Annotated in this window: 52 protein-coding genes and 2 pseudogenes (1 of these 54 running past the window's edge); 33 read left to right on the top strand and 21 right to left on the bottom strand. The window is 60.8% G+C overall.

Translation table 11 applies throughout. The annotated features are described in order from the left end of the window. The 3 genes from FJ978_RS19750 to FJ978_RS19740 form a co-directional block, all read left to right on the top strand. Window positions 1–936, top strand: the 3' portion of a protein-coding gene (locus tag FJ978_RS19750) for a sugar ABC transporter substrate-binding protein (protein WP_013895932.1). 729 nt of this gene lie to the left of the window's left edge; 936 of the gene's 1,665 nt are visible here — the last part of the coding sequence; its start codon lies off the left edge, out of view; the stop codon is at window positions 934–936. A gap of 90 nt (window positions 937–1,026) precedes the next feature. Further along, the gene (locus tag FJ978_RS19745) at window positions 1,027–2,148 is read left to right on the top strand and encodes a sugar ABC transporter permease (protein WP_140573391.1); all 1,122 of its coding nucleotides are present in this window, start codon (window positions 1,027–1,029) and stop codon (window positions 2,146–2,148) included. A gap of 12 nt (window positions 2,149–2,160) precedes the next feature. After that, complete coding sequence (locus tag FJ978_RS19740) at window positions 2,161–3,078, top strand: carbohydrate ABC transporter permease (RefSeq protein ID WP_140573390.1); 918 nt, start codon at window positions 2,161–2,163, stop codon at window positions 3,076–3,078. A gap of 171 nt (window positions 3,079–3,249) precedes the next feature. Here the strand turns inward: FJ978_RS19740 and FJ978_RS19735 are convergent, their stop codons facing one another. Beyond that, on the bottom strand, window positions 3,250–3,993 hold the full coding sequence (locus tag FJ978_RS19735; protein WP_140573389.1) for a creatininase family protein: 744 nt from the start codon (window positions 3,991–3,993) through the stop codon (window positions 3,250–3,252). A 3-nt stretch (window positions 3,994–3,996) separates the two neighbouring features. Then, window positions 3,997–4,623, bottom strand: coding sequence for an SIS domain-containing protein (locus tag FJ978_RS19730; protein ID WP_246678168.1), 627 nt, complete (start codon window positions 4,621–4,623; stop codon window positions 3,997–3,999). Between the two features lie 116 nt (window positions 4,624–4,739). Between FJ978_RS19730 and FJ978_RS19725 the strand changes: the two genes are divergently transcribed. Next, window positions 4,740–5,762, top strand: coding sequence for an aldo/keto reductase (locus tag FJ978_RS19725; RefSeq protein ID WP_140573388.1), 1,023 nt, complete (start codon window positions 4,740–4,742; stop codon window positions 5,760–5,762). 85 nt (window positions 5,763–5,847) lie between these two features. Here the strand turns inward: FJ978_RS19725 and FJ978_RS19720 are convergent, their stop codons facing one another. The 4 genes from FJ978_RS19720 to clpP all read right to left on the bottom strand — a co-directional run bounded on the left by FJ978_RS19720 (window position 5,848) and on the right by clpP (window position 11,203). After that, window positions 5,848–6,120 (bottom strand): HU family DNA-binding protein, encoded by a 273-nt coding sequence (locus tag FJ978_RS19720; RefSeq protein ID WP_006201846.1) that lies wholly within the window; start codon window positions 6,118–6,120, stop codon window positions 5,848–5,850. Window positions 6,121–6,317: 197 nt separating this feature from the next. Beyond that, window positions 6,318–8,729, bottom strand: a complete 2,412-nt coding sequence (gene lon / locus FJ978_RS19715) for an endopeptidase La (RefSeq protein WP_013895938.1) — start codon at window positions 8,727–8,729, stop codon at window positions 6,318–6,320. A 275-nt stretch (window positions 8,730–9,004) separates the two neighbouring features. Next, window positions 9,005–10,279: an ATP-dependent Clp protease ATP-binding subunit ClpX gene (gene clpX, locus FJ978_RS19710; protein ID WP_013532190.1), complete on the bottom strand. Its 1,275-nt coding sequence runs from the start codon at window positions 10,277–10,279 to the stop codon at window positions 9,005–9,007. A 294-nt stretch (window positions 10,280–10,573) separates the two neighbouring features. After that, window positions 10,574–11,203 (bottom strand): ATP-dependent Clp endopeptidase proteolytic subunit ClpP, encoded by a 630-nt coding sequence (gene clpP / locus FJ978_RS19705; RefSeq protein ID WP_013895939.1) that lies wholly within the window; start codon window positions 11,201–11,203, stop codon window positions 10,574–10,576. A gap of 353 nt (window positions 11,204–11,556) precedes the next feature. Here clpP and FJ978_RS19700 point away from each other — a divergent pair, with 353 nt between their 5' ends. The 4 genes from FJ978_RS19700 to FJ978_RS19685 all read left to right on the top strand — a co-directional run bounded on the left by FJ978_RS19700 (window position 11,557) and on the right by FJ978_RS19685 (window position 16,059). Continuing rightward, a complete protein-coding gene (locus tag FJ978_RS19700) occupies window positions 11,557–12,147 on the top strand; it encodes a hypothetical protein (RefSeq protein WP_140573387.1) in 591 nt (196 codons plus the stop codon). 86 nt (window positions 12,148–12,233) lie between these two features. Continuing rightward, window positions 12,234–13,613, top strand: coding sequence for a pyridoxal-dependent decarboxylase (locus tag FJ978_RS19695; RefSeq protein WP_140573386.1), 1,380 nt, complete (start codon window positions 12,234–12,236; stop codon window positions 13,611–13,613). 105 nt (window positions 13,614–13,718) lie between these two features. After that, window positions 13,719–14,969: a cytochrome P450 gene (locus tag FJ978_RS19690; protein WP_140573385.1), complete on the top strand. Its 1,251-nt coding sequence runs from the start codon at window positions 13,719–13,721 to the stop codon at window positions 14,967–14,969. A 25-nt stretch (window positions 14,970–14,994) separates the two neighbouring features. Beyond that, on the top strand, window positions 14,995–16,059 hold the full coding sequence (locus FJ978_RS19685) for a hypothetical protein (RefSeq protein WP_140573384.1): 1,065 nt from the start codon (window positions 14,995–14,997) through the stop codon (window positions 16,057–16,059). Here FJ978_RS19685 and FJ978_RS19680 read toward each other — a convergent pair whose 3' ends face one another. The 6 genes from FJ978_RS19680 to FJ978_RS19655 form a co-directional block, all read right to left on the bottom strand. Next, window positions 16,060–16,407 carry a cupin domain-containing protein gene (locus FJ978_RS19680; RefSeq protein ID WP_181176785.1) on the bottom strand — a complete coding sequence of 116 codons (348 nt, stop codon included), beginning with the start codon at window positions 16,405–16,407 and terminating at the stop codon, window positions 16,060–16,062. Between the two features lie 121 nt (window positions 16,408–16,528). Then, entirely contained in the window at window positions 16,529–17,809 is a 1,281-nt protein-coding gene (locus FJ978_RS19675) for an O-acetylhomoserine aminocarboxypropyltransferase (RefSeq protein WP_013895945.1), read from the bottom strand. Window positions 17,810–17,966: 157 nt separating this feature from the next. After that, window positions 17,967–18,488: a CoA-binding protein gene (locus FJ978_RS19670; RefSeq protein ID WP_013895946.1), complete on the bottom strand. Its 522-nt coding sequence runs from the start codon at window positions 18,486–18,488 to the stop codon at window positions 17,967–17,969. After that, the gene (locus tag FJ978_RS19665; RefSeq protein WP_140573382.1) at window positions 18,485–19,267 is read right to left on the bottom strand and encodes an AAA family ATPase; all 783 of its coding nucleotides are present in this window, start codon (window positions 19,265–19,267) and stop codon (window positions 18,485–18,487) included. The genes FJ978_RS19670 and FJ978_RS19665 overlap by 4 nt, the downstream gene beginning before the upstream one ends. Before the next feature lie 27 nt (window positions 19,268–19,294). Then, window positions 19,295–19,717, bottom strand: a complete 423-nt coding sequence (locus tag FJ978_RS19660) for a VOC family protein (RefSeq protein WP_013895948.1) — start codon at window positions 19,715–19,717, stop codon at window positions 19,295–19,297. 13 nt (window positions 19,718–19,730) lie between these two features. Then, on the bottom strand, window positions 19,731–20,552 hold the full coding sequence (locus tag FJ978_RS19655) for an enoyl-CoA hydratase (RefSeq protein ID WP_140573381.1): 822 nt from the start codon (window positions 20,550–20,552) through the stop codon (window positions 19,731–19,733). A 154-nt stretch (window positions 20,553–20,706) separates the two neighbouring features. Here FJ978_RS19655 and FJ978_RS19650 point away from each other — a divergent pair, with 154 nt between their 5' ends. From FJ978_RS19650 to rpsI, 4 genes are all read left to right on the top strand, one after another. Continuing rightward, entirely contained in the window at window positions 20,707–21,153 is a 447-nt protein-coding gene (locus FJ978_RS19650) for a PaaI family thioesterase (protein ID WP_140573380.1), read from the top strand. Window positions 21,154–21,215: 62 nt separating this feature from the next. Further along, window positions 21,216–21,863, top strand: a complete 648-nt coding sequence (locus FJ978_RS19645; protein ID WP_140573379.1) for a LysE family translocator — start codon at window positions 21,216–21,218, stop codon at window positions 21,861–21,863. 274 nt (window positions 21,864–22,137) lie between these two features. Then, window positions 22,138–22,602: a 50S ribosomal protein L13 gene (gene rplM / locus FJ978_RS19640; RefSeq protein ID WP_010915638.1), complete on the top strand. Its 465-nt coding sequence runs from the start codon at window positions 22,138–22,140 to the stop codon at window positions 22,600–22,602. Window position 22,603: 1 nt separating this feature from the next. Then, window positions 22,604–23,086 carry a 30S ribosomal protein S9 gene (rpsI, locus tag FJ978_RS19635; protein ID WP_013895952.1) on the top strand — a complete coding sequence of 161 codons (483 nt, stop codon included), beginning with the start codon at window positions 22,604–22,606 and terminating at the stop codon, window positions 23,084–23,086. Between the two features lie 313 nt (window positions 23,087–23,399). Here the strand turns inward: rpsI and FJ978_RS19630 are convergent, their stop codons facing one another. Next, complete coding sequence (locus FJ978_RS19630; protein ID WP_140573378.1) at window positions 23,400–24,455, bottom strand: glycerophosphodiester phosphodiesterase family protein; 1,056 nt, start codon at window positions 24,453–24,455, stop codon at window positions 23,400–23,402. Between the two features lie 96 nt (window positions 24,456–24,551). Next, window positions 24,552–25,760 (bottom strand): acyltransferase, encoded by a 1,209-nt coding sequence (locus FJ978_RS19625; RefSeq protein WP_140573377.1) that lies wholly within the window; start codon window positions 25,758–25,760, stop codon window positions 24,552–24,554. Window positions 25,761–25,884: 124 nt separating this feature from the next. Here FJ978_RS19625 and speB point away from each other — a divergent pair, with 124 nt between their 5' ends. Genes speB through FJ978_RS19610 form a run of 3 tightly spaced genes read left to right on the top strand, consistent with a single transcriptional unit; the run spans window position 25,885 to window position 28,731 of the window. Continuing rightward, the gene (speB, locus tag FJ978_RS19620) at window positions 25,885–26,892 is read left to right on the top strand and encodes an agmatinase (protein ID WP_140573376.1); all 1,008 of its coding nucleotides are present in this window, start codon (window positions 25,885–25,887) and stop codon (window positions 26,890–26,892) included. A gap of 30 nt (window positions 26,893–26,922) precedes the next feature. Next, complete coding sequence (gene argC / locus FJ978_RS19615) at window positions 26,923–27,849, top strand: N-acetyl-gamma-glutamyl-phosphate reductase (RefSeq protein WP_140573375.1); 927 nt, start codon at window positions 26,923–26,925, stop codon at window positions 27,847–27,849. A gap of 42 nt (window positions 27,850–27,891) precedes the next feature. Next, window positions 27,892–28,731, top strand: a complete 840-nt coding sequence (locus tag FJ978_RS19610; protein ID WP_140573374.1) for an aminoglycoside phosphotransferase family protein — start codon at window positions 27,892–27,894, stop codon at window positions 28,729–28,731. Window positions 28,732–28,897: 166 nt separating this feature from the next. On the opposite strand, the gene FJ978_RS19605 is transcribed toward FJ978_RS19610, so the two are convergent. Next, on the bottom strand, window positions 28,898–29,989 hold the full coding sequence (locus tag FJ978_RS19605) for a COX15/CtaA family protein (RefSeq protein ID WP_140573373.1): 1,092 nt from the start codon (window positions 29,987–29,989) through the stop codon (window positions 28,898–28,900). A 152-nt stretch (window positions 29,990–30,141) separates the two neighbouring features. On the opposite strand from FJ978_RS19605, the gene FJ978_RS19600 reads away from it, so the two are divergent. Next, window positions 30,142–30,357: a DUF2842 domain-containing protein gene (locus FJ978_RS19600; protein WP_013895959.1), complete on the top strand. Its 216-nt coding sequence runs from the start codon at window positions 30,142–30,144 to the stop codon at window positions 30,355–30,357. Window positions 30,358–30,387: 30 nt separating this feature from the next. Here FJ978_RS19600 and FJ978_RS19595 read toward each other — a convergent pair whose 3' ends face one another. Beyond that, window positions 30,388–31,446 carry a polysaccharide deacetylase family protein gene (locus FJ978_RS19595; protein ID WP_140573372.1) on the bottom strand — a complete coding sequence of 353 codons (1,059 nt, stop codon included), beginning with the start codon at window positions 31,444–31,446 and terminating at the stop codon, window positions 30,388–30,390. 90 nt (window positions 31,447–31,536) lie between these two features. Between FJ978_RS19595 and FJ978_RS19590 the strand changes: the two genes are divergently transcribed. After that, window positions 31,537–32,766, top strand: a complete 1,230-nt coding sequence (locus FJ978_RS19590; RefSeq protein ID WP_140573371.1) for a GNAT family N-acetyltransferase — start codon at window positions 31,537–31,539, stop codon at window positions 32,764–32,766. 126 nt (window positions 32,767–32,892) lie between these two features. After that, entirely contained in the window at window positions 32,893–33,729 is an 837-nt protein-coding gene (locus tag FJ978_RS19585) for a GNAT family N-acetyltransferase (protein ID WP_140573370.1), read from the top strand. A gap of 30 nt (window positions 33,730–33,759) precedes the next feature. On the opposite strand, the gene FJ978_RS19580 is transcribed toward FJ978_RS19585, so the two are convergent. Beyond that, window positions 33,760–35,991 carry an exopolysaccharide transport family protein gene (locus FJ978_RS19580; RefSeq protein WP_140573369.1) on the bottom strand — a complete coding sequence of 744 codons (2,232 nt, stop codon included), beginning with the start codon at window positions 35,989–35,991 and terminating at the stop codon, window positions 33,760–33,762. A gap of 258 nt (window positions 35,992–36,249) precedes the next feature. Between FJ978_RS19580 and FJ978_RS19575 the strand changes: the two genes are divergently transcribed. The 4 genes from FJ978_RS19575 (at window position 36,250) to FJ978_RS19560 (ending at window position 40,842) form a co-directional block, all read left to right on the top strand. Next, window positions 36,250–36,813, top strand: coding sequence for a polysaccharide biosynthesis/export family protein (locus FJ978_RS19575; RefSeq protein WP_013532220.1), 564 nt, complete (start codon window positions 36,250–36,252; stop codon window positions 36,811–36,813). Between the two features lie 10 nt (window positions 36,814–36,823). Next, window positions 36,824–37,954 (top strand): glycosyltransferase, encoded by a 1,131-nt coding sequence (locus FJ978_RS19570; protein WP_140573368.1) that lies wholly within the window; start codon window positions 36,824–36,826, stop codon window positions 37,952–37,954. Between the two features lie 87 nt (window positions 37,955–38,041). Beyond that, a complete protein-coding gene (locus tag FJ978_RS19565) occupies window positions 38,042–39,577 on the top strand; it encodes an undecaprenyl-phosphate glucose phosphotransferase (protein ID WP_140573367.1) in 1,536 nt (511 codons plus the stop codon). Further along, window positions 39,574–40,842, top strand: coding sequence for an O-antigen ligase family protein (locus FJ978_RS19560; protein WP_140573366.1), 1,269 nt, complete (start codon window positions 39,574–39,576; stop codon window positions 40,840–40,842). Before FJ978_RS19565 ends, FJ978_RS19560 begins: the two co-directional genes overlap by 4 nt. A 106-nt stretch (window positions 40,843–40,948) precedes the next feature. Here the strand turns inward: FJ978_RS19560 and FJ978_RS19555 are convergent, their stop codons facing one another. Beyond that, entirely contained in the window at window positions 40,949–42,061 is a 1,113-nt protein-coding gene (locus FJ978_RS19555) for a site-specific integrase (RefSeq protein ID WP_140573365.1), read from the bottom strand. A gap of 426 nt (window positions 42,062–42,487) precedes the next feature. Beyond that, window positions 42,488–42,705 (bottom strand): annotated as a pseudogene (locus FJ978_RS19545) (chloride channel protein); the annotation flags it as partial. Between the two features lie 222 nt (window positions 42,706–42,927). Here FJ978_RS19545 and FJ978_RS19540 point away from each other — a divergent pair. From FJ978_RS19540 to FJ978_RS19525, 4 genes are all read left to right on the top strand, one after another. Then, window positions 42,928–43,170, top strand: coding sequence for a hypothetical protein (locus FJ978_RS19540; RefSeq protein WP_140573363.1), 243 nt, complete (start codon window positions 42,928–42,930; stop codon window positions 43,168–43,170). Further along, window positions 43,167–43,406 (top strand): hypothetical protein, encoded by a 240-nt coding sequence (locus FJ978_RS19535; RefSeq protein ID WP_140573362.1) that lies wholly within the window; start codon window positions 43,167–43,169, stop codon window positions 43,404–43,406. The genes FJ978_RS19540 and FJ978_RS19535 overlap by 4 nt, the downstream gene beginning before the upstream one ends. Window positions 43,407–46,071: 2,665 nt before the next feature. Beyond that, entirely contained in the window at window positions 46,072–46,356 is a 285-nt protein-coding gene (locus tag FJ978_RS19530) for a hypothetical protein (protein ID WP_140573361.1), read from the top strand. Between the two features lie 6 nt (window positions 46,357–46,362). Continuing rightward, window positions 46,363–46,881: a hypothetical protein gene (locus FJ978_RS19525; protein ID WP_140573360.1), complete on the top strand. Its 519-nt coding sequence runs from the start codon at window positions 46,363–46,365 to the stop codon at window positions 46,879–46,881. A 17-nt stretch (window positions 46,882–46,898) separates the two neighbouring features. On the opposite strand, the pseudogene FJ978_RS33260 reads toward FJ978_RS19525, so the two are convergent. Next, window positions 46,899–47,172, bottom strand: a pseudogene (locus FJ978_RS33260) (transposase); the annotation flags it as partial. An 80-nt stretch (window positions 47,173–47,252) separates the two neighbouring features. Between FJ978_RS33260 and FJ978_RS19515 the strand changes: the two are divergent. The 5 genes from FJ978_RS19515 (at window position 47,253) to FJ978_RS19495 (ending at window position 52,614) form a co-directional block, all read left to right on the top strand. Continuing rightward, window positions 47,253–48,220, top strand: a protein-coding gene (locus FJ978_RS19515; protein WP_140573359.1) for an IS630 family transposase whose coding sequence is annotated in 2 segments (ribosomal slippage) — window positions 47,253–47,606 and window positions 47,609–48,220 — 966 coding nt in all. Because the reading frame shifts where the segments join, the coding sequence is not laid out codon by codon here. 873 nt (window positions 48,221–49,093) lie between these two features. Next, the gene (locus FJ978_RS19510) at window positions 49,094–49,276 is read left to right on the top strand and encodes a hypothetical protein (RefSeq protein ID WP_140573358.1); all 183 of its coding nucleotides are present in this window, start codon (window positions 49,094–49,096) and stop codon (window positions 49,274–49,276) included. A gap of 56 nt (window positions 49,277–49,332) precedes the next feature. Next, entirely contained in the window at window positions 49,333–50,049 is a 717-nt protein-coding gene (locus FJ978_RS19505) for an iron-containing redox enzyme family protein (protein WP_140573357.1), read from the top strand. Beyond that, window positions 50,042–51,118, top strand: a complete 1,077-nt coding sequence (locus tag FJ978_RS19500) for a radical SAM protein (protein ID WP_140573356.1) — start codon at window positions 50,042–50,044, stop codon at window positions 51,116–51,118. Before FJ978_RS19505 ends, FJ978_RS19500 begins: the two co-directional genes overlap by 8 nt. Before the next feature lie 77 nt (window positions 51,119–51,195). After that, window positions 51,196–52,614: a S8 family serine peptidase gene (locus tag FJ978_RS19495; protein ID WP_181180423.1), complete on the top strand. Its 1,419-nt coding sequence runs from the start codon at window positions 51,196–51,198 to the stop codon at window positions 52,612–52,614. A gap of 1,039 nt (window positions 52,615–53,653) precedes the next feature. Here the strand turns inward: FJ978_RS19495 and FJ978_RS19490 are convergent. Continuing rightward, window positions 53,654–54,148, bottom strand: coding sequence for a hypothetical protein (locus FJ978_RS19490; protein ID WP_140573354.1), 495 nt, complete (start codon window positions 54,146–54,148; stop codon window positions 53,654–53,656). A gap of 535 nt (window positions 54,149–54,683) precedes the next feature. Between FJ978_RS19490 and FJ978_RS19485 the strand changes: the two genes are divergently transcribed. Then, entirely contained in the window at window positions 54,684–55,727 is a 1,044-nt protein-coding gene (locus tag FJ978_RS19485; protein ID WP_140573353.1) for a hypothetical protein, read from the top strand. A gap of 897 nt (window positions 55,728–56,624) precedes the next feature. Then, a partial coding sequence (locus FJ978_RS19475; protein WP_246678167.1) for an SIR2 family protein occupies window positions 56,625–57,302 on the top strand: 678 nt, incomplete at its 3' end.

Here is a 57,302-nt window from a genome sequence, read left to right as displayed (position 1 = left end):
CAGCAGGTGCAGGCCGTGACCAAGTTCCTCAAGGGCAAGAAGCTCAAGGACCAGGACGTCTACGGCTATCTCGACGCGCCAAAGCCGTGGGGCGGCTTCGGCTTCTACTTCCTCGGCAGCCGCGCCACCGCCTATGCCAAGCACCCCGACGACAAGGCCTGGCTGTTCGATGCCGACACGATGAAGCCGCGCGTCAACAACCCGGCCTGGGTGCGCGCCATCCAGGACGTCATCGACGCGCTGCCGTCCGAACCCGCCGACCAGATCAACGCCGACCCCAACACCACAGCCTTCCAGCAGTTCCTGGCGGGTACCGGGTCGATGGTCACCTGGTGGGGCGACGTCGGCTCCAACGTCAAGACCAACGATTCCTCGGTCATCGGCGACGTCACCGGCTTCTCGATCCTGCCGGGCTCGGACGACGTCTACAATTCGAAGACCGGCAAGTGGGACAAGCTCGCCAGCGGGCCGAACTACGCGCCGAACTGCGCTTATCTCGGCTGGGGCGTCTATGTCATGGCCCGCGTCGATGCCGACGAGAAGAAGAAGAAGGCGGCATGGTCCGCGGCCGCCCATCTCGGCGGCAAGGACCTGTCGATCTGGACGGCCATGTACCCGTCGGGCTTCCAGCCCTACCGCAACTCGCATTTCGACATTCCCGAGTGGGTGGCGGCCGGCTATGACGAGGCCTTCATCACCTCGTACCTCAAGTCGGAAGGCGACAGCTACAACCATCCGAATGCGGCGATCGAGCCGCGTATCCCCGGCATCTTCCAGTACTATTCCGCCGCCGAGGATATCTTGGCCAACACCTTCGCCGGCAAGATGAAGGCACAGGAAGGCGCGGACGCCATTGCAGCCGCCTGGGAGAAGCTGACCGACCAGATCGGCCGCGACAACCAGATCAAGCTCTACAAGGCCTCGCTCGGCATGTAGGCTGGCCAATGAACCGTGGTCCGGCGGCAACGCCGGACCACTTTAGACCGGCTCCGGCTCATCGAGGAGCCTTCCAAACGGGCGAGATTTGTGACTGACCAGACTTCGACCGCAAACCAGTGGCCGGCAGATGCCGGCGCTTACGATCTGATTTCCCCGGCCCGCAAACGGCTTGGCTGGGCGCTGATGGCTGCGGCGACGCTCGGCCTGCTGGCGATCATCGTGCTCGAGATCCTGTACAAGACCGAGGCCGGCACCGTCGGCTTCGAGACCTGGCGCCCGGTCGTCTATGCCTATGTGCTGTGGGGCGTGGCGCTCGGCGTCGGCCAGGTGCTGACGCGCGGCGAGGACGGCCAACGCGCGCTGTTCCTGCTGCCGGCGCTGCTGTTCACCATCGCCATGGTGATCTTCCCGACGCTGTTCGGTTTCTACATCGCGCTGACGGACTGGAACCTGAGTTCGTTCTCGGGCCGCAAGTTCAACGGGCTCGACAATTTCTGGCAGATGCTGGGTGATCCCTACTACCGCAACGCGCTGTTCAACATGGTGCTCTACGTGCTGGCGGTGCTGGTCGAATATGTCATCGCCTTCGGGCTGGCGCTTCTGCTCAACGCACAGATCCGGGCGCGAAAATTCTTCCGCGTCGTCTTCCTGATGCCGCTGATGCTGTCGCCGGTCGCCGTATCCTGGATGATCGGCAAATCGCTGATGGAGTACCGGTTCGGCCCGGCGGCGACGCTGGCGCGCCATCTCGGCTGGGAAAATCCCGCCTTCTTTTCCGACCCGATCATCGCGCGCATCTCGATCATGATACTCGATGCCTGGACCTTCATTCCGTTCATGATGATCATGCTGCTGGCCGGCCTGCAGGCCATGTCGCGCGAGGTGCTGGAAGCGGCCCGCGTCGACGGCGCCAATGCCTGGCAGACCTTCTGGCAGGTCACCTTCCCGCTGATGCTGCCGGTTTCGGTGACCGCTGTCATCCTGCGCATCATCTTCAAGCTGAAGCTGGCCGACATCATCATCACCGTGACGTCCGGAGGCCCGGGCGGCGCGACCGATTCCGTCTCCAGCTTCATCTACCGCGAATACCGCGACCGCTCGAATGTCGGCTACGGCACCATGCTGGCGATGGCCTATCTCGTCATCATCGTCGTGTTCGTGACCTGGCTGTTGAAGATCGCCAACCGCTTCGTGCGCAACGTGAACTAGAGCGGCCGGATCATGAGCGTTCAGACAACCGAATACACCGTTTCCGAAATCCGCTCTCCAGCGAGCTTCATCACCAGCCGTGTCTTCATCTACGGCGCGCTTGTCTTCTGGGCCTTCATCTGCCTGTTCCCGATCTACTGGACGATAACGACCTCGTTCAAATCGGCGGTCGACGTCACGCAAGGACATCTGATTCCCTTCGTCGATTTCTGGCCGGACTGGAAAGGCTGGCGATCGCTCGGACTGTCGCCGGATTCGATCTTCCAGACCTCCACGGTGCGCGACGAGTTCTTCAAGCGTTTCATGAACTCGGTCATCACCTCGGTCGGCGCGTCGAGCCTCGCCATCGTCATCGGCAGCCTCGCCGCCTACGGCCTGACGCGCTACCGCTACAAATTCGCCTGGTTCAAGAACGAGGACATCTCCTTCTTTTTCCTGTCGCAGCTGATCCTGCCGCCGGTGGTGCTCGCCCTGCCCTTCCTGGTGCTCTACCGGGAAGTCGGCCTGCTCGACACGCGCATCGGGCTGATCCTGCTCTACACGCTGATGGTGCTGCCGATCGTCATCTGGATCATGCGCGACCAGTTCAATTCCATTCCCGTCGAGCTGGAGGAGGCAGCGCTCGTCGACGGATTGTCGATCTGGGGCGCTTTTTTCCGCATCGTCATGCCGATCGCACTGCCGGGCATGGTCGCCGCCTTCATCCTGGCGATGGTGCTGTGCTGGAACGAGTATTTCTTCGCCGCGCTGTTGACCTCGACCGATGCCAAGACCATTCCCGTCATGGTGGCGAGCCAGACCGGCTCGCAAGGCATCAACTGGTGGTCGATGGCAGCGCTTGCCACCGCGGCGATTGCGCCGCTGGCGGTCATCGGGATTGCGCTCGAACGCTATCTGATCATGGGCATGACCGCAGGAGCAGTGAAGTAGCGGTTGCCGCTTCCCTTCTCCCCTTGCGGGAGAAGGTGGATCGGCGCGCAGCGCCGAGACGGTTGAGGGGTGTTCCAGCGGAGTGAGACGTTGGTGTTCCCTGGAGCACCCCTCATCCGACCGAGCTTCGCTCGGCCACCTTCTCCCGCAAGGGGAGAAGGAAAGAGCCGCCTAAGCCGACAATATTGCCCGCAGATGATCCATGATCATCGCCACGCCCCTCTGCCCCAACTCCGCCGAGGCTTCGGGCGCGCTTGCCGTGTACCAGCCGGTGTTGTCGGCGAAATGGGCGGAATCGACAGCTTCCGGACATAACGCCAGCATCAGCGATGTCTCGCCGATGCCGGCGTGGTCGAACGGGTACTTGCCATTCATGGTCGCCGGCATCAGCGGATGCACCTGCACCCAGTTGAAGAAGTTTTCACCCTCGGCATGTCCAGCATAGTAGTCGGCCATCGCTGGAGAGCCCCACCAGCCCTCGCCGCGCTGCTTTTCCAGGAAACGGAAGATCGCCTGACGACCGGCGGTCTTGAAAGCGAGATCGGTCGGCATGCCGGCGGCGAAGTTTTCGGTCTGGTGGTGGATGACGGCGTGGATGTTGCGAAAGCCGATGCGCAGCAGGCCGTAGAACAGCTCTTCCGCGAACGGCGCCAGCTGATTGCCGCCGACCTGTACCGAGCCGGTGCCTTCCGGCGGCGCCACCGCGTAGCTCGCGGCGCCGTAGTAGAAGGGCGGCAGGATGACGACCTCCCTCTCCTTCTCGAACAGTTCCAGCGTCTTGATGACAGCCAGCGTGTCCATGCCGACAGCCATGTGCTCGCCATGGTATTCGAGCACGCCGAGCGGCAGCGCGACCGGCCAATTCTCAGCGATCGCCTTGCGGATCTGGTGCGGCAGCATCAGTTCATAGCGCATGATCTATTCCATGTTGGTGTGGCGGGCGCGCATGGCTTCAGGCGACGCACCGGTCAGGGATTTGAGCTTCAGCACCATCACTTCGAACAGCAGGAACAGCGCTCCTTCGAACACCGAGCCCATCGGCAGCACCGATGTCTTTTGCGCGCCCTGATCGTTGGCCATGGTCTGTGCGGGAATGAGCAGCGTGAAATCGGCGCGCTTTGCAGCGCTGCTTTCGGCCTGGGCGGTCAGCAGAAGGTTGGTCGCGCCGGCGGCGTGTGCAACCTGCATCAAAGTCAGCACGGTCGTGGTTTCTCCCGGTCCGGAACTGGCCAGGAAGACGTCGCCCGGCCCCAGAGGCGGCGTGTTCATGTCGCCGACCACGGAAACCGGCAGGCCGAGATGATAGAGCCGCATGGCAAAGCCCTTGACCTGCAAGGCCTCGCGGCCGCAGCCATAGACGACGATCCGCCCAGCTTCAGCCAGCATCTTGCAGGCAGTGTCGATCCGGCTCTCGTCGACGCGCTCCAGCACGCCGCCGAGTTCGGCAAGCGCCGTCCTGAACAGGGTTTCGTTCCGGTCGCTCACGGCAAACCCGCTCTCGAAATCATCTTGCGATTTTCCCACGAACAGCTTGATTTCGTTCATGCTAGCAACCGCGAAAATGCGTGTCCAACGCCGCGCGGCGCTTTTGCCTGATCACAGGCATGATAGTGTCATGCCAGACAAATCAACCCACAGATCAATCCGGGACACTGCAGGACATGAAGACACGGCATTTCGACCGCATCGGCAATGGCGGCATCACTTTTACCGAGCTCGGCTTCGGCACCGCGCCGCTCGGCAATCTCTACCGCGCCGTTTCGGATGAGGACGCCAATGCCACGCTCGAAGCCGCCTGGGGGACCGGATGCCGCTACTACGACACCGCCCCGCTCTACGGGCTTGGCCTGTCGGAAACACGCCTCAACCCGTTCCTGCGCGGCAGGAAGCGCGACGACTATGTGCTGTCGAGCAAGGTCGGCCGCATCATGCGCGCCTGCCCGCCGGAGCAACGCACGGGCATCGGCAAGTTCTTCGACACGCCGTCGCGGCGCGAGGTGTACGATTACAGTTATGATGGCGTCATGCGCTCATTCGAGGCCTCGCTGGAGCGCCTCGGCGTCGACCGCATCGATATTCTCTTCGTGCACGACGTCGACATCTTCACCCATGGCAGCAAGGAAGCGTCCGACCAGCGCATCGAGGAGTTCATGCGCTCGGGCTATTACGGGCTGCTGTCATTGCGTGACCAGGGCGTGATCAAGGCGTTCGGCGGCGGCATCAATGAATGGGAGGTTGCCCAGACGTTGGCCGAGCGCGGCGATTTCGACCTGTTCCTGCTTGCCGGGCGCTACACGCTGCTGGAACAGGAGGCGCTGACGTCCTTCCTTCCGCTCTGCCAGAAGCGCGGCATCGGCATCGTTCTCGGCGGCCCCTACAATTCCGGCATCCTGGCAACCGGACCGAAGCCGGGGGCCTACTACAACTACTCCGAGGCCCCCAAGGACATCCTTGAGCGGGTCGCCGGCATCGAGAGCGTCTGCAAGCGCCATGGCGTCAGGCTGATCGAAGCGGCGCTGCAGTTCCCGCTGCTGCATCCATCGGTCGTCTCGGTGATCCCCGGCGGCCAGCGGCCGAGCGAAGTGGAGAGCAACCGGTCGCTGCTCGACGCGAAGCTGCCCGCGGCCCTGTGGGCCGACCTCAAGAAGGAAGGCCTGATGCGCACCGAGGCGCCGACCGCATAGGCTGGAGCGCCCCTGGCGGCCGACCGCGCAAAAATGAAAAGCCGGGCGGGCCCGGCTTTTCTGGTCTCTGAAAAAGAAAAAACGCTTAGTTGACTGCGTCCTTGAGGCCCTTGCCGGCCGAGAACTTCGGCACGGTGCGTGCCGGGATCTTCACTTCGGCGCCGGTCTGAGGGTTGCGGCCGGTCGAAGCCGCACGCTTTGACACGGTGAAATTGCCAAAGCCGACAAGCCGGACATCGCCGCCCTTCTTCAGTTCGCCGGTGATCACGGAAAATACCGCATCGACCGCCGACTGCGCGTCACCCTTCGAAATGCTCGCGGCGTCGGCGACAGCGGACACCAGTTCGTTCTTGTTCATAAAAATTCCCTTCCATGAGAACACCGGAACTAACGACTCATCCGGCAGGAAACGGACTTTAGAAAGAAGCGCTTCCGCAACCAAGTCGAAAAGGCAGGAAAAAACCGGAAAAAGCCCGGAATTCCGGGGTTTTTCACATGAAAAAGCCGGGCGCGAGACCCGGCTCTTCTGTTTGTGCGCTGCAACTTTAGCAATTACTAATGTGCAAGCGACTTTCCGGCATCGTCGGTGGTGTCTGTCGTGGCCGGCGGATTGACCGGTTCGACCCATTCGATCGGCTCCGGCATACGCACCAGCGCGTGGCGCAACACCTCGCCGACCCGCGAGACCGGAATGATTTCCATGCCGTTCTTCACGTTGTCAGGTATGTCCGCCAGATCCTTGGCGTTGTCTTCCGGGATCAGCACCTTCTTGATGCCGCCGCGCAGTGCGGCGAGCAGCTTCTCCTTGAGGCCGCCGATCGGCAAGATGCGGCCGCGAAGCGTTATCTCGCCAGTCATCGCCACATCGGCACGGACCGGAATACCCGTCAGCACCGACACGATGGCTGTCGCCATCGCAGCACCCGCGGACGGGCCGTCCTTCGGCGTGGCGCCTTCCGGCAAGTGGACATGGATGTCGCGCTTGTCGAACAGCGGCGGCTCGATGCCGAAATCGAGCGCGCGCGAGCGGACATAGGAGGCCGCCGCCGAGATCGATTCCTTCATCACGTCGCGCAGATTGCCGGTCACCGTCATGCGGCCCTTGCCGGGCATCATGACGCCTTCGACGGTCAGCAGCTCGCCGCCGACTTCCGTCCAGGCAAGCCCGGTAACGACGCCGACCTGATCGTCAGCCTCGACCTGGCCGAAGCGGAAGCGCTGGACACCAAGGTAATCGGCGAGGTTCGCCGCCGTAATGGTCACCGTCTTCTTCTTCGTCTTCAGGATCTCGGTCACCGCCTTGCGCCCGAGCTTCATCAGCTCGCGCTCCAGGCTCCTGACGCCCGCTTCGCGGGTGTAGGTCTGGATGATGGCACGGATCGCGTCCTCGCCGACGGAGAACTCCTTCGGCTGCAGCGCGTGATCGCGCACCACCTTCGGCATCAGGTGCCGCTTGGCGATCTCGATCTTCTCGTCCTCGGTGTAGCCGGCGATACGGATGATCTCCATGCGGTCCATCAAGGGCGCAGGGATGTTCAGCGTATTGGCCGTCGTCACGAACATCACGCTCGACAGGTCGTACTCGACCTCGAGGTAATGGTCCATGAACGTCGAGTTCTGCTCGGGATCGAGCACCTCGAGCAGCGCCGACGACGGATCGCCCCGGAAGTCCTGGCCCATCTTGTCGATCTCGTCGAGCAGGAAGAGCGGGTTGGACTTCTTCGCCTTCTTCATCGACTGGATGACCTTGCCGGGCATCGAGCCGATATAGGTGCGCCGGTGGCCACGGATCTCGGCTTCGTCACGCACGCCGCCCAGCGCCATGCGGATGAATTCGCGGCCGGTCGCCTTGGCGATCGACTTGCCGAGCGAGGTCTTGCCGACGCCGGGAGGGCCGACGAGGCACAGGATCGGCCCCTTCAGCTTCTTCTGGCGGCTTTGCACGGCAAGGTACTCGACGATGCGGTCCTTGACCTTGTCGAGGCCGAAGTGATCGGTATCAAGCACGTTCTGCGCATAAGCCAGATCCTGCTTGACCTTGGAGTTCTTGCCCCACGGGATCGACAGCAGCCAATCGAGATAGTTGCGCACGACGGTCGATTCCGCCGACATCGGCGACATCGTCCGCAGCTTCTTCAATTCGGCTTCCGCCTTCTCGCGGGCCTCCTTGGAGAGCTTGGTCTTCTTGATGCGCGCCTCGATTTCGGCGGCCTCGTCGCGGCCGTCCTCGCCTTCGCCGAGCTCCTTCTGGATCGCCTTCATCTGCTCGTTGAGGTAGTATTCGCGCTGCGTCTTCTCCATCTGGCGCTTGACGCGCGAGCGGATGCGCTTCTCCACCTGCAGGACGGAGATTTCGGCTTCCATGAAGCCCATCGCCTTTTCCAGCCGCTCCTTGACAGAGAGCGTGGCCAGCATTTCCTGCTTCTCGGGGATCTTGATGGCGAGATGCGAGGCAACCGTGTCGGCGAGCTTGGAATAGTCGTCGATCTGGCTGGCAGCGCCCACCACTTCAGGCGAGATCTTCTTGTTCAGCTTGACGTAGTTCTCGAAGTCGGTGACGACCGAACGCGCCAACGCCTCGACCTCGACCTCTTCCTCTTCCGGCTCGACCAGCGCCGTGGCGCGGGCCTCGTGGAAGTCGGGACGGTCGGTGAAGGAGACGATTTTCGCGCGCGAGGCGCCCTCGACCAGAACCTTGACGGTGCCGTCGGGCAGCTTCAGCAATTGCAGCACATTGGCGAGCGTCCCGATATCGAAGATGGCATCGGGCTCGGGATCGTCATCGGCGGCATTCATCTGGGTGGCAAGCAGGATCTGCTTTTCCTGCCCCATCACCTCTTCCAGCGCCTTGATCGATTTCTCACGCCCGACAAAGAGCGGAACGATCATGTGCGGGAACACCACGATGTCGCGCAGTGGGAGGACTGCGAAGACGCCGTCGCTGGGAGCCTTGGATATTTTGGCCATTGTCCAACCTTTCATGTCGCGGCCGCTAATTGAGCCAGCCGCGAATCTTATATTAACGACCGGGGATCGTTCCGCCTACCACCGTTTGTGACGGGAGTTTTACAGCACAGAAATCGGGCACCTCGGCCTTCTCGTGTTAGGTGGATGCAAGCGGGGCAAAGATCAAGAGTTAACATCGTCCGCAATCCATTCCATTGCAAAGGTCGCATGCCCCGTGACAGCAAAACGGCGCCGCAAGGGCGCCGTTCCACAAAAATATGGGCTGAAGTGCCATATCAGGCACTGACGTTGCCCTTCTTTTCCTTCTGCTCGGAGTAGATGTAGAGCGGCCGGGCGCTGCCGGTCACCACTTCCTCCGAAATCACCACTTCGCGCACGCCTTCGAGCGCGGGCAGTTCGAACATCGTATCGAGCAGGATCGCTTCCATGATCGAGCGCAGGCCGCGCGCACCGGTCTTGCGCTCGATGGCGCGCTTGGCGATCGCCGACAGGGCGTTCTCGTGGAAGGTCAGGTCGACATTCTCCATCTCGAACAGCCGCTGATACTGCTTGACCAGCGCGTTCTTCGGCTCGGTCAGGATCTGGATCAGCGCCGGCTCGTCGAGGTCCTCCAGCGTCGCCAGGACCGGCAGGCGGCCGACGAATTCCGGGATCAGGCCGAACTTCAAGAGATCCTCCGGCTCGACCAGGCGGAAGACATCGCCGGTGCGCCGATCTTCCGGCGACGCGACGACGGCGCCGAAGCCGATCGAGGTCTTGCGGCCGCGATCCGAGATGATCTTGTCCAGTCCGGCGAAGGCGCCGCCGCAGATGAACAGGATGTTGGCGGTGTCGACCTGCAGGAATTCCTGCTGCGGGTGCTTCCTGCCGCCCTGCGGCGGCACGGAGGCGACCGTGCCTTCCATGATCTTCAGAAGCGCCTGCTGCACGCCCTCGCCCGACACGTCGCGGGTGATCGAGGGATTGTCGGACTTGCGCGAAATCTTGTCGATCTCGTCGATGTAGACGATACCGCGCTGGGCGCGCTCGACATTGTAGTCGGCCGACTGCAGCAGCTTCAGGATGATGTTCTCGACGTCCTCGCCGACATAACCGGCTTCGGTCAGCGTCGTGGCGTCCGCCATTGTGAACGGCACGTCGATGATGCGGGCCAGCGTCTGCGCGAGCAGCGTCTTGCCGCAACCGGTCGGGCCGATCAGCAGGATGTTGGATTTCGCCAGTTCGACATCGTTGTTCTTGCCGGCATGCGCGAGGCGCTTGTAATGGTTGTGGACCGCCACCGACAGCACGCGCTTGGCGTAGGGCTGGCCGATGACATAATCATCGAGAACCTTGAGGATCTCCTGCGGTGTCGGCACGCCCTCGCGCGACTTCACCATCGAGGTCTTGTTCTCCTCGCGGATGATGTCCATGCAGAGCTCGACGCATTCATCGCAGATGAAGACCGTCGGGCCAGCAATCAGCTTGCGCACCTCGTGCTGGCTCTTGCCGCAAAACGAGCAATAGAGCGTGTTCTTGGAATCACCGCTGTTGTTGCCGACCTTGCTCATTTTCATGTCCTTTCATGGCCGCCCGCCGATGGTCTGGCTGAAAGGGCGCAACTTCAATCTATCGCGGGAATCCGCCGCCGCCAGTGTCCCAGCTCCCGCAACGTATTCCGTACGAAACACAAATCAGAAAACGTGGCAATGATTCGCAGCTCCCCACGCAAAGCTAAGCCGTCGAAAATCAACATAGCCTTAACGTAGGCAATCCCGACCGTCGAGGGAACAGCCAATTGTGGCCGAAATGACGCAAGACGCGCCAAAAGCGCGTGATGGTGCCATCCAACTGCCAACAAGCCCTTATGCCAGCGCTCCCTCGGCCGCCTCGCGCGACGAAATGACCTTGTCGATGAGGCCGAAGTCCCTTGCCTCGTCGGCGGTCATGAAATGGTCGCGGTCGAGCGTCTTCTCGATCTCTTCGTAGCTCTTGCCGGTGTGCTTGACGTAAACCTCGTTGAGGCGGCGCTTCAGCTTGATGATGTCCTGGGCATGACGCTCGATGTCGGACGCCTGGCCCTGGAAGCCGCCGGAGGGCTGGTGAACCATGATGCGGGCGTTCGGCGTGGCGAAGCGCATGTCCTTGTGACCGGCGGTCAGGAGCAGCGAGCCCATCGAAGCCGCCTGGCCGATGCAGAGCGTCGACACCGCCGGCTTGATGAACTGCATGGTGTCGTAGATCGCCATGCCCGAGGTGACGACACCGCCCGGCGAATTGATATAGAGGTTGATTTCCTTCTTCGGGTTCTCGGCTTCGAGGAACAGGAGCTGCGCGCAGACCAGCGTCGCCATGCCGTCCTCGACCGGACCGGTGATGAAAATGATACGCTCCTTGAGGAGGCGCGAGAAAATGTCGTAGGCACGCTCGCCGCGATTGGTCTGCTCGACCACCATCGGAACGAGGTTCATGTAGGTTTCGACGGGGTTCTTCATTCGTTGTCTCTTATCTCGCGGTGGGATTCCGGCTCCGGGGAAGGCTGGCAAGTGGGCTGGCAATTCGGGCAGAATCGGTTCTGGATCGTTATTCTGTAAATAGGATGCCGGCTCATCCTTGTGCAAGGCCGACCCGTCCTAGCCATCTGGGTAAGTCGAATCAAGGTTTCCAGCCAAGGATTCGCAGCGGCCGACGCTTCTGCCGCTCTATGACGCACACCCCCGGGTCAGCCGGGTAGCAATTTCTTAACCGCGTCACTTAACGAAATGCGCCGAAACCGCTTTCCTCCGAACCCGCTTCCCCTACAATCCAACGTTGAACTGTCATTGAGCCGTTCAGCAGGGGGAGTGCCATGCCTGGGAAAATCGCGTGCTTCACCATTGCCGGGCTAACCGTGCTCGGCACGATTTCGCCGACGGCGGCCGGCGGCCGCGCCGTCGAATGCTATGAGCCGGTCCGTTCGCCTGCCGTCTACGACACGGTCTACGAGGACGTGATGGTCAGCCCGCCAGGCCAGCATGTAGACTACGACCCGCCCATCTACGGCACGCGCGAACGCCTGGTGATGACCGTTCCGGCCCAGGTGAGCTACGAGGTCGTGCCCGCCGTCACCCGCACCGTCTACCATACGGTCCAGGTCGATGATGGCGGATATTCCTGGGAATGGCGCGTCATCCATGGCCGCAGGGTGCTGTGCAAGGTCTGGCACAAGGCGCGCTACGAACGCGTCGCCGAGACCGTGGTGGTCCAGCCGGAGCGCACACGGCGCATCGTCATTCCGGCGCAGTATGACCGGATCGCCGAGGAGGTGCTGGTTCGGCCCGAGCAAAGGCGCGTCATCGATATTCCCGCCTCTTACCAGACCGTCGCAAGGCGCGTTCTGGTGCGCGAAGGGTCGTCAGGCTGGCGGCGCGTGCATATACCAAGGCATTGCCAGGACTAAGCGACATAGACGACCCCCACGACGGTTGTTGGATTTCAACCGGAAGTGTAGTCTGCGCGCAACGGAAACCTGTTTTGGGCCGAGCAATGCGCGACCTGGAAATTTCCAACCAGGAACTATCCGATATTGCGGAAGAAGCCTTGGGGCTGGCCAAAAGCTATTGGGCGTCTCTCGAAGGGCGTCGGGCATATCCCTCGACCAGCGGCGAGGACACGACCGAGCTCTTCTCGCGGCCCTGGCTGGAGAACGGCCGTGGTCGGGAAATCCTTCAGGATTTCAAGTCGATCGCGGAGCATGCGCGCCCCGCCACCGGCAGGTTCTTCGGCTACGTCGTCGGCTCGGGCGAACCGATCGGCGCGCTGGGGGAATTGCTGGCTGCCGTGCTCAATCAAAATGTGACGTCATGGCGGTCGGCGCCGGCGGCGACATCGATCGAACGCGCCGTCGTCGGGTGGTTGGCCGAGGCCGTCGGCTGCGCCGGATTTACAGGCAGCCTGTGCGGCGGCGGCTCGATGGCCAACCTCATGGCGCTGGCGATGGCGCGGGAAGCGAAGCTGCCCGCCAATGAAACGGGCGTACAGCCATGCGTGATCTACGCTTCCGAGCAAGTGCACATGTCGATACCAAAAGCCGTCGCATTGCTGGGCATCGGCAGAAGAAATCTGCGCCTGATCCCCGTCGACGACAAATTCAAGATGCGCACGGACGCCCTCCAGGCATCCATAACCGCCGACCGCGAGGCCGGAAACGTGCCTATCGCCATCGTGGCCACGGTCGGCACCATCGTCTCCGGCGCAATCGATCCCCTCCTTGAAATCGCGGACATTGCCCGCAAGGAGGCGCTGTGGATGCACGTCGATGGTGCCTATGGCGGGATGGCGGCCCTGGCAGTGCCGGAAAAGTTCCAGGGATTGTCCTTGGCGGATTCGCTGTCGCTCGACGCGCACAAATGGCTGTATCAACCACTCGATTGCGGCTGCCTGCTCAACCGTCATCCAGACATTGCGCGCACGACTTTCTCGCATAGCGACGACTATGTCAGGATATTGAGCGAAGATCCCACCGAAGCATTTGCGTTCTTTGAGGAGTCGATCGAGCTGTCCCGACGCTTCCGCGCGCTGAAGCTCTGGATGTCGCTGCAGTTTCACGGACGCGGTGCCTATCGCGAAGCCATCAGGCGCGATCTCGATCATGCGCAAATGTTGGCGCAAACAATCGCGCTGCATCCAGAGCTGGAACAGCTTGCGCCCGTGTCGCTGAGCGCGGTCTGCTTCCGTCACCGCTCGAAGGACAATGAAGCGATCCTCCGACGCGTGATCGCGCGCGGCCGGGTGTATCTGTCGAATGCGACGATCAATGGTCAGTTCGTGCTGCGGGCATGTTTCGTCAATCACCGGACGGCCCCGGATGACGTACGGGCCATTGTATCGGAAGTCATTGCCGCCGCCGAAGAGCTCAATCGCTGAGCCGCCGAGACCTTCCGCAGTCGCGCCGGCTGGCTCAACTCATAGGCTATCGGGCGCCAACATACGGTCTGGAATGAGGCTGGCAAGCCGCGCTATGGGTCTGGCATGACCAAATCGACGCTCCCCTATCTGGCCTTTGATCCAGCCACCCGCCACCTGCGGCTCGACCCGCACGAGCCAGCTTTCTTCCTCAACCCGTACGAGGCCTATGCACACCTGCACGGCGTATCGAATGGATTTTTCTGGGAGGAGTTCGGTTTCTGGTGCTTTGGCGGCTTCGACGACGTCAACCGGCTGCTGCGCGACCGCCGCTTCGGCCGCCAGAACCCGGCTGGCATTCCCGACAGCCGGGGCGTCGGCCAGGACAGAAGCCATCTCAAGGCCTTCGACGGCATCGAAGCGAACTCCATGCTGGAGCTGGAACCGCCGGTGCACACCCGGCTGCGAACACTGGTCAATCGCGCCTTCGTCTCGCGCCAGGTCGAACGGCTGCGGCCGCGTGTCGAAGCGCTCGCCAATGAGCTGATCGACCGTTTCGATCCGGCCGGCCTGGTCGACCTTTTGCCCGCCTTCGCGGCGCCGTTGCCGATCACCATCATCGCCGAAATGCTCGGCGTGCCTGTCGAGATGGGGCCGCAACTGCTCGACTGGTCACATCAAATGGTCGCCATGTACATCCATGGCCGCACCCGCGAGACCGAGGAAACGGCCAACCGCGCCGCGGGCGAATTTGCCGATTTCCTGCGCGGCTACATCACCGAGCGGCGCAAGAACCCGGGTGACGACCTGCTGTCGCTGCTGATCTCGGCGCAGGAAGACGGCCAAAGACTGTCGGAGGACGAGATGGTGTCGTCGGCCATCCTGCTGCTGAACGCCGGCCATGAAGCGACCGTGCATCAGACCGGCAATGCGGTGCGCTCGATCCTAGCGCAACAGGGCGACCCGCGCCGCTTCTTCACCTCGCCGGAAGCTACCGCTGCAACAGTCGAGGAATGCCTCCGCTTCGACGCACCGCTGCACATGTTCACCCGATACGCCTATCAGGAGATCGAAGTGGCGCCAGGCATCGTCGTGCAGCCGGGCCAGACGATCGGGCTCTTGCTCGGCATGGCCAATCACGACCCGCGGGCCTTTGCCGACCCGCAGGACTTCCGGCCGGACCGGACAGACCAGAAGAACGTGTCCTTCGGCGCGGGCATCCATTTCTGCATCGGCGCGCCGCTCGCCCGGCTCGAATTGCAGGTGTCGCTGAAGACCTTGTTCGAGCGCCAGCCAAAGCTGCATCTTGCCGAAAGCCCGCGCTTCCGCGACACTTACCATTTCCATGGGCTGGAAACGCTCGCTGTCGGCTTTTGAACGATCGCGGGCCTGGGGCTGCGCGATGAGACTGTTTTCCAAACTGGCGACGGCGTTCGCATCGGCATTGCTATGCGCATGCCTGGCGCACGCCCAGGCGCAGCAGCCGGAAAACATCCCGCAGGAAAACAGCGATGCCATCGCCAGGGCGATGGCGGCTGGCCTGCTGGAGCGCCAGACGGGTGCTGCCGTGCCCGCGGACAAGTTCTCGGCCTATGAGGTCGACTTCAACCTCGACGGTCTGTCCGAAATCTACGCCTACGTCGCGGATCCCGCCTGCGACGGGGTGAAATGCGGGCTTTTCCTGTTCGTGCTGGAAGGCGATGGCTACCGTGAGGTTCTCGGTGACATCCCCGGTGCGAGGCTGACGCCTCCAGACAGGGTCGCGCTCGGTGCTTTCAAGCGCAACGGCTTCATCGACCTGCAACTCGACCAGAAGCTGTTTGGCTGGACCGGCGACCACTACGCTGAAGTCTCGACCTTCCCCGCCACGTCGCTCGACGGCGCCGTCTTCATCGCCGCCTGCCAAAAAAGCAAATCCAGCGAACAGCCAGAAGAGGGCGAGGCTGAACGGGTTGCCGGTGAATGCCAATGCCAGTTCAACCGGTTTCAGGCGATCGGCTTCACCCAGGACGACCTTGACCAGTATGCCGCCTCGCTGGGCGAGAATTTCGAGTATCCCAGCGGCGACAAGGAGAAAGCCTGGCAAGCCGTCACCACGAAGGCAAGCGACACCGCAACCGGCTGCGACGTCGTCAGCGGCAAGAGCCAGTGGCAGCCGGCCTACTTCAACCATGGCGACCAGCCGCAACAGGGGCTGGATTTCAACGACTTCATCGCCGCCTGCCCGGCCCAGGATTTCATCCTGACCAACCGCAAGGTCGGCTCGCCGGACCGCGCACTCAGCCTCTGCGGCTGTCTGGCGCGGGAAATGCCGACCCAGGGTATCGCCCAGGAAGGGCTGAACCTGTTGACGCGATATTATCGCGACGAGATTGCCGACGCCGATCTCGAAGCCAAGGACGCCAATTTGCTGACCGCCCATGACAAGGCTTCGGAAGCCTGTCTCGGCCAGTTTCCGGCGAAGTGATCACAGCTTGATCACATACTCCTTGCGTGTCGTTTCAAGCACTTCCCAGCTGCCCTTGAAGCCCGGCCTCAGTACGAAACTGTCGCCTGCCCTGACCGTGCGCGCCTCGCCGCCCTCTTCCGCGATTATCGAGACCCCGGACAGGATGTGGCAGAATTCCCATTCGTCATAGACGATGCGCCACTTGCCTGGCGTCGATTCCCAGACGCCTGCGTAGAGGCCGCCGTCCCGCTCCTCGACATTCCAGGTGCGGAATTGCGGATCGCCCGAGATCAGCCGATCCGGCGCCGGCGCGCCGGATTCGGGTTCGACGCTGTCGGTCGATATTGTCAGGTAATGCGCGGACAAGACTTGCCTCCCACAGTGAGTAGTCGTCAGTCGTGATTAGTGGCTAGCCACCCGAACGTCGACGGGAGCGCTTCCACTCACTACTCACTACTCACTACTCACTACTCACTACTCATTCAAATCAGACCTTGGCGAGCGCCTGTTCCAGGTCGGCGACGATGTCGGTGACATCCTCGATGCCGATGGAAAGCCGCACGGTATCCGGACCGGCGCCGGCCTTGACCTTCTGCTCGTCGGAAAGCTGGCGGTGCGTGGTCGACGCCGGGTGGATGACCAGCGACTTGGTGTCGCCGACATTGGCCAAATGCGAGAACAGTTCGAGCGCCTCGACGAACTTGACGCCGGCCTCATAGCCGCCCTTGAGGCCGAAGGTGAACACGGCGCCGGCACCTTGCGGCGAATATTTCTTCTGCAGCGCGTTGTTCTTGTCGCTGGGAAGACCGGGATAATTCACCCAGGCGACCTTGGGATGGTTGGACAGCCAGCCGGCGACGGTGATCGCGTTGTCGCAATGGCGCTGCATGCGCAGCGGCAAGGTTTCGAGGCCGGTCAGGATGAGGAACGCGTTGAACGGCGAGATCGCCGGGCCGAGATCGCGCAGGCCGAGCACGCGCGCGGCAATGGCGAAAGCGAAATTGCCGAAGGTCTCGTGCAGCACGAGGCCGCCATATTCGGGGCGCGGTTCCGACAGCATCGGGTATTTGCCCGACTTCGACCAGTCGAAGGTGCCGCCATCGACGATGACGCCGCCGATCGAATTGCCATGGCCGCCGATGAACTTAGTCAGCGAATGGACGACGATGTCGGCGCCGTGCTCGATCGGCCGGATCAAGTAGGGCGAGGCAAGCGTGTTGTCGACGATCAGCGGCAGGCCATGCTTGCGCGCGATTTCGCCGATCTTCTCGATATCGACGAAGGTACCGCCAGGATTGGCCAGGCTCTCGATGAAGATCGCCTTGGTCCTGTCGTCGATCTGGCTTTCGAAGGTCGAGACGTCATTGGCTTCGGCCCAATGCACCTCCCAGCCAAAATTCTTGAAGGCATGGCCGAACTGGTTGATCGATCCGCCATAAAGCTTATTGGCGGCGACAAAATTGTCGCCCGGCTGCATCAGATTGTGGAACACGATCACCTGCGCGGCATGGCCGGATGCCACCGCAAGGGCAGCCGTGCCGCCTTCGAGTGCGGCGACGCGCTCTTCGAGCACAGCCTGCGTCGGGTTCATGATGCGGGTGTAGATGTTGCCGAAGGCCTTCAGGCCGAAGAGAGAGGCGGCATGGTCGGCATCGTCGAAGACGAAGGACGTGGTCTGGTAGATCGGCGTGGCGCGCGCGCCGGTGGCCGGATCGGGCTTGGCGCCGGCATGGACGGCGAGCGTATTGAAACCGGGCGTACGGGTCACGGAAACCTCCCTAAAAAACCTTCTGAAAATCGCCGGGCATTCTTGGCGAAGCCCGGCCCGGAATGCAAAGAAGAAAATACCCTTCGGCGTGGGACCTTCGACCAAGCCGAAGGGAAATACGGCTTTTGCCGGAATAATTTTGCGCTTTTGCTGCTGCCTATTTCTGGCGCACACCAAAGCTCTGAAAGCCCTGGCGCATCAGCGGCTTCTTCGACGACAGGACGCCGGAATTAACCCCGGTCCAGCCGATCTCGCCGGAGAGCTTGCCGTACTCGATCTTAGGGCAGCGGTTCATCACCACCTTGATGCCGGCGGCCTCGGCACGTGCGGCCGCCTCGTCATGACGCACGCCAAGCTGCATCCAGATCACTTTCGGCAGGGGATCGAGCCGCAACGCCTCGTCGACGATGCCTGGCACCGCCGCCGGCGCGCGAAAGATGTCGACCATGTCGATCGGCTCCGGAATGTCGGCCAGCCTGGCATAGGTCATGCGGCCAAGGATTTCCTTGCCGGCCTGGCCAGGATTGATCGGAAATACCGAAAACCCCTTGGCCAGCAGGTATTTGAGCACGAAATAGCTTGGCCTGACGTCATTGGCCGACGCGCCGACCATGGCGATGGTCTTCACCGAATTGAGGATGCCGCCGATGTAGGTGTTGTCGTAGCTATCGTGATTCATGCCTCGTCCTCATACAACGCCTCGGTGAGAAAACCATCCGGGTCATTGCTGAAATCGCGCAGCATGCGAAAATGGTCCGTGTCGCGAAAGTCGGCGGGCTCGAGCCCGAACCGGCTGATGCGGAACAGCCGCGCGCCGGGACAGGCCATCAGCAGCGGCGCGTGCGTCGCCATGATCACTTGCGCGGTGCCCGACTGGTCCATGCGTCGCAGCATCTTGAGCAGTTCGATCTGGCGCGACGGGGAGAGCGCGCTCTCGGGCTCGTCGAGGATATAGACGCCTTGCCTGCGGCAGCGTTCCTCGAAAAAGCGGATGAAGCCCTCGCCATGCGACCAGGACAGGAAATCCGGCGGCGGCGGCTTGAAAGGGTCTTCCAGCGCTGCCTGGTCGAGGTAGCGCGCGACGGAATAAAAGGATTCGGCGCGGAAGAACCAGCCGGCGGTGACCTTCGGCAGCCAGTGGCCACGGAACGTGTTCGCCAGCGCGGCGCCACTCTTGTCGATGGCGCTGGAATGGTCGACCGGCCGGTAACCCTTGCCGCCGCCAGCCTCGTCGTAACCGGCCAGCGCCCCGATCGCCTCGAGCAAGGTGGATTTGCCGGTGCCGTTCTCGCCGACAATGATGGTGATCGGCGTGGTGAATTCCAGTTCGAAGGCACGGCCGCGAAACAGCGGCAGACTCCACGGGTATTTTTCCCAATCGTTCACGCGCGCGGGATCGAGCAGGATGCGTTTGAGATAGGGTGCCTTGAGCCGCGTCAGCTGCTTGCGGTGGGCCATCACTTGGTCAGCATCGCCGGGGCTGCATCATTCGGGCAGCGAAATCGTGCCGTCTTCCGCGATTGGAAAGGCCGGATTGTGCGCCACTTCCCAGACATGGCCGTCGGCGTCGGCAAAATAGCCGTACCAGCCGCCCCAGAAAGCGCGGCCGGCCGGCTTGACGATGCGGCCGCCAGCCTTTTCCGCCATGGCGAGCACCTCGTCGACCTCGGCATCAGAGCGGGTGTTGTAGGCGAGATAGACGGCGGACGGCGCCCCGGTGAAGGAGACGCCGGAATCCTGCTCGGCGCTTTCGCGCGGGAACAGGCCGAGAATGACGCCCCCCATCTGGAAGAAGGCGACGCCTTCGGTGATGCCGGCATGCCGTTTCAGCCCCATCGCCTCGTAGAAACGCACCGCGCGATCGAGATCGTCGGTGGCGATGGTGATGATGGAGATGCGCGGTTCCATGAATGCGTCTCCCTTACTCGTCCATCCATTCCGGCTTGCGCTTGCCGATGAAGGCACCGATGCCCTCCTGCGCGTCGCGCGCCAGCATGTTCTCGACCATGACGCGGCCGGTATGCGCATAGGCGTCCGCCAATCCCATCTCGGCCTGGGCGTAAAAGGCTTCCTTGCCGGTCTTCACCACCAAAGACGATTTGGAAGCAATGGTTTGCGCGTATTTGGTGACAATCTGATTCAGGTACTCGCGCGGCACGACACGGTTGACCAGGCCGAAGTCCTTGGCAGTGGCAGCATCGATCGTCTCACCGGTCAAGAGCATCTCCATCGCCTGCTTGCGCGAGACATTGCGCGACAGCGCCACCATCGGCGTCGAGCAGAACAGGCCGATGTTGACGCCCGGCGTGCAGAAGGTCGCTTCATGCGAGGCGATCGCCAGGTCGCAACTGGCGACCAGTTGCAGCCCGGCGGCCGTCGCCAGGCCGTCGACCTCGGCGATGACAGGCAGCGGATGCCGCACGATCGCCTGCATCAACGTGGCGCAGGCGGCAAACGTCTCTTCGAAGAAGGCCTTGCCGCGATCGGCGTCGGCACGCCGCGCCGTCATCTCCTTGAGGTCATGGCCGGCGCAGAACACCTTGCCTGCCGCCGACAGCACGATGACGCGCACGGCCTTGTCGGCCTTGGCGCGTTCGAGTTCCGCCGTCAGCGCCGCCATCACCGCCAGCGACAGGGCGTTGGCGGGCGGATTGGCCAGCATGAGGCGCAGCACGCCCTTGTCCAGCCGGGTCGCGACCGGCCCCTCGACAGCGGCAGGCTTGATGGCAAGGATTTCGGCCATGTTAAGGTCTCCGCGATTCCGCTCGGGCTGCCTGACTATCTAATACCGGATCGGGTTTCGTCCAACACCGATCGCTTGCGCCAGACGGACGGAGGTGTTGCCAGAAACGGGCGGCTGCGCTCATACAGGGTCCGGCGCAAAACGAGAGACCGACATGCCCGCCCAGACTAACCTCAAGCCGGTGCTGAACGCACAGCAGGTGAATGCGCTGATGGAAGCCGAGTTTCCGCAGCTTAACGAAAGAGTCGCGGCCTATGAAGCGATCGACGTCTTTCCGGGCGGCTGCATCGTGCGGCTCAATGCCGGCGAACGGCATCTTCGTCCGGGCGGCACGGTGTCCGGCCCTGCCCTGTTCACGCTGGCCGACATAGGCGGCTATGTCTGCGTGCTCAGCCATGCCGGGCCGGATGCACTCTCGGTCACCACCAACCTCAACATCAACTTCGTCCGCAAGGCCGGGACAGGACCGATCGATGGCAACTGCCGCATCCTGAAGCTGGGAAAGAGCCTGATGGTGTTCGACATCGACATCGTCGCCGGCGAGGGCGGACACACGATCGCGCACGCGACGGGGACCTATTCGATCCCGCCGAAACGCTGACACGGAGAAGGCCGATCCGGCATCCTGGCCGGAACTCCCGATCGACACGTCCGTTTTGCGGCATGCCCGATCTGACCACATACCTTGCCTTTCTCGGCGCCGTGCTTGCCTACCAGCTTTCCGGCGTCGGGCCCGATATGATGCTTGTGATCAGTCGCGGCGTCGGACAGGGCTGGCGCCACGCGCTGGCGGCCGCGACAGGCTGCGTATCGGCCGGCGTCGTGCAAATTCCATTACTTGCGATGGGACTTGCCACGCTGATCACATCCTCGCCGCCTCTTTACAGCTTTCTCCAAATCGTCGGCGCCATCTATCTGATCGCCATCGGGGTCAAATTCCTGTTGGCGCGCCGGCAGGATGAAAGTCGTACCTTTGCGTTTGCCAACACCGGTGGCACTGCAGCCGCTTTCCGGCAGGGCATGATCTGCAATCTCACCAATCCGACGACGCTTGCCTTCATGTTAGCGATGCTGCCGCAATTCGTTCACCCTTGGGCCGGTCCAGCGGCGTTGCAGTTCATCATTCTCGGCACGACTATGAAGATGATGGGAATGGTTGTCCTCGGCGCCGTCGCGCTGACGTCCGGCGCGGTCGGCGGCTGGCTGTCGCGCCGAAGCAGCTTCGTCGTGTGGCAGGGAAGGCTGGCCGGAGCCATTATGGTCGCCGTCGGCATCAGACTCCTGCTTGCAGTGACGAGTGGCCGGCGGTGAGCGAAATACCGGCCGTTTTGGCGGTAGGCCGTGTTGTAAAATAATACCACATAGTTTAACACTTGAAATTTAACGGTTTTTCGTTTTCGTTGACCGCCTATGATGCTTGACGAGGGCTACCCTTCTCCCCTATAAGCCCTCACGAAGCAGCGGCCCGCAAAGGCCGCCGTTTTGTTATTGACGGCGGGCAAGTGCTTTTCGCCAATCCAAGCAACAAGAAACGCCTTCCTTATCGTTTGTGGATTGGGGAAGGTCCAAACCGAGAGCAGAAAACATGACAACCTTTTCGCAGAAGCCTGCGGATGTGGTGAAGAAGTGGATCCTGATCGACGCCGAGGGTCTCGTCGTCGGCCGTCTCGCCACTGTCATCGCCAATCATCTTCGCGGCAAGCACAAGCCGACCTTCACCCCGCATGTCGACGACGGCGACAACGTCATCGTCATCAATGCCGACAAGGTGGTGTTCACCGGCAAGAAGTTCACCGACAAGGTCTATTACTGGCACACCGGCCACCCCGGCGGCATCAAGGAGCGCACCGCGCGCCAGCTGCTCGAGGGCCGTTTCCCCGAGCGTGTCGTCGAGAAGGCCGTCGAGCGCATGGTGCCGCGTGGCCCGCTCGGCCGTCGCCAGATGAAGAACCTGCGCGTCTATGCAGGTGCCGAGCATCCGCATGTCGCCCAGCAGCCAGAAGTCCTCGACGTGGCCAAGCTGAATTCCAAGAACAAGAAGGTCGCATAAGATGGCTGAGCTTTCCTCGCTCGCAGAACTGGGCGCCGCCACCGGCAACACCAATACGCAGGCCGCGGCACCCGTCCACGTCCAGAAGCTCGACAAGTCGGGCCGCGCCTATGCCACCGGCAAGCGCAAGAACGCCATCGCGCGCGTCTGGGTGAAGCCGGGCTCCGGCAAGATCGTCGTCAACGACAAGGAATTCGCGACCTATTTCGCGCGCCCGGTCCTGCAGATGATCCTCAACCAGCCGATCATCGCCTCCAACCGTGCGGGCCAGTACGACATCGTCGCCACTGTCGTCGGCGGCGGCCTCTCCGGCCAGGCCGGTGCTGTGCGTCACGGCATCTCCAAGGCGCTGACCTACTATGAGCCTGCGCTGCGCGCCGTGCTCAAGAAGGGCGGCTTCCTGACCCGCGACAGCCGCGTCGTCGAGCGCAAGAAGTACGGCAAGGCGAAGGCCCGCCGCTCGTTCCAGTTCTCGAAGCGCTAAGCGCATCGCAGTTTGGACAATCGAAAAGGCCGCCTCCGGGTGGCCTTTTTGTTTGCGGCTCGGCAGTCACCCCGCCCGCGCCTGCGGCGCGACCTCCCCATCAAGGGGAGGTAGAAGCCCGCCCGCGCCTGCGGCGCGACCTCCCCATCAAGGGGAGGTAGAAGAAGGCGTGTTTTGCACCGGTCAATGCAGTGTCGGAACGGTCGGGGTTGGTGACCGACCAAAACCTGGCGCCCCACCTCCCCTCGATGGGGAGGTCGGCGCGCAGCGCCGGGTGGGGTGATGGCGCCAGCGTCGGATTTCCTATTTTTTCCTAGTTGATGCTGGCGGTGCTGGCGGCCTCAACCGGCCGTACCTCATCGGCATAAGGCACGCGGTAGCCGTTCGCCGCCAGCCAGCCGATTGCCGCCTTCGGTTCGTCGGTCTGGATGATGGTGGCGCCGCGGTCGGCCCAAAAACCCCAGGCTTCGCGCGGCAGGCTGGCCTGTACCGCCAGTTCGTCGCCACGGCCGCCGGCCAGGAAGCCGCCCGGCTTGCCAGCGATGGCATAGGTGTCGGCCCAGATGTGCCAGTTGCCCCGCACCGCGGCGGCCCGCATGCGCGTGCTGAACAGCGGTCCGCCGGTTTCGGTCAGCGTCTCGGCGCCTGCGCGCCAGTTGATCAGTTCGATCGCACGCGGCGCAAAAGCATGGTCGACCGTCTCGGCGAAACCGGCATCATGCACCGCGTCATCGGCGATGATCGGCATAAACTGGACGCCGCCGACCGCAGCCATGGCGGCCTTTGCCGCGGTGATCCTGCCCTGGTTCCATAGGTTCTCCTTGACGATGACCTGGTCCGCCATCCCGAGATCGCGGGCCACCGCGATCATGCCTGGGAGGTCACCGACCTCGAGCTTATTGTCGAGGTTGATGAGGATCCTGTCCCGGGTCGCCATCAGCATTTCGCGCAGCGTCGAAACCGTTTCGTTGGTGACGGCGCGAGTACCCTCGATCACCAGCCGGCAGGTCCTCAGTTCGGCCAGCGTGTATTTCACCACCTCGCCCTTGCAGGTCGTCGTGCGGTCGAGCCAACTGTCATGCATAACCACGAACTCGCCGTCCTTCGAGCGCCTGATGTCGACCTCGACGATCTCGGCGCCCATGGCGATCGAGCCTTCGACAGCCGCGAGCGAATTTTCCGCATAGAGTGTCTTGCCGGTCTGCATGCTGCCGGCGCGATGCGCGGCCACCATGACGTGGTCCCGCCACTGGTTGGCGTGTTCGAAGCGGTCGAGTATCTGCCCGGCGCGGGTCTCACCGGCCAAGGCCTGGCCGCAGGTGGCCGCGAGTGCCGTGGAAAACAGAACGCTCAGCCAGATGGTCCGCATCGAGAATCGCTCCTTGCCGGATCGAAATCCGGATAGGCGATGCCCGTGACATCCAGGTGAACGAAGCCGGCTAGCGGAATCCTCAATGGCCGTGCGTCAGATGCGTTTCGCTCGCCGGCGAAACCATGCCATCGCCGGCATCTCGACGAAGCGCCAGGTGATCCAGGATAGCGCGACGGTGGCAGCGAGCATGAGAACGATCGCGGCTATCCCGACCCAACCGGCACCGAAACCGGTCGCAGGTTGGCCGCGCAGCACGATGTCGCCGACAAGGCCGAGGCCGAGCTTGCGCTCGACGAGCCCGGCGACATTGATCAGCCGCGCCTGGACGAAGATATGGACCATGTAGATCGAGTAGGACAGCGCGCCGAGCGTCAGCATGAACGGCGCCCTCAGCAGAGCTGAAATCCAGCCGCCTTCGTGGGCGAACAGAAACAGCGCCAGCGCGAACACCAGCGGGGCCGCGATGCCAAAATCATTGCTGCCCGCCAGCGAGACAAAAAAGGCAATGACCGCCACCATGACGATTTCGGCAAGGGTCCAGCTCATCCGCGGGCCGCTGCTGACGAGAACCTGTCGCGCCGCTGCAATGGAATCATGCTGAAACCAGGCCAGCGAGGCGCCGAGCGAGAAGCCGTAGAGGCAACGGATGAAGCCGAAATCATAGGACACATCCATATGATGCGTGGAGAAGCCGAGCAGGAACAGCGGCGCCGTGACAGCGGCGGCGACGAACCATATCCAGGCACGCGCGCCGGCGATGAAGACGACGCCAGCGAACAGGAGATAGGCGAAGAACTCCGCCGAAATGCTCCAGCTTGGTGCATTCCAGGTCAGGCGATCCTCGAAGCCGACACCTTGCAGCAGGAGAAGATTGGCAAGCAGGCTTTTCAGGTCGAACCCGCCGGTGAACGGAGCAGCGCCGGCGCCATGCAGTTGCGGCAGCATCAGCCGCAGCAGTTCGAACCCGGCAAAGGCCGCAAGCATGGTGAGATGCAGGGGATAGATACGGCCGAAACGCACCAGCGCGAAGCGAGCGGCCTGTGCCGGCTGGCTCAGGCGATCGGCGTAGCTGCTGGCGATGACGAAGCCGGAAAGCACGAAGAAGAAGTCGACGAAAAGATAGGACGAACCGATGAAACGGCTCTGCGAGATCACCGAAGCGGTCGGGAAGTGAAACAGCGCCACCAGCAGCGCGCAGATCCCGCGCCAGGAATCGAGAACCTGGAAGCGTTCGCCGGCGATCGTGCCGGCGTGGGTCGACACCACGGCACGGGACGGATTAAGAAACGCTGTTTGCGTCATGATGGTACAAATCCTGTCTTGCCGTGGCACCCGGGCGGCGCGGTTTCGTCTCCCCAAGCTGTGACTGGCATCTTCCATGCCGGTTCTGTAGTTGTTGCACCCCGATGAAAACCGAGGACCATTAATGGCGACCAAGACCATCGACCATGCCTTCACCGCCCGCTCCAAAACAGGCGCTGCGTTCGAGCCGACCTATTCCGGCGCGCTGTCGTTCATGCGGCGCAAATATACGAAGGACGTGAAGGGCGCGGATGCGGTCGTGTGGGGCATTCCGTTCGATGCCGCCGTCACCAACCGGCCAGGCGCGCGCTTCGGGCCGCAGGCTATACGCCGTGCCTCGGCGATCCTCGACAACGACCCGCAATATCCCTTTTCGCGCGACCTGTTCGAGCACCTCGCGGTGGTCGATTATGGCGATTGCCTGCTCGACTCGGGCAACCACCAGAAGACGCCGGGCACGATCGAGCGCGAGGCGGCCAAGATCCTGAAGTCGGGCGCCTTCCTGCTGACGCTTGGCGGCGACCATTTCGTCACCTGGCCGCTGCTCAAGGCGCATGCCGCAATCCACGGACCGCTCGCCCTGGTGCAGTTCGACGCGCATCAGGACACGTGGGAGGACGACGGCAAGCGCATCGACCACGGTTCCTTCGTCGGCCGCGCGGTCAAGGAAGGCATCATCGATCCCGACCGGTCGATCCAGATCGGCATCCGCACCCATGCCCCCGACACGTTCGGCATCAAGATTCTCCATGGCCACGAAATCGAGGAGATGCGCGCGTCCGACATCGCCTACGCCATCGTCGACCGCACCGGCGGCAAGAAGACGTATCTGACGTTCGACATAGACTGCCTCGATCCGGCCTATGCACCGGGCACGGGCACGCCGGTTGCAGGCGGACCGTCCTCGGCTAAGATCCTGTCGACGCTGCGACAGCTCAACCAGGTCGATATTGTCGGCGCTGATGTCGTGGAGGTTGCGCCGGCCTATGATCACGCCGATATAACGGCGATTGCCGGCTCGATGGTGGCCATGCAGTATCTCGGCCTGCTGGCGGAGCGGAAGGCCCGGCTCGAAGAACTGAACAACGGCAACCACAACGGTGCCGCGGTGAATCATGGTAACGGCATATAGTCTTGAAATCTCAGGGAATTTGATCAGGCAATGAAACCGAAAATCTTCATCGACGGCGAGCACGGCACCACCGGCCTGCAGATCCGGGCGCTGCTTGCCGAGCGCGGCGACCTCGAGATCATTTCCATTCCCGCCGAGCGCCGCAAGGAAACGGCCGCACGCGCCGAATTCCTCAATGCCGCCGATATCGCGATCCTGTGCCTGCCGGACGACGCGGCGAAGGAAAGCGTCTCGCTGATCACCAATGACACGACCAAGGTCATCGATGCGTCGACCGCGCATCGCGTGGCCGAGGGCTGGGCGTATGGTTTCGCTGAAATGGACAGGGATCAGGCGAAGACGATCGCCTCGGCCAAGCGTATCGCCAACCCCGGCTGCTGGCCGCAAGGACCGATCGCGACGCTGCGGCCGCTGGTCACCGCTGGCCTGCTGCCGGCGGATTTCCCGATCACCGTCAACGGCATTTCGGGCTATTCGGGCGGCGGGCGTCCGATGATCGAGGATTATGTCGCCAAGGGCGAAGATGCTTCGGAGTTCCTGCCCTACGGCCTCACCCTGCAGCACAAGCACGTGCCGGAATTGCGGGCCTATGCGAAGCTGTCGCATGACCCGATCATGCAGCCGGCCGTGGGCAATTTCGCCCAAGGCATGATCACCGTGGTGCCGCTGCAGCTCGGCGGCCTCGATCACGTGCCGAGCGGTGCGGAACTGCATGCGGCGATTGCCGACCATTTCGCCGCAATCAAGGGCGGCGTGGTCGAGGTGGCGCCTTACGCGCATCTGGAGCGCATGCCGGACATCGATCCGGAGATCTACAACGGCACCAACCGCATGAAGGTCTATGTCTTTGCCAACGACAAACGCGCGCAGGCACTGCTGCTGGCGGTCTACGACAATCTCGGCAAGGGCGCGTCGGGTGCTGCCGTCCAGAACATGGACCTGATGCTCGGGACCTAAAGCGCGTCGTCTTTCGGGGCCACTTTTGAGCGACATGCATTAATGGACGCACCAGCCTTCCCGGCGCGCTGGAAGGTCAGCGCGCCAGAACTCATCGCCGAGACGTTCTCGAGCCGCATCTGGAAGGTGCGGCGCGAGGATGGCTCGCCGGCGATCGTCAAGGCGCTCAAGCCTTTCGACGACGTCGCCGACGAGTTGCGCGGCGAGCATTTCCTTGCCTGGCGGCGCGGCGAAGGCGCGGTACGCCTGCTTGGTCGCGATGGCCACAGCATGCTGCTCGAATTTGCCGGCGAAACACTGCTTTCCAAGGTTCTCGATGAGCAAGGCGACAAAATCGCCACCGAAATCGCCGCCGAGATGATGGCAAGGCTGCTCTCGCCATCGAAGCACTCCTTCCCGTCCGAGCTTCAGCCGCTCAGGGAGCGGTTCGCCAGCCTTTTCAAGAAAGCCGCAACCGATCGCGCCAACGGCCACGGCAGCCTGTATGTCGAGGCCGCCGCAATCGCAGATCGATTGCTGGCCGACCCGCGCAATGTCAGGCCGCTCCACGGCGACCTGCACCACCAGAACATCCTGCATGGCCCGCGCGGCTGGCTGGCGATCGATCCGAAGGGCGTGCTCGGCGACCCCGGCTTCGACGCCGCCAACATGTTCTACAATCCGCTCGATCGTGACGCACTCTGCCTCGATCCGGAGCGGATCGCGCATATGGCCGAAGTCTTTGCCATGACGCTGAAGCAGACACCCGCAGCGATGCTGGACCACGCCATCGCCTATGGCTGCCTGTCCGCGGCCTGGCATCACGAGGACGACAACGCGGTCGAGGAGAACCGCGAACTGTCGATAGCCGCGGCGATCCGGACGGTGCGGGCCGCTTTCTAAGTCCGTGGACGGGAGCGGTAATCGCTTGCCGACGCCGACAAGGCTGCCAAGGCAGCCCATAGCCAGTCCACCCCATCCGCCGCCACCTTGCGCCAGGCGGAATTCGACGGCGAGAAGACCACGCAGTCCAACGAATTCTGGATGTGATCGACCGATCGGCTCGCGATCAGGTCCGGAGCGCAACCTGGTGCGGCAGGGGGTAAGCACCCTTGGTGCCGCGCCAATGCGCGGCGGCAAAGCCCAGCACGATCAGCGCAAAACCCTGGTGCGTCAGCGCCATATGCAGCGGCACCTGCATCAGCAGCGTGCCGATGCCGATCGAGGCTTGCACCAGCACCAGCACAAACAGCAGCGTCGCGCGGCGCGCATGGGTCGACCCGGGCAGCCGCCGACGCGTCGCGATCATGTGCCAGAGCGCGACGGCGAAGACCGTGTAGGCGCCGAGCCGGTGGACGAACTGAACCGTTTTCGGGCTCTCGAAGAAATTGCGCCATGCCGGCTCGAGGATCAGCAGATCGCCCGGGATGATCCTGCCGTCCATCAGCGGCCAGGTGTTGTAGCTCATGCCGGCGTCGAGGCCGGCGACCAGGCCGCCGAGATAGATCTGGATCAGCGCCAACAGTACGATGAAGCCGGCCAGGCGCCGCGTCGAGCGATCGGCGGCGGGTTCGGAATGCGGCGCCAATCCACGCGCCACGACCATGGTGGCGGTGAAGATCAGCGCCGCCAGCGTCAGGTGCGTCGCCAGCCTGTACTGGCTCACCGACACGCGGTCGACCAGGCCCGAGGCCACCATCCACCAGCCGATGGCCCCCTGCAAACCGCCGAGGAGCAGAATCCCGACCAGCTTGGGCCCAAGGCCGCGCTCGATGCGTCGCATCGCCCAGAAGGCCAGCAGCGGCACGGCAAAGACCAGGCCGACGCTGCGTGCCAGCAGGCGATGTGCCCATTCCCACCAGAAGATCGACTTGAACGCCTCGATGCTCATGCCCTTGTTGAGCTCGGTGTATTGCGGGATCTGCTGGTAGCGCTGGAATTCCTCTTGCCACTCGGCATCGTTGAGCGGCGGAATGACGCCATGGATCGGCTGCCATTGCGTGATCGACAGGCCGGACTCGGTAAGGCGGGTGGCGCCCCCGACCAGCACCAGCGCGAACAGAACCAGAAGCACGACATAAAGCCAGCCGCGCAGCAGTGCGCGGTTGTGCAGGTCGCGGTCGCGGGCCACGTACGGCGCGGCGGCTGAAATGGCAGCCATGATCTATTCCCGGCAGGTTGAGGTCGCGGATTGGTGGACCATCGCACCCGTGCTGGCAAGACCGTTCGGCGCGGCACGCCGTCGCGCCGTCCGCCGCGGGTTGCGCGTGCCCCGCGTTCGGCTTAAGCGAGTGCGATCAACGAGGCCAAGCCATGCCCATTCGCCTGAAAAAGCTGATCGGAATGTTCCTGCTGGTGGCACTGGTCATCATCTATGCGCTGGTCGCCTCGATCTTCGCGGTCGCCCGGCTGTCGGAGTCCGGCGCGCTGGTGCAGTTCCTGTTCTTCCTGCTCAGTGGCCTGCTCTGGGTGCTGCCGGCGATGGGCATCATCAAATGGCTGATGCTGGAGCCGCGGGCCAAGCGCTGAGCTTTGGCCTGGCTTTAGCCAGGCAAACCGTCAGATTGTCACGACCATCTTGCCGGCATTGGCGAGCGGCGTCGTCACGCCCGACAGCATGGTGCGGATGTGGGCGAGGCTCTGGTAGCGGCCATTGACCGAGAGGCGCGGCAAGGCATGCAGGAAGCCGGCGTGCTCGGCGCGCAGCACGCCGTGGCGGGTCGTCACGGCGGAGGCATAGCCGGCATCACGGGCAAAGCCCACCTCGCGGCAGCCGACGGCACTGGCATAGCCATAGGGGTAGGCGAAATGACGGGGCTCGGCGCCAAGCTCAGCCCGCAACATGTCCTTCACAGCGCCGATCTCGTGCCGTGCGCCGGCTTCGGAAAGCCGCTTCAGATTGCTGTGATTGATGGTATGGGCACCGATCGTCACCAGCGGGTGCGCCGCGATGGTGCGGATCTCATCCCAGTTCATCAGCGTGCGCCGGCGTGAGGCATCCACGTCGATGCCATTTGCACTGGCGAGCTCGCGCAGCACGGTCCGCAGATCTTCCTCGCGAACTTCGGTGGTGAAGTAGGTGTGCAGCCGGGCGATGGCCTGGTGTTTCCTGGCGGGGGTCTTGCAATCGATAAGCGCCGGGCCGTTCGAGGTCGTCAGGGTCAGGCGGTCGGACGCGTTGACGATGTCCTCGACCACATCCCACCACAGATCGGCGGTGCCGTCGATCAACCCGGGTGCGACATAGATGGTGATCGGCGCGCCGTGCTTTTCCAGCACCGGCAGAGCCTCGGTCAAATTGTCCCGGTACGCATCGTCGGCGGTGATGGTGGCGAACCGGCCACCCTTGCCGCCTGCCTTGATGCGCTCGATCGCCTCGTCCATTGAGACGAAGGCATAGCCGCCCGCCTTCATGTCGGCGATCATGGCGTCGAGAAAGCTGGGCGAGATGTTGAGGTGCCGGTTGACGCTGTGGGGCTTTTCCGGCGTCGCCGTCACGCGGTGCAGCATCAGGATGGCGCCGATGCCGCCGACAAACGGCCTGGCCAGCGGTGCGAGGCCGGTATAGCGGGCGACGTTGAGCGCCAGTTTCCGGATTGCCTCCCCGCCGTCGATCATTCATTCACCTTTTGCGCCTAGGCTGATCCAAGCACAGAATACGCCTGAGCGAACCCCAAATCGGGATCAATACGCCCTAAGGATTGAGGTATGGTTGACGCATCGGCGTCATTTGACGGCAATCGGCTCACGGCGACCGAAGCCTCGTCACGGGCCCTGCCGAAAGATGCCGCCGGGCTGTCTGTTTGCGTTGCCGCCGCCGAGGGGCTCGCGGCCTATGCGGGGTTCTGCCGCTCGGCGCTTTGCGCTCCGGCACAGGGCGCGATATGGACCCTGAACTGGGCCACGCAGGTCAGGCCAGATCCGATCGTCGCGACGCTCGCTCTCGGAGGCAAACCGGTCCTGGCGTTGGCGCTGGAAGTGACCCGCCGCGGCCCGTTCCGGGTCGCCCGTTTCATGGGCGGCCGACACGCCAATGGCAATTTTGCCGCCGCAGACCCGCAATGGCTGGCCAAGGCGGATGTCGCGGCCATCCGGACGTTGCTTGCCGCCATCGCCAGGGCGCGGCCCGACATCGATCTCATCGCACTGGAAAGACTGCTGCCCGATCTCGACGGCATCGCCAATCCCTTCGCATCGTTCGATCATTTTGCCAGCCCCAACCTTGCGCTGGCCGTCGATCTCGACGGCGGCTTCGACGCGTTGCTGGCGCGGGCGAGCGGCAAGCGCAAACGCAAGAAGCATCGTTCGCAGACACGCAAGTTCGAGGCCGTCGGCAGCCATCGGCGCATCACGGCCGCCACACCGGAAGAGGTGCACAGGCTGCTCGACGCCTTCTTCGAGATGAAGGAATCCCGCTTCCGCAAAATGGGCATTGCCAACGTCTTCGGCGACGACCACACGCGCGCTTTCTTCCGGGCATTGTTCGGCCAGGCCCTGGCCGAACAAAACCCCTCGTTCGTGCTGCACGGGCTGGAGGTTGCCGGCAGGCTGCGCGCCGTCACGGGATCGAGCTTTTCGGGCAAACGCGTGATCTGTGAGTTCGGAGCGATCTCCGAGGACGATCTCGCCCACACCAGTCCCGGCGACTTTCTGTTCTTCAACAACATCCAGGAAGCCTGCGAGACCGGCTTTGAGGTCTATGATTTCTCGGTCGGCGACGAGCCCTACAAGCGGCTATGGTGCGATATCGAAACCCGGCATTTCGAGGTGCTGGTCCCGCTGACGCTGAAGGGCCGCGCGCTGGCACAGGGGCTTCGCCAGGCCACGCGGCTGAAGGCTTTTATCAAGAACAGCCCGATGGTCTGGAAGCTGACCAAGATGCTGCGCCGCAAGGCCGCTGGACAGCCGGCCCCCGCCCCCCGCGAAGACGACAACTAGGCCTTGCCGGGGCTTGCTTTCGGCAGGCCTCGACCTCGAAGCGCGGCGCCGATGCAAGCGACTGGCCAAGACCGGTCATCTCTGCTGAAATCCTTCGACCGCAATCATCGCTGCGAAATGAGCATCATGAAGCCGACCATCCGCGCGCTGTCGCTTGAAGAACTGGCCGTCCTCGTCGACTGGGCAGCTGCCGAGGGCTGGAATCCCGGCCTTGAAGATGCCGCGATGTTCCAGGCAGCGGATCAGGAGGGTTTCATCGGTGCCTTTGTCGGCAACGAAATGGTCGCCGCGATCTCGGCTGTGGCCTATGGGCACGATTTCGGTTTCATCGGTCTCTACATCTGCCGTCCGGACATGCGCGGCAAGGGTTACGGCAAGATGGTGTGGACCGCGGGCATGGACCGGCTGGCCGGGCGCACCATCGGGCTCGATGGCGTCGAGGAGCAGCAGGCCAACTACCAGAGCAAGGGATTCACGCCGGCCTACAAAACCGTCCGCTACAGCGGGCGCCCCGCAGCCGCGCCCATCGGCGCCGAGCGGCCTCGCATGGTGACGTCGCAACTGATGCCCGACATCATCGCCTATGACGCACTTTGCTTTCCCGCATCCCGGAGTTCCTTCCTGCGGCGATGGGTGCAGCCGCCGCACCATGCGCTGGCGGCGATCACGCCGCGGGGAATGGCTGGCAATGCGGTGGCGCGATCCTGCCGCAGCGGCTTCAAGGTCGGCCCGCTCTTCGCCGACGACATGCAGACCGCGGTCGGATTGCTCGAGGACCTGGCGAGCATATGCGAGGGTGGCGACCTGAACATCGACGTACCGGCCACCCAGGTGGATTTCATCGCGGCACTCGGCGCGGCGGGTTTCTCACCGACCTTCACCACCACCCGCATGTACAAAGGCCCGCCGCCGAAGCTCGACGCCAACAGGATATTCGGCGTGACGACGCTCGAACTGGGATAGTCCGGAGCCTGCCTCCGGACAGCGGTTCCTTCAGGCCGCGGAACGGCGTCCCGGGGTGCCCGGGGGCTCGTGACCAAGCGGCGTCACCAGCGTCACGTCCGGGTAGCCGTTCTCGATCAGCTTGACCGCGGCCTGCGCCACCTCGTCGTCCGGCTCCAGCATGGACAGGAACACCTCGGTGGCATCGCCGCCCAGACGGCTGATGCCTTGTGCGTCGGCCGGTCCGCATTCGACCACCACCAGATCGTAGGCCGTGGTCAGCGACTGCATGATGATCGGCAGCCGGTCGGCGGCGCGCATGGCGCGGACCGGATCGGCGGTGCCGACCGGAATGACGTGGCAGTCGGAATAGAGATCGGCATGGATCACGTCGCTGAACTGCGCCTGCGACGCGAGCAGATCGGTGATGCCGGGGAAAAGCCCGCTGTCCAGCATCGGCCGCGAGGCGGCGCCCGAGGCGGTGAGGTCGAGCAGCAGGACGCGCAGGCCGGCGTCGGAAACCTCGCGCGCCACCAGGATCGCCGATGCGGCCGCCTCGTCGCCTTCGGGCGAAACGAATATGGCGCGCGCGGCCCCGCTCGCGATCAGCTTTTCAGCCGCCTTCTCGATGTCGATCTCGCCAAGCACCGAGCGCGGCCGCGCCGCCACAACAGGCTCGGGCTGTGGCACGGATTCAGTCTCGGTGACAGGCTCGGCAGCAGGCCGCGCCTCCGGATCCGAGATCGTTTCGGGGGGCCATGGCGTCTCGGCGGCACGGTTGGCGGCCTCGCTGGGGATTAGCGGTTCCAGGCGGCCGGATGGCTCGGAGCGAGCCGTCGCCGGCATCGCCACCTCATCGATCGGCTCGAAACGGGCGCCACTGGCCGGGCGCATGGCGCGGCCCGAAAAGAGTTCCTGCAACAGCGTGAGCACCGCCATCAGCAGCAGCGAGGCCGCGAAGGCCGCGCCGACGATCGGCCCGATCTTGGGGAAATAGGCTTCCGAAGGCACCGAGGCCTTCGAGACGATCCTGGCGTCGACCGGCAGATATTTGCGATCCTGGCGCGAAGCCGCTTCGCGGTAGTTGGTCAGGTAGAGTTCGAGTTGCTGGCGCTTGGCCGCCGCATCGCGCTGCAATGCGTCGAGATCGACCTGCTGTTCGCCGGCCTGAGCCGACGCCGCCTTCAACGTGTTGACGTCGGCGACAAGCTGGTTCTCGCGGGCCTTGGCGGTCTCGGCCTGCATCAACAGGCCCTTCATCACCTTCTGGGCCTCGCTGCGGATCTGTGCGTCGAGATCGGACAGCTGCGATTTCAGTGCGCGAATGCGCGGATGATTGTCGAGCAGCGTCGTCGACAGATCGGCGATGTTGGTGCGCAGTTCGACCTGACGCTCGCGCAGACGCTGGATCAGGTCGGATGACAGAACTTCCGGCACCGCGTCCAGCGAGCCGCCATTCTGCAGCGCTTTGCGTACACCGTCGGCTGTCGCTTCGGCTGCGGCGCGATTGGCGCGCACTTTCGACAGTTCGCTCGACAATTCCGAAAGCTGCTGGGTGGCGAGCACCGAATTGTTGCCGCCCATCAGAAGATCGGACTGCGCGCGATAGGCCGCGACCTTCGCCTCGGCATCCTTGACCTGCCGCTGCAGGTCGGCGATCTCCGGCGCCAGGAAGTCGGCGGCGGCGTTGTTCGATTCGAGCTTTGCCGCGCCCTGGCCGGCAATATAGGCGGCAGCAATGTCGTCGGGTATGGCGGCCGCGAGCTTTGGATCTTCCGATGAGAACTCGATGGCGATGATGCGGGTCTTCTCGACGCCATAGACGTTGAGCTTCTCGTGCATTTTCTTGAGCACGCGCTCTTCCGTCGGAATTTCCATCGGATCGCTTTTCAGTCCGACCAGGACCAAAAGGCGGCTCAGCGGCGACATGTCGAGCGCATCGTTGAACTCGGGCAGTTTCTCCAGGCCAAGCTTCTGCGCCACCTGCTTGAGGATTTCGTTGGAGGAAATGATCTGGACCTGGGTGGCGACGCCCTGTTCATCGAGAATCGGCTTGTCGGTGTCGCTGTTGTTGCTGGCCGGCCGCGTGTATACGGATTCGCGCGGCACGATCTCCACCTGCGTCTCCGCCTTGTAGTGCCGGGTTGCCAGCGACGCCAAAGCGAAGGCCAGCCCCGTCACCACCAGAACGACAAGCACTGTGCGCAGCCAACGCCTCGCCAGGCTGGCGAAGAGCTGCTTGAGGTCAACATCGACATCTGCGGCCGCGGACTGAACGGACATGCATCCCTACTCCGAAACTGGGTCAGGATGCACCGTAAACAACTATGGTAACTCAGCCGTTAAGACCAAGGTAAGCTCTCGTTAGGACTTGCTGGCGAGCGGCAAGAAAAAAACGATAAAATACCAAAATCCTTGCCGGCGCGGACGGTGTCGGCCGGCTCCTTTACCGGCCATTAACCCTAACAGGATGATAACGAGCCTCGATATCAGATGTTTGCTGCAACGCCGCAGCGGCCAGTCGAAGGTACGTGTCCGGTCATGAAAAGCACTGCTTCCCTCTTTCGCGCGCTGCTTGCCGTATCGATGCTTGCCGGCTGCTCCAGCTACCGGCCGACACCGGCGGCCTTCCACGAGGTCCTCGACCAACCCTATCGTCTCGGTGCCGGCGACCGCGTCCGCGTCACGGTGTTCGAACAGGACGGGCTGACCAACACCTACAGCGTCGACCAGTCCGGCTATCTCTCTTTCCCGCTTGTCGGCGCCATACCCGCCCGTGGCCACACCGCGCAGCAGATGGAAAAGGAGATCGCCGACAAGTTGCGGCAAGGCTACCTTCGCGATCCCGATGTCTCCGTCGAGATCGATCGCTACCGGCCGATCTTCGTCATGGGCGAGGTGGGCGCCGCCGGCCAGTATTCCTATGTGCCCGGCCTGACGGTGCAGAAGGCCATCGCCATTGCCGGAGGCTTCACACCGCGCGCCAACCAGGAGAGCGTCGACATCACCCGCGACATCAATGGCAAGGTGATGACCGGCCGCGTGGTCACCTCGGATCCGCTGCTGCCCGGAGATACCGTCTACGTCCGCGAACGCCTGTTCTGACTGGCACCACGTGGCGGACAAGCTCAGGATCGTCCACTGCTTTCGTTCACCCGTTGGAGGAATTTTCCGGCATGTGCGCGACCTGACCGAAGCCCAGGTCGCCGCCGGTCATGCGGTCGGCATCGTCTGCGATTCGACGACGGGCGGCGAATTCGAGGAGCGCCTGTTCGAGCAGATGAAGGACGTGCTGGCGCTCGGCATCCATCGCACGCCAATGCAGCGCCATGTCGGCCTGGGCGACCTCGCCTCGGCCCGGCGCACCTACAGGATCATCAAGGAATTGCAGCCGAACGTTCTGCACGGGCATGGCGCCAAAGGTGGTGCCTATGCCCGTCTGTTCGGCTCATTGTTGCGGGTATCAAGGTCTCGCGTAGCCCGCCTTTATTCGCCGCATGGCGGCTCTCTCCACTATGACGAGAGCACCGTCACCGGAAAGCTGTTCTTCGCGCTCGAGCGCATCATGGCGCGCTTCACCGATTGCCTGTTGTTCGTCTCCGACTACGAGCGGCTGACCTATCGCAGGAAGGTCGGCGAGCCGCCGATCCCGAACACGCTGGCCTACAATGGACTTCGCGCCACCGAATTCGAGCCGGTTGTCCCCAGCGCCGACGCGGCGGACCTGCTCTATATCGGCATGATGCGGGACCTCAAGGGACCCGACATCTTCATCGATGCCCTCGCCCTCGCCGGACCCCGGCTCGGCCGCGCGCTGAGCGCGGTGATGGTGGGCGACGGCGACGACCTGCCGCGCTACCACGCACAGGTGAAGCGTCTCGGACTTGAAGGCCATGTCCGCTTCCTGCCGCCGATGCCGGCCCGGGAGGCGTTTGGGCTGGCGGCGCTCGTCGTGGTTCCCTCGCGGGCCGAAGCCATGCCCTACATCGTGCTGGAAACGCTTGCCGCGGCAAGACCGATGATCGCGACCTCCGTCGGCGGCATACCGGAGATTTTCGGTTCAAACTCCCCTGCCCTGATCCGACCCGACCCGACCGAACTCGCCGACAAGATGAGCCAGGCGCTGACCGATCTCGCCGCCTACAGCAAGCTGATGCCCGACGATGCCAGCCTCAGGGCGCGCTTCGGCGCCGACGTCATGGCCGCCGAAATCGAGAAGGCCTACTTCGCCGCGCTCGACAAGTAGGCCCAGCCCTTCCAAAGCCATGCGTTGTTTCAAGGGTTTCTTAGCTCTCTTTTGCTAATCACCCTGGGGAAGCTTGCGGACTGTTCCATGAATGAGATCGACCCCGCGCGCCGCTTTTCACCAGAAGCAGTGCGTAAACTCGACATTCCGGCCGAGGGCAATGCGCCCGGCGGCATGAACGACGTTGCCCGGCAGGTCGCCTCGCAGTACCGACGGGACACGATGTCGCCGATCATGGTCAGCGGTGTCCTGCGCATGGTCGAATTCGGGGTGCTGCTGGTTTCGGGGCTCTGCGTCTATTTCCACTATGTCGGGTTCTTCAATTATCTCGCCTGGCAATATCCGCTGACGATCGCCGCCGCGTCATTCCTGGCCGTGGTGCTGCTCGACGTCACCGACTGCTACCAGGTCGTGTCCCTGATGCGGCCTATCGCCAATTTCGGCCGCATCCTGCTGGTCTGGGCCGGTGCCTTCGCGCTGATGGCCTTGACGGCCTTCGCCATGAAGATGTCGCAGGACTATTCACGCCTGCTGTTCGGCACGTGGTTCGTCGTAGGCTTCGTCTGCCTCTTCAGTCTCAGGCTGGTGATGTCGAGGCTGATCCGGCGCTGGGCACGCGATGGCCGCATGGAGCGGCGCGCCGTCATCGTCGGCGGCGGCAAGGCGGCGGAAGTCCTGATCCGATCGGTCGAGAAGCAGCCCTACAACGACATCCGCATCTGCGGCATCTTCGATGACCGCAACGACAAGCGCTCACCGCCGCTCGTCGCCGGCTATCCCAAGCTCGGCACCATTTCCGAGCTGATCGAATTCGCCCGCATCGCCCGCATCGACATGCTGATCGTGTCGCTGCCGCTGACCGCCGAATCGCGCGTGCTGCAGCTTTTGAAGAAACTGTGGGTGCTGCCGGTCGATATCCGCCTGTCCGCGCATTCCAACGCGCTGCAGTTTCGCCCGCGCGCCTACTCCTACATCGGCTCGGTGCCGATGCTCGACATCTTCGACAAGCCGATCAACGACTGGGATTCGGTCGCCAAGCGCGCCTTCGACATCATCTTCAGCCTGATCGGCATCGTCGTGTTCTCGCCGGTGATGCTGGCCACCGCCATCGCCATCAAGCTCGACAGCAAGGGGCCGGTGCTGTTTCGCCAGAAGCGGCATGGTTTCAACAACGAGATCATCGAGGTCTACAAGTTCCGCTCGATGTACACGGATCGCTCCGACCCGACCGCCAAGCAGACGGTGACCCGCAACGACCCGCGCGTCACCCGCGTCGGCCGCTTCATCCGCAAGACCTCGATCGACGAATTGCCGCAGTTCTTCAACTCGCTTTTGGGCTCGCTGTCGCTGGTTGGTCCGCGCCCGCATGCGATCGCCGCGCAGTCGCACAACCTTCTCTACAATGAAGTGGTCGACGGCTATTTCGCCCGCCACAAGGTCAAGCCCGGCGTCACCGGCTGGGCGCAGATCAATGGCTGGCGCGGCGAGATGGATACCAACGAGAAGATCCGCATGCGGACCGAATACGACCTTTATTACATCGAGAACTGGTCGCTGCTGTTCGATCTCAGAATCCTGTTCCTGACACCGATCCGCCTGCTCAACACGGAAAACGCCTATTGAGCGCCACCTCCCTTGAGCTGCCACAGGCCGCCGTCAACGCCAAGCTGATCGCGATGATCTCTTCGGGGGCGGTCGTGCTGGGCATCCTGCTGTCCGGTTTCGTCATCAGCGAACCGGCGCCCTACGAACTCTACATGGCCGGGCTGATCGCTATCTGGGCTCTTTTCGGCATGAGGATCTCCCGTGCGGCGCTGCCGCTGCTGGTACTGCTGGTGACGATGAACATCGGCGGCATGATTTCGATGACGCAGATGGCGGATCTCGCCAACACGCCGCTCTATCTCGCCGTGTCGCTGTTCCTCGCCTTCAGCGCGGTGTTCTTCGCCTCGGTGACAGCCACGCAGCCAGGCCTCTACCGGCTGATTTTCATTGCCTATGTGATCTCCGCCGTGATGACCTCGCTGCTCGGCATAGCCGGCTATTTCCATGCCTTCCCCGGCGCCGAGATGTTCACCAAATACGACCGCGCCGCCGGCGCCTTCCAGGACCCGAACGTATTCGGGCCGTTCCTGGTGCTGCCCGGCATCTATCTGCTCTACCTGATCCTGACCGGTTCGGTTTCACGCATGCCGCTGCTGGCGGTGCCGCTGCTGATCATCACCGCCGGCATCTTCTTCTCGTTCTCGCGCGGCGCCTGGGGCATGTTCGCGGTTTCGGCGGTGCTGCTCACCGGCTGCCTGTTCCTGCAGAGCGCCAGCGGCATGTTCCGGCTGCGCGTGGTGATCATGACCGTCGCCGCACTGTTGCTGCTGACGATCGCCATCATCGTCATCCTGCAGCTGCCCGGGGTGTCGGAAATGTTCTCCAACCGTGCACATCTCGAACAGAGCTACGACACCGCCCGTCTCGGCCGCTTCGCCCGCTACACGATCGGTTTCCAGATGGCGATGGAGCATCCGTTCGGCATCGGGCCGCTGGTCTTCGGCACGATCTTCGGCGAGGACACGCACGACATCTGGCTGAAGATGCTGATGGACTATGGCTGGCTCGGCTTCGTGTCGTTCCTGACGCTCGTCCTGTGGACGATAGCAGCGGGGTTCCGCATCCTGCTGCGCGACCGGCCGTGGCAGCCCTATCTCTTGTGCGCCTATGTCGCCTTCATCGGCAATGTCGGGCTTGGCACCTTCATCGACATCGACCACTGGCGCCACATGTACCTGCTGCTAGGCCTGATCTGGGGCGCCATTGCGCTCGAATACCGCCATCAGCGGCTGTTGCGGCCGGTATTGCGCCGCTCATCGACACCTGCGATCGCGGCAACATAATAAACGCCGAATTTCGGTTGACCCGAGCGGGGTTATCACGATACATCGCGACCGGTCCGGAGTGTAGCGCAGCCCGGTAGCGCACTTGACTGGGGGTCAAGGTGGCTCAGGCCGATTTCTTCTTATCTTTCAGTCCGCTAGAGACTTTCTTTCCTCGTCCGGTGTGACTTCCGGTGTGGTTTGCTGCCTCCATGGCAATGCGCATATCTTCGATCATCGCATGCGCGTATTTCGCCGTGGTGGTGATGTCTTCGTGGCCCAGCATCCTCTGCACGATCTTCATGTTGCCGGTGCGCAGGGTTCTCGTCGCCGCTGTATGGCGCGTGTCGTGGAACCGGAAGTTCTCCACGCCTGATTTATCTCTGTAGCGTCGCCAGGCTGTTTTGAAGCCTTCCATCGTGATTGGGTAGCGGGTTCCCTTGACGAGCTTGAGACGTTTGTTTGTTCTCCGGGCAACGTAGGTGAAGACCGACGTCGGATTGTGGTCCTTCAGGGCCCACAAGAGGGCATGCACCGCGTCTGTCATCGGCAGGACCCTAGTCTTATCGCCCTTGCCAGTGACGGTGATCACCCTGCCAAAGAAGTCAACACGGGACCACGTGAGGTCGACGATCTCCATGCGACGGCAACCGGTTAGGAGGGCAAACCGAACAGCAGGTGCGTAGTCGTCGCGCATCGCATTCAGCAGGCGCTTCTCTTCGTCTTGGCTGGCTTCACGAACGCGTTCCTTCGGCTCTTTGAGTATATGCCTGCTCCAGTCAATATCACCGACCGGGACCTTCCAGGTCTTCTTCGCTCGGGTCATGATGCCGCGCAGAGGAACTGTAGCGGTGCGATTGACAGTGGCGTTACTGACGCCGTTGCTGCGCCTCTGCGATACCATTGCAGCCACCAAGGAGTCCGAGATCCGGTCCAGCGTGACATGCTTGCCAAAATGATCGAGGAGCCACCCGAGAAAGCGGTAGTAGTTATCGGCATTAGCCAGGTGCTGCCCCACCTCCAGCCAATAGCGGGAAGCAGCTATCTCGAGTGACATTGGTCCTTCGGCAGTGAAGCTTGCAGCCGTCTTCAGCTTGCTCCGCGCTTCCTGTCGCTTCTGATCTAGGATGCGTTCCGCTTGGCGCTTGTTGCTCGTGCCCGTGGGACCGGAAAATCGACGACCGAGAAATTGGAAATCATAGGTGTATTCTGGTTTGCCGTGCTTTCGGTATACCGGCATGCCTTTTGGCTCCGTTTTGCAATGAACTCGGCAAGGTCGTCTTGTCTATAGCGACGGGTGGGCCTCTTGCCTTCAAGACCAATGTTCACCCAGCGCACAGCGCCTTCGTTCGTCAGCTCGAGCAAGTGCTTCGGAGTGACGGCGAGGAATTCAGCAGCTTGAGTGGGGGTGAGCAACCTCAACATCTTTGAGGTTATAGCAATAAGTCGATGGGCTATTTTCACGAATTGTTACGGCCACTTAAGCCCGCCGATGTCCGGCGGCCACGAGAAACACCTCGTTGATTTGCAGCATTCTTGTTCAAGCTCTGGTTCTATGCCGCAGTGTTGCCAGAGAGGATTGAACTCTCCGCGATATCAATTATTTCAATGACTTACTGATCATTTTGTAACATTACGACGACCACAAAAATGACCGCAGTCTCAATCAATTCGGAACGGCCTCTACCCTGCGCTGCCTGATGGCTTCTGCGATAAACACCCGCGACAGGGCGTCACAGAGCGGCTCGTGTGAGATCATGCGTGCGATGCCGTAGCCAACATCGACGCAAGCATCAGTGCAATGACATTATCGTAGTTGCCGGTTATTTCCAGGATGATGACCAAGGCTGTCATCGGGGCTTGGACCAAGCCGGCGAAATAGCCGGGCCATGACAAGCAGTGCCGCCGCCCTCGTGCTGGCGCCGAAGACATGGCAAAATCTGTGCGGGCGTTTCCGATACCGGCGGCAGAGCGGAATATGACGAGGCGTTCGCCGACGAACCCAGCGAAGCCAAGGTAAACATTGAGCTTTTGGACAACTGGCTTGCTCAACGCGACTTGAGACCATAGCTAACCATTGGCTTTGAGCATGCGCGGGAGACCATCATGACACCGACGGCGGTTAGAAAAACGATCAAGACCCTGATCGAGCGACACTGCCCGGCGGTAATGGTCTCGGAGTCGGGCGAGGTTCTCAATGTCTACGGGACGCCTGGCGACGATGAGACCGCCGTAATGATCACCTTCGCCCAGACAGGGCCGGCTATCCGCAAACTGCGCGCATATGCCGAGAAGAAGCAGCCGATCCGCAAACCGATCATCAGCAATTCAAGGAAAACTCCTAAATGACAAGTCGTAATGAAACCTACAAATTGATCGCGAACGCGATGCTGGACAAGATGCCAAAAAGCGACGAGCTTCAGGTGGCGCAGGACCGAGAGAAACTCTACATTCGCCTCACCAACCAGGTGTTCACCATCGAGGTTGATGAGCTGGTCCAGTTCAACAACCTTGGCGACGAGGAAGCCATCAAGGCGACCAAGAACTTCATGGACAAACTGCCCTTCCCCTATACCAAGAAATAGGCGCTGGTGCGGATCCTGGTGATAGCCGTGGTCCTGATGTTCATGGCGGTGGGGTTTTGGCCGACGACTGAGCTGCTGCCAGCCGCTCCACCGTCTCGATGATGGCTTTTGCCAAGGCCTCGCCCTCATGCACGGGCTCGGGGCTATAGAACCGTCACCCATTCTTCGCTCGGCAGCACGCCGGCAGGGCAGACCGCATCGATCGCCATCCTGAGCAGTTTGAGGCTGCGCGTTCGCCTGAACTATTCATGGGCGCTAGCTAAGGCACGTTTGCCACTTGGGAACCATTTCAACGTGAGTCAAGACCAAATGCTTCGAAGAGATCGACTTCGAGGTCGCGGGCGAGACTTAAAGGGCGCCTGGCTGCAAGGATACGATGGTAAGCCCTCGAAAAAACCACTCCCGCCTAAGCTGACGCCAGCCTACAGGACCGCACCGAATGAACGCCGAGCACAACGCAGAACGCAAGCATCTATCCAAAGCGCAGCGAAAGGCCCTCAAGTCGCTGAGCAGCGACGACTGGAAGCGCCTGGTGGCTCAATCCCTGCGCGGATCTATATCGTCTCCGCTCGGACCGCCGACGGCGTGCGAGCCTATGGCATCGAAAACCCGCCAACAACGGCGTCTCTCACAAGCGGCCGAGGAAGAAATGACCCTATACCGAGTGTCTACCTTTCATCGAGCTTGAAGCTGATGACGCCAAGCAGGCGGCGATGCGCGCTCATGCCTGAGGCTATGCTACGTTGCAATGGCCGAGAAAGACAGCCCTCACCTCTATCGCACCATCCTCGATGCGATCGTCCATCTCGAGGCTGGCACGCCTGAACAGCTTTCCCGGAATCGAGTTCTAGGCCACCACCTTGTCATACGACGGTGGGGAGACTTAGGTGGCAGACGATCCGACAGAACCGCGGCAAGAGAAGCCCGAGCGGACAACAACAGCAAGGGAAGGAAACTTACGGGCAAGGGTAACACTGGGAACGCAACCGAACTCCGAAGAGGCTCCGAGCAGTAAGAAGCACGGCTACGGAAGACGAGATTCAGGAACTCGCGACCGAGGAAGCAGCTATCGAGGCGGAAGCGGCCAGGCTCAAGAAGAAGCGGGAACGCGAGCTGGCGAAATTCTCCGCCAACGCTTTTGATCGCATGTCCACATCCGCAGTGACGTTGGGTTTGATCGGCCCTGGAGTTGGCTTCCTCTACCACACCTCTTTGCTGGCAGCTCTGCAGGACGGGGGGTTGGTCGTAGCCACCCTAAGTTGCCTGGGAGCTGCTGCTGTCCTACATTGGGTGGGTCGAGAGATCCTCTCTCAGGTGTTCCAACGATGAGCACGCCTTTCTATCTTCGTAGGCGCTCTGTGCGTGCTATGCGTTTGGGCATTGGCGAGCCGTTACCTGTTTTCTCTCCGCATCGCCAAGCACGCCAAAGCTGAGGAGGCTCTTGACGCCCGAATGGCTGCGTTTAAGGAGCGGTCAGTGCTCGAAACGAACGCATCCTGGCGGCTGAGAAGCCTACGGAGAACGTCCCGGACGCACCGGATAAATCCGAAACAGCCAACCTGCTCGAGAGACTTTATGTTTCTCATGCAATGCGGTCTATTTCAGACCCGCTTATTGGGATGTCGGGGACCAACGCTGCGCGCTTCGCTGGCGGTGGTGATCACCGCAGAATGGCCGTGCTCGACAATGTATGGGTCTGGCTGGAAACCAACGAATCCGACAGTCCTTTCATCGATAGAATAGTGGGAATGACGACGTTGCCGGCGACCGGCTACGCTGCCCTGCGGGCAAAAAAAGACCTCCTGAAGATCACCCCGGCGCCATCAAAGCCGTCCCCTCGCAGGTCAGGTAGGAATAACAGCCATATAGGCTATCCAGCCATGGCTGTTTCATGCGAACCTTTGTTAACCTAAGCGCTCGACTGATGGGCAGTAATGTCGTCGACCAGGTCGGCGTCACCTTTGATCATTAAATCCACAGGCTTCTTCCGAAGCTTCAGCTTGGCCAACGTATACTTGTTGGACCACCTCAGGTCTTTGAGCTTTAGGAAGGACGATATGCTGCGCTTCCTTTTCTGGTTCGTGAGCCCTTGTGGCGAGTTACGAACTCTCGGTTATACTAATGCAATCAACCTCCTACGTGAAGTTTTGTAACATTGTGACGGACAACAAAATGGCTAGACAATCGCTCTAATTTACGGATTTTCGGCGGCGACGTCGCGCATCAACCTACTTAGCCTTGTTCCCTTCGAAGCGCTCGATTCTGTTGTTCATCCCCAAAGCGTTTGCGATCAAGCCTCCAATTGCCATGACGCCACCAGCCACCACCCCCAGATGGCCACGGCAGTGCCAGCTATCGCCAAGCCCATAGCTGGGATGAAAAATACCAGCTGGGATTTGAGTAGTCCTCCTGTGGTCCACGGCCGTGTGGTGGTGCTGCGAGCATATTTTTTCAGAAAGCCAACCGAAAGCCGTTGAATGGCAGTTGTTTCGTGCGGATGGCTCAGCGAGGCGCAAGATGCGATACGGGTATCCGTTGCGACAGCAGACACTGGCGGGTATTGTAGAGCGACTGGTTGTCATTTCTGCTAGTGTGCGTTGATTATGAGCGTTATTGTCCTTCTGTCGTGAGATTTGGGGGGCCGGCACCGCCGGATGACTGCCACATGGACTTGTTGTTCAGTTTGCCTCCGATTGCCGGTGAGAGTTTTGCTTTTTCAATCGCGGGGGAAGAAAAGGGCATTCGCATCGAAGCCTTTATCAACGGCAAGTTGATTTATGCCAGCGAATGTCCTGATCCGCCGTGCCACGAGCAGATGCGTATGCCGGATTGGAGCGGGGACACCACGCTTGTGGTCGTCCTAAAAGGCCCGTTCAGCGATGCGGTAGAACGAAGCATTCGAGTTCTGAACACGGACTCCGGTAGCCGCGACGCTTTCGGCGCAGCCTAGCCACATATGAGCGATTTGTTCACCGAGTTAAGCAAGCTTAGTCCGACGACATTGTCGGCGATCGTTGCACTTTCGGGTGCATTTGGTGTCATCGCATCTGCGATCATCGCCGCGATCGTTGGACGACTAGTGGTCACTCCGTTCTTGGGAGCCCGCGACAAGCAGGACCGCGAAGTTGAGTGGCGAAAGCACGCTATTGAACTGACCAAGCTAGACTTGGAGCGGAGACTCAAAGCGCGTGCTGCAGGCAAGATTGCGCCACTGAGACCAAGCATCCTCGATTTTCTCGCGAATTACCGCGATTTGCAGGATCTCGGCAAACTATCACCCACTGACCTCTACAAGAAGATTGAGGCTGACCGTATCACACATATCCTCCCAGTCATGGAACCCGACGCGTCGACCGCTCTGCCAATCCTCGCTGGAGCGGCCGTGAAGTCACTGACGGTCCCAGCCTCGGCGATATCAAAAAGAACGAATTCGCGAGCTTCTTCCAAACGAAGACGGAGAAGTGCACCGCAGTAGCAGCCTTAGACAGGCGCCTAGGTGGCTGACCAAAGACCCTTGTCCTCTCTGGCGCGAGTCCGGGGCTTTGTTTCTGGCCTATGTGCGGTCTGTTTTTCTAGCGATATTTTTATGGCGAATTCGCAGGGCGTGATGTTGCCCAGCGATGGGTGGTCTGCTCCGGTTGCAGTCCTACTGCCAGAGCCTGATCGCCGCACGCTCTTCCGCAAGGATGGAAAATAGCGTTTCGTTCAAGCGTTTGTCGCGAAACCGGCCGTTGAAGCTCTCCGCGAAGCCGTTTTGCATGGGCTCAAATTTCGCCTAGAGCGGTTCAGATTTTGACTGAATCTGTGGGATTCCGGTCGGAGTGATTTTGTGATTCAAGATGCTGGCTGGATCCGAGGCTATCATCTCATGACGGCTCCCATTTCGATCTTCGTGAGCGTGTTGTTGGAGCGATCGAGGCCGGCGAGAGCTGCCGCTCGGTAGCCGCTCGTTTTGGCATTGCGGTCTCGTCGGCGGTGAAGTGGTCGCCGCGCTATCGGGCGAATGGGTCTGTGGCGCCGGGTAAAGTGGGCGGCCACCGCAAGCGTGTTCTGGAGCCGCACCGGGCATTCATCGTGGAGCGGATCAACCAGACGCCGCATCTGTCGCTACACGGCCTGAAGGACGAACTTGCCGCACGCGGTGTGAAGGTCTCGCACGACACGGTATGGCACTTCCTGCGGCGCGAGGGGTTGCGGTTCAAAAAAAAACGCTGTTCGCCCTTGAACAGGCTCGCGCCGACATCGCGCGGCGACGCCAACGCTGGCGCTCCTGGCAGGCGGGTCTCGATCCGGAACGGCTGGTGTTTATCGACAAAACCTGGATCAAGACCAACATGGCTCCGCTGCGGGGCTGGGGACCGCGCGGCAAACGCCTGCGCGGCTTTGCCCCACACGGCCACTGGCGCACGCTGACCTTCCTCGGCGCCCTGCGGCTCGACCGTCTTGCTGCCCCTTGCGTCTTCGATGGACCAATCAACGGCCAGAGCTTCCGCGCCTATGCCGAACAGCAGCTCGTGCCAGTGCTCCAGCCCGGCGACATCGTCGTCATGGACAATCTCGGCTCCCACAAGTCCGTTGCTATCCGGCAGATGATCCGCTCCGCAGGCGCCAGGCTCTGGTATCTGCCGCCATACTCGCCCGATCTCAATCCGATCGAGCAAGCCTTCGCCAAGATCAAACACTGGATGCGAGCGGCCCAGAAGCGAACCATCGATGACACATGGCGACATCTCGGCCACCTCGTATCAACCATCGAACCCAACGAATGCAGAAACTACTTCGTAAACGCAGGCTATGCTTCCGTTAAAACCTGAAGCGCTCTAGCAGGCTGTTGAAAGGGCTCGTGACATTCCCGAGTTCACGGTTCGCTCCGACCATGAGGACCATTCAGTGTTCTTGAAGAATCCCGGCTGCTGGAGGAGGGAGAACCCGCACACGGCGGATGCAGCTCCGAGCGGACTTCCACGGTCGAAATCGGCCGATGCAGACGCATAACTCGACCGCCGATCCCGAAGCCAGGTCCTACCGCAAGGGGCGGGGCAAGGAGCCAAGCTAGACCAAGACGGTCGCCGGGCATCGGAAGAACGAAGGTGCGTGGCCGCAACCCCGTCGGACGAGCCTTCACCTTCAGCAGCGCCGCCTCCAATCTCGTGCGGTTGGGGAAGTTACTGGCGCCTCGACCATAAGTGCGCCGACGAACTGCCAGCTGATCGGCCGCCGGCGGATTGTCGAAGGCGATCTTTGAGATCGCGGTCATCTCGACCAGGCAGACAACCACGCTGAGGCCGCCGTTTGGCGCCCTACAAGCCGGGTCTCGATCTCAGCTATAGGCCCTACGTGGTGTTCTTCGCAGGGCCGGCTCCGACAAGATGGGCCAGGTCACTGGTGACCGTTCTGTTGAAAGCTCATGACGACTCGGGCCAGATCAGATCCACACACAACAGCGATAAAGTGGTCCTCAAAGCCAAGCTGGACACTCCTTCAACAGCCTGCAGTCTAGACACGCTGATCGGCTAAAGCCTCGCCCGGTGAAGCATTTTTCTTTCCACGCCATAAAAGTTGTGCCACCAAGCGCCGAACGTCCCGTCGCGATCGAAATGCGAAACCGTCGAAATTTGCTAATTTAGCTATCTTCAAAGTGTTAAGAATGATATCTTTTCGAGCGTAGACTTTTGGAGGAACCAACAATGACTAGACAGGAAGTCATAGACGCCCTCAAAAAAGAGGGGATTGATGTATCTAAGGTGCCAGCGGACAGGCTCGATGCCCTCGGGAAGGCAACACCTGAAGAACTCAAAGCGGTTGCTAGCCTCATCAAGAAAACTGGCGCAGGAAAGGCAGTTCCACTCGACGGCGGTTTTTTCTTCTAGCCCTGTGGCGGGGTGGCGATAACCACTCGCCACCCTTCCCTTTAGATTGTATCCACATGAACGATCTCCCGCCGAGTGTCGAATTCCGCAGGCGAATTGATTTGGCCTTCCCTGCCATGAAGGACGCTTATGGCCGGCTGCTATCACGACCGGACTATGCTGAAGTTTTTCCTGAATACGGCCGAGCTCTATACTTTACGATTTGTGCGAGCGTTCCCCTAATGGAGAGTGCGCTCCGGAAGGTCCACGAGGCCGATGCCTCCGACAAACTCACTCACTACTTGGCCCCTTATTTAGAACGCCATATACGCGAAGAACGTCATCACGATGAATGGCTTCTTGAGGATCTAGCGAAGATTGGATATGACCGCGACGCGATTTACGCGTCAGGCCCGCCTTTTCGTGTTGCGCAGATGGTCGGAGCTCAATACTATTGGATTCATCACTATCATCCCCTCGCTCTTTTTGGGTATATTGGGGCGATTGAAGGATACCCTCCAACCGAAGAGGGCATACAACTTTTAAATACGAGGCACAATATTCCGACTGAAGCGCTTAGAACTGCATTGCTGCATGCTAAGCTTGACCCGATCCATAAGGACGACCTTGACGTCTTTCTGAATAACCTCTCCATTCCTCCCCATCTTATGAATCTGATGTGCATTAGCGGAATTTCAACGATCTCCCAGATGTGCGGCATTTATGAGGATTTGGCGGAGAGCAATACCCGAACTTTAATGGACAGGGCGCCAAGGAGCGTCTCAGGTGCGTAGTTCTGCATCATCTGGCGAAGAGCGATTAGCTCCAGTGCAGGAGTATTACCAGGTTCTGCATGGCGTGCTGGGGATTTATCTAACGAACCGATGTAACATGCGGTGCGCGCACTGCTGTGTTAATAGCGGACCGCAGGAGCGTTCTCGGGTCGACCTTGCTACATTGCTTCCTCAATTCGCTGACCTCGCGAACGCGGGGGCCATAATGGCAATCCATGTGAGTGGAGGCGAACCCTTCTTATTTCCCGACGATATCCGCGCTATCGCGGCGATTGGCAACCTGGCGAGGATTCCGGTGGCCGTGAATACGAATGGCTTTTGGGGTAGACAAGTTAGCAAGGCGGAACTCCTGCTTCGCAGTATGCCCGGAGTAACGCAGCTTATTTTTAGCGCAGATACATTCCACGAGAAGTTCCTGGATACCCGCCACCTAAGGACCGGAATAGCGGTGGCGTTGTCGCTGGGCATACGAATTAAGGTGACGGTTTGCACTGAAGCTGGCCTTCGAACTGAATACGTTAAGGAGCTAGAAAACAGTTTTGGCACCGATTTGCTTAGTCAGATGGAGTTCGTCGTCGTTCCGGTTGAACCGGGAGGCAGAGCGAGTGCGCTAAAGGAGGCATACTGGCGGCCGGATTTGAGAGAACTACCGCCTGGGAGGTGTGACGTGATAAACAGGCCCGTCGTGATGGAGAATGGCGACGTGCTTGCGTGCGCGAACACAGTCACTGCCAGTAGGACGGACGGGAACTATCTGAAGATTGGTAACATTCGTGAAAAGAAGTTGTCCGCGATACTGGATGATGGAAAATCATCGAACTTCGTTCGCGCGATGCGCGTGCTTGGGCCTAAGTTTCTAGCAGACCAATTACCTTCACAAGACAGATCTAAATTACGGGCTTTTTATCCGAAAGATGACATTTGCCAGTTGTGTGAGGATCTGGTAGCCCCATCCATGAGGGCTGGGCTTGAGCGAGTGCTTCACTCAGAACAGCTATCTCGTGCTATATTCGTCGCAGAGGCGATTGCTCCGGTCGAGACGTTTGGTTTTGCGGGAGACGCGAGGTAATAGGCATGCCAACCTTTGTTATGACGAACCGGCGTGCCGGGCGTCCTCCATCTCAGCAAGCAGCGGCTAGTGCTGTCATGCTGAGCGACTTTGACGTGAGCTTGCTCGGCAAGTCAAACGTGGTTGGCCAGACTGCAAACCATCCATCTGAGTCCGGACGTAGGGTTGTTATATTCGAGGCACCTCCAGAGGACGTTGCGGCTGCCGCTCGTTCCTTTGGTTCTGATGTTTTGATCGAGCCCCTTATTCCGCATAAGTTGCTTGTCGATCGCGTCGGAGGAGTGCAAGATCCCCATGCGGACAACAGGTTGGCGGCTGCGCAATCCATAGTAGTGGTTGTGTCGGGTTCTGGCGCAGTAATACAGGGGGCCGAGCTAACTCTTGTGCTCCGGTTTGGAGATGCTGAACGGCGATTGGCTGCCGTAACCGACATCACTGGGAGAGGCTCCTTCAGTTTCGAGCCGTTTTGGTCGGCTGCAGCGCTGATAGTGGCGCCGGTTGAAGGATTTTGGCCCATGGTCGTAACTAATCCGACCGGGGTGCAATTCAAAATAGATTGCCCTTCACTCCCGACAGCAACAAGCTATGTTGGATGGTGGCATCGTCTGATTGGACTCACAGAATACGGCCCTCAGGCAGGAAACGGTATCGTCATCGGCGTTGTGGACAGCGGTATTGGCGCTCACCCATATTTGGGTCACGTCACGGATGCTGGCCAGTTCATGAACGGCCAATATTTCAGCGCTGGAGTTGATGTTCAAAGTCATGGAACGCACGTTTGCGGAATCATAACGGCCCGTCCGAAGGTCTCTACCGAATTCGGCGGCATCTCTCCCGGTGCGCACGTCGTCTCGGTTCGTGTGGTTCCGGATGAGGGCGACGTAAATCAAGGCGATATCGCCTCGGCTATCGATTTTCTGGTTGAGACGCACGGTGTAGATATAATTAACCTAAGTTTGGGAGCGACTGAGGCATCTACCATCGTGCATGATGCGGTTTTGAACGCGATTGATCACGGCGTGTTGTGCGTGTGCGCGGCCGGAAACGATGGTCGTGCAGTGAACTGGCCCGCAGCATTTTCGGAGGTAGTGGCAGTATCTGCAGCTGGAAAGAGAGATTGGGCGCCGGTGGGATCCCTAGCTGCCGCGGCAGAGAGCGACATCAATGGCAATGGGGAAAATAGCGATTTGTTTGTTCCGCAGTTTAGCAGCCGAGGTGTGGAGATAGACTCTATCGCGGGCGGGGTTGGCATTATCTCCACCGCGTTAAATCGAGACCCCAGTATGGCCGGCTACTGCGCGAAGGACGGTAGTTCCATGGCAAGCCCGGCGGTGGCAGCGGCTCTTGCAGTGCTTCTTAGCAGGTCAGTGCGCCTTGGCTCGCTTGGTAGAAATAGCGAACGCGCCGCCTACGCTCGAGAACTGCTTTCGGCGGCTTTTGTCTCCATCGGGGTCGCGTCCACCCTGGGTGGAATGGGGGTCCCACGAGTCAGTTGATATGTGGAAGCCGATTAAATGGTGAGAGAGGTCTTAAACGATCCAGATCGCGATCAGAGGCATTTCGTAGTCTCGCTGAGGCGTGGCGCAGTTCTCCCTGAGCAGGGGAGCCTTTCGGAGCAGGTGGGAATGGTGAACGGCGTTGACGTGATCGGAAGCTCAGATCCAAAGCGTGTGCAGGTGCAAGCTACGGACGATGCCATTTCCGAAGTGCGAAGGAGATTTGGAGATATTGCGGAAATTGAAGAAGCGATTTCGCATAAGCTATTGTAGTGCTCCAAAGAGTTCTTAGCGGTGGCTTGCATCGGGGCTTCCCGACCTGGCCGAAACGCCAAGACGCAGGATCGGGCAGCCAAGGCGACGCCATGGTGATCATTGGCACTCGCGTATCCCTGTGGTCTGGTTACGGGGGGCTTGATACAAGTGCGTAGGAAGCGAAAGCTTTCAAATCGCCCGCTTCGTCCGCTGTATAGGCGAAGCAGAATCCGGTGACATCTGCGAGCAGAATACTCAGAATTTCTACAAGGGCTCAGAAACGAACCTCCTGTGGGCGCCCGCAGCCAAGGAGCAGAGACAGATGCGACTTCGAAAGGCTGATTCCGGCGACATCCATGTGCGGACGGCGTCGAATTGTTCCCAAGGTCATGGACACCGCTTTGTGTTTACGGACTGCCGCTCGCCGCAGGTGGTGTAGCAACGTTGGCGATCTTGTCCGTCTTCTTTCGGCGTCGGCTGGGAGTTCCAGTTGGGCCGAGCGAAACAACCTAGCCTCTCAACTACTCGGAGGTCGGTCCGCTGCCTCGTCAGGTTCCGCCACGACATATCTCGATCTCCGTGACGGCACCGGCGGATTGCGTAGCGCCGCGAGCGTAACGAACACAAGCCGCTTCGGAATCGCTGCAAGCTGGCGTGCGTGCCGCACCTTGGCGAAAGATTGTCCCTCTCGCCTCGCGCAGGGATGGGCCTCTTTCAACGCCACGTCTAAGGGGGGGGCGACTGGACGCAGTCGTCAGACTTCCGACGATGGTTCCGTTGGAGGCTATACGGGAATTACGACGAGGCCATCAGCCGCCTTCATTGGATATCGGTTCCAAGAAAGCCCCCAGATGTGAACTTTGTTAACTGGCACTCCCAGCGCCCTCGACACATGGCTGGCGGCATCCGGGACTGTTCGTTGAGGGCTCACACCGAATATGATTTGGTCGTTTGGCTGGCCGTCATAACGTCCCATATAGTAGATGAAATAAGTAACGTCATTGGCGGGCGCGACTTCAGCGAGTGAAACTGAAAGAACCCACCCGGGCGCCTCGATCAACCTGGCGCTTTTTTTTAATTCATCCGTCGCAATGAAATTGCGTTGCCCCTCCGTTACATCTGCCCCTATGTCACACAGCCCCCTTGGCTCGCATCCCAAATAGATGCACTCGCCGCCGCACTCGGCTTCGGCATAGCTCTTCGCATAATTTACGTTGGTCGCTTCGACCCTCACCGGACCGTTGCAGATCCCGTTGCATGAAAAAAAGTAAGAAGACATTCAACCCACCTCGTCCACAAGATTAGCGTGGCGATGTTAACTTTTCACGAAAATAATTCATACTAGCATAGTGCTTCACATTAACGTGACCTAGTCGCATCGCTGAGGCGGGAATTTTTCAATGCTCACGAAAACCGATCGATACTTAAAACGGGTAAGTCAAAGGTAACGCTTGCCGCCCTTCCGAAAGCGAAACAGAACCGCGCGGCGTCTGCCTTGATTTCCAAAGTCTAGTCCCGTCACATTTATATCAGCACTGGATCAAAGAAGGCCCCACATTGAAGCCGATCCTTTCAGATCATTGACATCCCAAAGGCCGATCCAGAACGCCCCGCCTGGCTCCCGGTCGGCGCGGCTTTTCCATTCGCCCAACTACTCCATGCGTTCAATTAGCGCTAAAACGAGCGGCAGATGTCAGCCGCTGCGCCGTCGCGTGATTTTGCTACTTGTGCGGATCAAGAAATCGGTAGAATATTAGCACCAACTTATGCTTTGGACATCGTGAGCGCAGATCTGCAACTGAATGAGGCAGAAGATGTTACCGACGCTTAAATCCCTTGGATCGCTCGTATGCTGTGCTGTGGGCGTCCTCTTCGTTACTGGACCAAGTTTTGCTGAAAGCATCTGTGATATGGTTATTGCTCAGCGAGCGTTTGACGTGCACTCGCATGGCGTGAAGTCAGGTCTGACTTCAAATGCTGCAGACGCTGTTTGCTCAGTTCGATGGAGTTCGAACGATGACGCAAAAACCCAAGCTGCGAAATGGACTTCCGACGCTGATGCGTTTGAAGGAATGTTTAAAGGCACTGGCAATGGAAATTGGGACACGACAAGCCATAGTGCAAGCGAGAACTATGATCAAATCTGTTTAAGAACAGATAGATCTCTTCTCATAACCTACTTTTCAAGAAATTTTGACCTGATTGCAGAACACGCTGTTAACGCGTGGCGCGATTGCGTGCTTGCCCAATCTTCACAATTCGGTTTGTTTTCTACAGTCCAAATTACACCAGATCGGTCTAACGTTACAATTAGTGTTATTTACAAACCAACTGGAACTGACCGCCTCACAATTCAAGGATATGACCCAGACGCTGGATATTCTTGTTCGATTGACGGCAGGGACGCGCGCAACATTCGCGTAGATAACAATGCTGCACAAATTAGTTGCCGACCAACCAATGAAAACGATCTGAACATTTCTCTGAACACCAATACGGCTTCATTCATCGGCCCATTTCTTGTTAAATCCGGAAAATATCTTGAACTTGAACAGGCTCTGGCGGATGCGAGACAGCAACTGGCGGACGCTCAAACTGACATTAGCATATTGAAGTCCGATCTTACAGCAATGCCAGCGCGAATTGCCAGATCGACAGACGCGGATCAGACTTGGACCTCGATATTCGGCCCAGACCCGAGGTTTGTAGCGGGCCACACATGCCCTGACGGCCAGTTTGTTTCAGGTATTTCCTTTGATATTGCGGCGCCAGCGACGGTTGTTAGTTCGCCATTCCCGGAAGGGAAAATTCGTCTTTTCCATCGTTTTCGTGTAGATTGCCGCAAATTGGGGCAATAAGGTGATCGGAAGCGCTTCGCGAGCTGCTGCGGCCCAAAGGCAGGTGACCGAGGCGATCCTGATGGCGCTGAAGATGGTGGGGACGCCGCCAAAGGACCGTGGTGTGCGGGAGCGCACCGATCATGGGTTGCCCTCCGCTAATTACGGAATCGGGACCCTTGATCTGGCCGTGAGTATCGTCTGAGAAGGGTCATAGTTGCGCCTTGCCGTTGCGCACCGCAAAGGCAGCAGAGGGGTCGAAAGCAGAAATTCTTTAGGGTGAAGGTCCGCCGTGCTGCGCTCGTTTTGAATGGCTTCGCACGGCGAACTTCGCCATAAACCGTAGGCGTCAAAAAGACGTTGCACGTCCACATAACCGAGTTCACAGGAACGAAGTATCCCAAGGCGAGCATCGATTTTCGGTGAACGGACGGCTCCTCCTTTATGGCCATCGCCGGCTTGTGGAAGGAAGGCGACGGCAGTAAGCCGCCTTCGTTCACCATGCTGACGACCGAGCAAGGGCCGGATGTGGTGGTGCCTTACCAAAACCGGCAGGTCGTTAAATGTATTCCGACCCGGAGCAGCCTCCGGCTGCTATGTGATTGGCGAATATTCCCGGTTCGAAGTCAAGTGGCTTATCGCCACTTGAGAATTGCGAATTGATATTGCAAGGTGCTGGAGTTGAGCTCGACTACCTTACGCAAAGTCTGTGACGCCCAAGTGTGCCGCACAGCTTAATGAAAATGGAACTGTATGCCCGCGGCTTGGGAAATCTCAATCTCAGATACGATTCACCTGCTTGACGGGCCCCTTCGTGAGTTCTCTGGGGGCGTTGCCGACGATCGTTACGCTGTCTGGCTCGGCGCTGGAGTATCCCTTGGCAAATTGCCTGGTCTGAAAGGAGTCGCGGAGGCCGTCTTGGAGCATGTCCGCTCCAAGGTTGATCCAGACAACGCGGACTGTGTTTTCCGCGCCAGCTTGGATAATATTCTCGCCTTGGTAACCTTGGACGTCTTGCAAAAAGCTGCGATCGATATTTCGAAGCCTGTTGCGACGTGGGGCCCTATTGAACAGATCAAGCAGCAGCTCGTCGATCGATATGCCGTGATGCTGGACCAGTTTCCGAGCACGGAGAAGGTGGACTACTTGGTATGGGATGGCGTCAAGTTGGTCGAGCGCTATGCCAACCCAGCGACGACGCCCGGCCCCGAACATCTCGGGCTTGCGGCTTTAATCATGGAAGGCGTCGCGTCGGATTGTGCGAGCGCAAATTGGGACGACCTAATCGAGAAAGCGATGCGCGTTGCCGACGGCCCAAACTCAGTAGTGCTGCAGGTCAGGGTCATCCCGACTGACGTCCAACAGAATGTGCGAAGGGCGCGGCTCTACAAATTCCACGGCTGCGCCGCGCTGGCAGGTCAAAATGAACCTGTCTACCGTTCACGGATCGTCGGTCGGCAGTCTCAAATCGACGGATGGGCTGGCAAGGCACAAAATCTCGTCATCGCTGGAAAGCTACTAGATCTGGCTATCTCAAAAAGCACATTGATGCTCGGCCTTTCAGCGCAGGATACCAACATCCAGACTGTGTTCGTC

This window comes from Mesorhizobium sp. B1-1-7 (assembly GCF_006442705.1).
Taxonomy (GTDB): Bacteria; Pseudomonadota; Alphaproteobacteria; order Rhizobiales; family Rhizobiaceae; genus Mesorhizobium; species Mesorhizobium opportunistum.
Note: the sequence above shows the minus strand (reverse complement) of the source record. Positions and strands in the feature narration are given on the sequence as shown.

Bases quoted from the DNA above. Each gene is read 5' to 3' on its own strand.
- FJ978_RS19525 (WP_140573360.1), top strand. From the start codon at position 46,363: ATGAGCGATTTGTTCACCGAGTTAAGCAAGCTTAGTCCGACGACATTG.
- FJ978_RS19490 (WP_140573354.1), bottom strand. From the start codon at position 54,148: ATGTCTTCTTACTTTTTTTCATGCAACGGGATCTGCAACGGTCCGGTG.
- FJ978_RS19725 (WP_140573388.1), top strand. From the start codon at position 4,740: ATGAAGACACGGCATTTCGACCGCATCGGCAATGGCGGCATCACTTTT.
- FJ978_RS19610 (WP_140573374.1), top strand. From the start codon at position 27,892: ATGGACGCACCAGCCTTCCCGGCGCGCTGGAAGGTCAGCGCGCCAGAA.
- FJ978_RS19720 (WP_006201846.1), bottom strand. From the start codon at position 6,120: ATGAACAAGAACGAACTGGTGTCCGCTGTCGCCGACGCCGCGAGCATT.
- FJ978_RS19600 (WP_013895959.1), top strand. From the start codon at position 30,142: ATGCCCATTCGCCTGAAAAAGCTGATCGGAATGTTCCTGCTGGTGGCA.
- FJ978_RS19665 (WP_140573382.1), bottom strand. From the start codon at position 19,267: ATGGCCCACCGCAAGCAGCTGACGCGGCTCAAGGCACCCTATCTCAAA.
- FJ978_RS19510 (WP_140573358.1), top strand. From the start codon at position 49,094: ATGACTAGACAGGAAGTCATAGACGCCCTCAAAAAAGAGGGGATTGAT.
- FJ978_RS19605 (WP_140573373.1), bottom strand. From the start codon at position 29,989: ATGGCTGCCATTTCAGCCGCCGCGCCGTACGTGGCCCGCGACCGCGAC.
- FJ978_RS19740 (WP_140573390.1), top strand. From the start codon at position 2,161: ATGAGCGTTCAGACAACCGAATACACCGTTTCCGAAATCCGCTCTCCA.
- rplM (WP_010915638.1), top strand. From the start codon at position 22,138: ATGACAACCTTTTCGCAGAAGCCTGCGGATGTGGTGAAGAAGTGGATC.
- FJ978_RS19650 (WP_140573380.1), top strand. From the start codon at position 20,707: ATGCCCGCCCAGACTAACCTCAAGCCGGTGCTGAACGCACAGCAGGTG.
- FJ978_RS19670 (WP_013895946.1), bottom strand. From the start codon at position 18,488: ATGAATCACGATAGCTACGACAACACCTACATCGGCGGCATCCTCAAT.
- lon (WP_013895938.1), bottom strand. From the start codon at position 8,729: ATGGCCAAAATATCCAAGGCTCCCAGCGACGGCGTCTTCGCAGTCCTC.
- FJ978_RS19700 (WP_140573387.1), top strand. From the start codon at position 11,557: ATGCCTGGGAAAATCGCGTGCTTCACCATTGCCGGGCTAACCGTGCTC.
- clpX (WP_013532190.1), bottom strand. From the start codon at position 10,279: ATGAGCAAGGTCGGCAACAACAGCGGTGATTCCAAGAACACGCTCTAT.
- argC (WP_140573375.1), top strand. From the start codon at position 26,923: ATGAAACCGAAAATCTTCATCGACGGCGAGCACGGCACCACCGGCCTG.
- FJ978_RS19535 (WP_140573362.1), top strand. From the start codon at position 43,167: ATGACAAGTCGTAATGAAACCTACAAATTGATCGCGAACGCGATGCTG.
- FJ978_RS19585 (WP_140573370.1), top strand. From the start codon at position 32,893: ATGAAGCCGACCATCCGCGCGCTGTCGCTTGAAGAACTGGCCGTCCTC.
- FJ978_RS19565 (WP_140573367.1), top strand. From the start codon at position 38,042: ATGAATGAGATCGACCCCGCGCGCCGCTTTTCACCAGAAGCAGTGCGT.
- FJ978_RS19655 (WP_140573381.1), bottom strand. From the start codon at position 20,552: ATGGCCGAAATCCTTGCCATCAAGCCTGCCGCTGTCGAGGGGCCGGTC.
- FJ978_RS19730 (WP_246678168.1), bottom strand. From the start codon at position 4,623: ATGAACGAAATCAAGCTGTTCGTGGGAAAATCGCAAGATGATTTCGAG.
- FJ978_RS19495 (WP_181180423.1), top strand. From the start codon at position 51,196: ATGCTGAGCGACTTTGACGTGAGCTTGCTCGGCAAGTCAAACGTGGTT.
- FJ978_RS19505 (WP_140573357.1), top strand. From the start codon at position 49,333: ATGAACGATCTCCCGCCGAGTGTCGAATTCCGCAGGCGAATTGATTTG.
- FJ978_RS19735 (WP_140573389.1), bottom strand. From the start codon at position 3,993: ATGCGCTATGAACTGATGCTGCCGCACCAGATCCGCAAGGCGATCGCT.
- FJ978_RS19590 (WP_140573371.1), top strand. From the start codon at position 31,537: ATGGTTGACGCATCGGCGTCATTTGACGGCAATCGGCTCACGGCGACC.
- FJ978_RS19630 (WP_140573378.1), bottom strand. From the start codon at position 24,455: ATGCGGACCATCTGGCTGAGCGTTCTGTTTTCCACGGCACTCGCGGCC.
- rpsI (WP_013895952.1), top strand. From the start codon at position 22,604: ATGGCTGAGCTTTCCTCGCTCGCAGAACTGGGCGCCGCCACCGGCAAC.
- FJ978_RS19530 (WP_140573361.1), top strand. From the start codon at position 46,072: ATGGACTTGTTGTTCAGTTTGCCTCCGATTGCCGGTGAGAGTTTTGCT.
- FJ978_RS19690 (WP_140573385.1), top strand. From the start codon at position 13,719: ATGACCAAATCGACGCTCCCCTATCTGGCCTTTGATCCAGCCACCCGC.
- speB (WP_140573376.1), top strand. From the start codon at position 25,885: ATGGCGACCAAGACCATCGACCATGCCTTCACCGCCCGCTCCAAAACA.
- FJ978_RS19540 (WP_140573363.1), top strand. From the start codon at position 42,928: ATGACACCGACGGCGGTTAGAAAAACGATCAAGACCCTGATCGAGCGA.
- FJ978_RS19625 (WP_140573377.1), bottom strand. From the start codon at position 25,760: ATGACGCAAACAGCGTTTCTTAATCCGTCCCGTGCCGTGGTGTCGACC.
- FJ978_RS19595 (WP_140573372.1), bottom strand. From the start codon at position 31,446: ATGATCGACGGCGGGGAGGCAATCCGGAAACTGGCGCTCAACGTCGCC.
- FJ978_RS19555 (WP_140573365.1), bottom strand. From the start codon at position 42,061: ATGCCGGTATACCGAAAGCACGGCAAACCAGAATACACCTATGATTTC.
- FJ978_RS19580 (WP_140573369.1), bottom strand. From the start codon at position 35,991: ATGTCCGTTCAGTCCGCGGCCGCAGATGTCGATGTTGACCTCAAGCAG.
- FJ978_RS19575 (WP_013532220.1), top strand. From the start codon at position 36,250: ATGAAAAGCACTGCTTCCCTCTTTCGCGCGCTGCTTGCCGTATCGATG.
- FJ978_RS19485 (WP_140573353.1), top strand. From the start codon at position 54,684: ATGTTACCGACGCTTAAATCCCTTGGATCGCTCGTATGCTGTGCTGTG.
- clpP (WP_013895939.1), bottom strand. From the start codon at position 11,203: ATGAAGAACCCCGTCGAAACCTACATGAACCTCGTTCCGATGGTGGTC.
- FJ978_RS19660 (WP_013895948.1), bottom strand. From the start codon at position 19,717: ATGGAACCGCGCATCTCCATCATCACCATCGCCACCGACGATCTCGAT.
- FJ978_RS19645 (WP_140573379.1), top strand. From the start codon at position 21,216: ATGCCCGATCTGACCACATACCTTGCCTTTCTCGGCGCCGTGCTTGCC.
- FJ978_RS19685 (WP_140573384.1), top strand. From the start codon at position 14,995: ATGAGACTGTTTTCCAAACTGGCGACGGCGTTCGCATCGGCATTGCTA.
- FJ978_RS19695 (WP_140573386.1), top strand. From the start codon at position 12,234: ATGCGCGACCTGGAAATTTCCAACCAGGAACTATCCGATATTGCGGAA.